The sequence below is a fragment of the Streptomyces sp. CoH27 genome (assembly GCF_020181035.1).
In the GTDB taxonomy this organism is placed as follows: Bacteria; Actinomycetota; Actinomycetes; order Streptomycetales; family Streptomycetaceae; genus Streptomyces; species Streptomyces camelliae.
Genome location: NZ_JAIQYY010000033.1, coordinates 1 through 57,355 on the forward strand (window position 1 = coordinate 1; position 57,355 = coordinate 57,355).

Annotated in this window: 49 protein-coding genes and 1 pseudogene (1 of these 50 cut by a window edge); 20 read left to right on the plus strand and 30 right to left on the minus strand. The window is 70.0% G+C overall.

The features are described 5' to 3' along the window. Window positions 1–145 precede the first annotated feature (145 nt). Entirely contained in the window at window positions 146–811 is a 666-nt protein-coding gene (locus tag LE548_RS38065; protein ID WP_225101626.1) for a DUF402 domain-containing protein, read from the minus strand. A gap of 121 nt (window positions 812–932) precedes the next feature. Between LE548_RS38065 and LE548_RS38070 the strand changes: the two genes are divergently transcribed. Both LE548_RS38070 and LE548_RS38075 read left to right on the plus strand, forming a co-directional pair. Then, window positions 933–1,700 (plus strand): transposase, encoded by a 768-nt coding sequence (locus LE548_RS38070; protein ID WP_225101677.1) that lies wholly within the window; start codon window positions 933–935, stop codon window positions 1,698–1,700. Then, window positions 1,697–2,551, plus strand: coding sequence for a transposase family protein (locus LE548_RS38075; RefSeq protein ID WP_225101678.1), 855 nt, complete (start codon window positions 1,697–1,699; stop codon window positions 2,549–2,551). Before LE548_RS38070 ends, LE548_RS38075 begins: the two co-directional genes overlap by 4 nt. Here the strand turns inward: LE548_RS38075 and LE548_RS38080 are convergent. Beyond that, entirely contained in the window at window positions 2,435–3,415 is a 981-nt protein-coding gene (locus LE548_RS38080; protein ID WP_225101627.1) for an alpha/beta fold hydrolase, read from the minus strand. The genes LE548_RS38075 and LE548_RS38080 overlap by 117 nt on opposite strands. A 271-nt stretch (window positions 3,416–3,686) precedes the next feature. Continuing rightward, window positions 3,687–3,869, minus strand: coding sequence for a hypothetical protein (locus tag LE548_RS38085; protein WP_225101628.1), 183 nt, complete (start codon window positions 3,867–3,869; stop codon window positions 3,687–3,689). 51 nt (window positions 3,870–3,920) lie between these two features. Between LE548_RS38085 and LE548_RS38090 the strand changes: the two genes are divergently transcribed. Then, entirely contained in the window at window positions 3,921–4,274 is a 354-nt protein-coding gene (locus LE548_RS38090) for a hypothetical protein (protein ID WP_225101679.1), read from the plus strand. 70 nt (window positions 4,275–4,344) lie between these two features. Here LE548_RS38090 and LE548_RS38095 read toward each other — a convergent pair whose 3' ends face one another. From LE548_RS38095 to LE548_RS38125, 7 genes are all read right to left on the minus strand, one after another. Continuing rightward, window positions 4,345–4,590: an acyl carrier protein gene (locus LE548_RS38095; protein WP_225101629.1), complete on the minus strand. Its 246-nt coding sequence runs from the start codon at window positions 4,588–4,590 to the stop codon at window positions 4,345–4,347. Between the two features lie 2 nt (window positions 4,591–4,592). Further along, window positions 4,593–5,960, minus strand: coding sequence for a 2-oxo acid dehydrogenase subunit E2 (locus tag LE548_RS38100; protein WP_225101630.1), 1,368 nt, complete (start codon window positions 5,958–5,960; stop codon window positions 4,593–4,595). A 2-nt stretch (window positions 5,961–5,962) separates the two neighbouring features. After that, window positions 5,963–6,961, minus strand: a complete 999-nt coding sequence (locus LE548_RS38105) for an alpha-ketoacid dehydrogenase subunit beta (RefSeq protein WP_225101631.1) — start codon at window positions 6,959–6,961, stop codon at window positions 5,963–5,965. Between the two features lie 2 nt (window positions 6,962–6,963). Next, on the minus strand, window positions 6,964–8,070 hold the full coding sequence (pdhA, locus tag LE548_RS38110; RefSeq protein ID WP_225101632.1) for a pyruvate dehydrogenase (acetyl-transferring) E1 component subunit alpha: 1,107 nt from the start codon (window positions 8,068–8,070) through the stop codon (window positions 6,964–6,966). Next, window positions 8,067–9,857 (minus strand): acetate--CoA ligase, encoded by a 1,791-nt coding sequence (gene acsA / locus LE548_RS38115; RefSeq protein WP_225101633.1) that lies wholly within the window; start codon window positions 9,855–9,857, stop codon window positions 8,067–8,069. The genes pdhA and acsA overlap by 4 nt, the downstream gene beginning before the upstream one ends. Before the next feature lie 300 nt (window positions 9,858–10,157). Further along, entirely contained in the window at window positions 10,158–11,186 is a 1,029-nt protein-coding gene (locus LE548_RS38120; RefSeq protein ID WP_225101634.1) for an alcohol dehydrogenase catalytic domain-containing protein, read from the minus strand. 89 nt (window positions 11,187–11,275) lie between these two features. Further along, window positions 11,276–12,145 carry a universal stress protein gene (locus tag LE548_RS38125; RefSeq protein WP_225101635.1) on the minus strand — a complete coding sequence of 290 codons (870 nt, stop codon included), beginning with the start codon at window positions 12,143–12,145 and terminating at the stop codon, window positions 11,276–11,278. Between the two features lie 237 nt (window positions 12,146–12,382). Here LE548_RS38125 and LE548_RS38130 point away from each other — a divergent pair, with 237 nt between their 5' ends. The 3 genes from LE548_RS38130 (at window position 12,383) to LE548_RS38140 (ending at window position 15,268) form a co-directional block, all read left to right on the plus strand. Continuing rightward, the gene (locus tag LE548_RS38130) at window positions 12,383–13,204 is read left to right on the plus strand and encodes a universal stress protein (RefSeq protein WP_225101636.1); all 822 of its coding nucleotides are present in this window, start codon (window positions 12,383–12,385) and stop codon (window positions 13,202–13,204) included. Window positions 13,205–13,293: 89 nt separating this feature from the next. After that, entirely contained in the window at window positions 13,294–14,193 is a 900-nt protein-coding gene (locus LE548_RS38135) for a pyridoxamine 5'-phosphate oxidase family protein (protein ID WP_225101680.1), read from the plus strand. Window positions 14,194–14,344: 151 nt separating this feature from the next. Then, a complete protein-coding gene (locus LE548_RS38140; protein WP_225101681.1) occupies window positions 14,345–15,268 on the plus strand; it encodes a nitroreductase family protein in 924 nt (307 codons plus the stop codon). Window positions 15,269–15,299: 31 nt separating this feature from the next. Here the strand turns inward: LE548_RS38140 and LE548_RS38145 are convergent, their stop codons facing one another. Beyond that, window positions 15,300–15,989, minus strand: coding sequence for a CBS domain-containing protein (locus LE548_RS38145; protein WP_225101637.1), 690 nt, complete (start codon window positions 15,987–15,989; stop codon window positions 15,300–15,302). Window positions 15,990–16,205: 216 nt separating this feature from the next. Between LE548_RS38145 and LE548_RS38150 the strand changes: the two genes are divergently transcribed. From LE548_RS38150 to LE548_RS38160, 3 genes are all read left to right on the plus strand, one after another. Next, complete coding sequence (locus tag LE548_RS38150; RefSeq protein ID WP_225101638.1) at window positions 16,206–17,081, plus strand: universal stress protein; 876 nt, start codon at window positions 16,206–16,208, stop codon at window positions 17,079–17,081. A 16-nt stretch (window positions 17,082–17,097) separates the two neighbouring features. Further along, entirely contained in the window at window positions 17,098–19,527 is a 2,430-nt protein-coding gene (locus LE548_RS38155; protein ID WP_225101639.1) for a glycoside hydrolase family 65 protein, read from the plus strand. A gap of 667 nt (window positions 19,528–20,194) precedes the next feature. Then, window positions 20,195–22,528, plus strand: a complete 2,334-nt coding sequence (locus tag LE548_RS38160) for a heavy metal translocating P-type ATPase (RefSeq protein WP_225101640.1) — start codon at window positions 20,195–20,197, stop codon at window positions 22,526–22,528. 132 nt (window positions 22,529–22,660) lie between these two features. On the opposite strand, the gene LE548_RS38165 is transcribed toward LE548_RS38160, so the two are convergent. Beyond that, a complete protein-coding gene (locus LE548_RS38165; protein ID WP_225101641.1) occupies window positions 22,661–24,364 on the minus strand; it encodes a GAF domain-containing protein in 1,704 nt (567 codons plus the stop codon). A gap of 762 nt (window positions 24,365–25,126) precedes the next feature. Between LE548_RS38165 and LE548_RS38170 the strand changes: the two genes are divergently transcribed. Continuing rightward, the gene (locus LE548_RS38170) at window positions 25,127–26,386 is read left to right on the plus strand and encodes a hypothetical protein (protein WP_225101642.1); all 1,260 of its coding nucleotides are present in this window, start codon (window positions 25,127–25,129) and stop codon (window positions 26,384–26,386) included. Window positions 26,387–26,446: 60 nt separating this feature from the next. Beyond that, window positions 26,447–27,016, plus strand: coding sequence for a MarR family winged helix-turn-helix transcriptional regulator (locus LE548_RS38175; RefSeq protein WP_225101682.1), 570 nt, complete (start codon window positions 26,447–26,449; stop codon window positions 27,014–27,016). 34 nt (window positions 27,017–27,050) lie between these two features. Here LE548_RS38175 and LE548_RS38180 read toward each other — a convergent pair whose 3' ends face one another. Together LE548_RS38180 and LE548_RS38185 are read right to left on the minus strand one after the other, a co-directional pair. Further along, complete coding sequence (locus LE548_RS38180) at window positions 27,051–29,468, minus strand: SpoIIE family protein phosphatase (RefSeq protein ID WP_225101643.1); 2,418 nt, start codon at window positions 29,466–29,468, stop codon at window positions 27,051–27,053. Next, window positions 29,443–30,126 (minus strand): TetR/AcrR family transcriptional regulator, encoded by a 684-nt coding sequence (locus LE548_RS38185; protein WP_225101644.1) that lies wholly within the window; start codon window positions 30,124–30,126, stop codon window positions 29,443–29,445. The genes LE548_RS38180 and LE548_RS38185 overlap by 26 nt, the downstream gene beginning before the upstream one ends. 119 nt (window positions 30,127–30,245) lie before the next feature. On the opposite strand from LE548_RS38185, the gene LE548_RS38190 reads away from it, so the two are divergent. Genes LE548_RS38190 through LE548_RS38200 form a run of 3 tightly spaced genes read left to right on the plus strand, consistent with a single transcriptional unit; the run spans window position 30,246 to window position 33,107 of the window. Continuing rightward, window positions 30,246–31,367: an aminomethyltransferase family protein gene (locus LE548_RS38190; RefSeq protein WP_225101645.1), complete on the plus strand. Its 1,122-nt coding sequence runs from the start codon at window positions 30,246–30,248 to the stop codon at window positions 31,365–31,367. A gap of 19 nt (window positions 31,368–31,386) precedes the next feature. Further along, window positions 31,387–32,232, plus strand: a complete 846-nt coding sequence (purU, locus tag LE548_RS38195) for a formyltetrahydrofolate deformylase (protein ID WP_225101646.1) — start codon at window positions 31,387–31,389, stop codon at window positions 32,230–32,232. A gap of 20 nt (window positions 32,233–32,252) precedes the next feature. After that, window positions 32,253–33,107, plus strand: coding sequence for a bifunctional methylenetetrahydrofolate dehydrogenase/methenyltetrahydrofolate cyclohydrolase (locus LE548_RS38200; protein WP_225101647.1), 855 nt, complete (start codon window positions 32,253–32,255; stop codon window positions 33,105–33,107). Between the two features lie 154 nt (window positions 33,108–33,261). Here LE548_RS38200 and LE548_RS38205 read toward each other — a convergent pair whose 3' ends face one another. The 3 genes from LE548_RS38205 to LE548_RS38215 are packed head-to-tail and all read right to left on the minus strand — an operon-like array spanning window position 33,262 to window position 36,378. Beyond that, entirely contained in the window at window positions 33,262–34,170 is a 909-nt protein-coding gene (locus LE548_RS38205) for a hypothetical protein (protein ID WP_225101648.1), read from the minus strand. A gap of 7 nt (window positions 34,171–34,177) precedes the next feature. Continuing rightward, the gene (locus tag LE548_RS38210) at window positions 34,178–34,891 is read right to left on the minus strand and encodes a gamma-glutamyl-gamma-aminobutyrate hydrolase family protein (protein ID WP_225101649.1); all 714 of its coding nucleotides are present in this window, start codon (window positions 34,889–34,891) and stop codon (window positions 34,178–34,180) included. Beyond that, window positions 34,888–36,378: an aldehyde dehydrogenase gene (locus LE548_RS38215; RefSeq protein ID WP_225101650.1), complete on the minus strand. Its 1,491-nt coding sequence runs from the start codon at window positions 36,376–36,378 to the stop codon at window positions 34,888–34,890. Before LE548_RS38215 ends, LE548_RS38210 begins: the two co-directional genes overlap by 4 nt. Before the next feature lie 112 nt (window positions 36,379–36,490). Between LE548_RS38215 and LE548_RS38220 the strand changes: the two genes are divergently transcribed. After that, a complete protein-coding gene (locus tag LE548_RS38220; RefSeq protein WP_225101651.1) occupies window positions 36,491–37,201 on the plus strand; it encodes a type 1 glutamine amidotransferase in 711 nt (236 codons plus the stop codon). A gap of 5 nt (window positions 37,202–37,206) precedes the next feature. Here the strand turns inward: LE548_RS38220 and LE548_RS38225 are convergent, their stop codons facing one another. The 11 genes from LE548_RS38225 to LE548_RS38275 form a co-directional block, all read right to left on the minus strand. Beyond that, complete coding sequence (locus LE548_RS38225) at window positions 37,207–38,313, minus strand: class II histone deacetylase (protein WP_225101652.1); 1,107 nt, start codon at window positions 38,311–38,313, stop codon at window positions 37,207–37,209. Window positions 38,314–38,406: 93 nt separating this feature from the next. Beyond that, complete coding sequence (locus LE548_RS38230; RefSeq protein ID WP_225101653.1) at window positions 38,407–39,864, minus strand: APC family permease; 1,458 nt, start codon at window positions 39,862–39,864, stop codon at window positions 38,407–38,409. A 149-nt stretch (window positions 39,865–40,013) separates the two neighbouring features. After that, window positions 40,014–40,226, minus strand: a complete 213-nt coding sequence (locus LE548_RS38235) for a ferredoxin (protein WP_225101654.1) — start codon at window positions 40,224–40,226, stop codon at window positions 40,014–40,016. A 59-nt stretch (window positions 40,227–40,285) separates the two neighbouring features. Beyond that, window positions 40,286–41,467, minus strand: a complete 1,182-nt coding sequence (locus LE548_RS38240; protein ID WP_225101655.1) for a cytochrome P450 — start codon at window positions 41,465–41,467, stop codon at window positions 40,286–40,288. A gap of 207 nt (window positions 41,468–41,674) precedes the next feature. Then, complete coding sequence (locus tag LE548_RS38245; RefSeq protein WP_225101656.1) at window positions 41,675–42,310, minus strand: TetR/AcrR family transcriptional regulator; 636 nt, start codon at window positions 42,308–42,310, stop codon at window positions 41,675–41,677. A gap of 82 nt (window positions 42,311–42,392) precedes the next feature. Further along, a complete protein-coding gene (locus tag LE548_RS38250; protein ID WP_225101657.1) occupies window positions 42,393–43,238 on the minus strand; it encodes a fumarylacetoacetate hydrolase family protein in 846 nt (281 codons plus the stop codon). Between the two features lie 10 nt (window positions 43,239–43,248). Continuing rightward, the gene (locus LE548_RS38255; RefSeq protein ID WP_225101658.1) at window positions 43,249–44,175 is read right to left on the minus strand and encodes a 3,4-dihydroxyphenylacetate 2,3-dioxygenase; all 927 of its coding nucleotides are present in this window, start codon (window positions 44,173–44,175) and stop codon (window positions 43,249–43,251) included. Further along, window positions 44,168–45,631, minus strand: coding sequence for an aldehyde dehydrogenase (locus LE548_RS38260; protein WP_225101659.1), 1,464 nt, complete (start codon window positions 45,629–45,631; stop codon window positions 44,168–44,170). The genes LE548_RS38255 and LE548_RS38260 overlap by 8 nt, the downstream gene beginning before the upstream one ends. Window positions 45,632–45,665: 34 nt before the next feature. Further along, entirely contained in the window at window positions 45,666–46,472 is an 807-nt protein-coding gene (locus LE548_RS38265; protein ID WP_225101660.1) for an acetoacetate decarboxylase family protein, read from the minus strand. Window positions 46,473–46,483: 11 nt separating this feature from the next. Next, entirely contained in the window at window positions 46,484–47,704 is a 1,221-nt protein-coding gene (locus tag LE548_RS38270; RefSeq protein ID WP_225101661.1) for an NAD(P)/FAD-dependent oxidoreductase, read from the minus strand. Window positions 47,705–47,709: 5 nt separating this feature from the next. After that, a complete protein-coding gene (locus LE548_RS38275; RefSeq protein WP_067252810.1) occupies window positions 47,710–47,898 on the minus strand; it encodes a ferredoxin in 189 nt (62 codons plus the stop codon). Between the two features lie 350 nt (window positions 47,899–48,248). Between LE548_RS38275 and LE548_RS38280 the strand changes: the two genes are divergently transcribed. The 4 genes from LE548_RS38280 to npdG all read left to right on the plus strand — a co-directional run bounded on the left by LE548_RS38280 (window position 48,249) and on the right by npdG (window position 52,845). Then, window positions 48,249–49,604, plus strand: coding sequence for a glutamine synthetase family protein (locus tag LE548_RS38280; RefSeq protein ID WP_225101662.1), 1,356 nt, complete (start codon window positions 48,249–48,251; stop codon window positions 49,602–49,604). A 36-nt stretch (window positions 49,605–49,640) separates the two neighbouring features. Further along, window positions 49,641–50,957 carry a cytochrome P450 gene (locus LE548_RS38285; RefSeq protein WP_225101663.1) on the plus strand — a complete coding sequence of 439 codons (1,317 nt, stop codon included), beginning with the start codon at window positions 49,641–49,643 and terminating at the stop codon, window positions 50,955–50,957. Between the two features lie 120 nt (window positions 50,958–51,077). Further along, complete coding sequence (locus LE548_RS38290) at window positions 51,078–52,016, plus strand: TIGR03619 family F420-dependent LLM class oxidoreductase (RefSeq protein WP_225101664.1); 939 nt, start codon at window positions 51,078–51,080, stop codon at window positions 52,014–52,016. 100 nt (window positions 52,017–52,116) lie between these two features. After that, on the plus strand, window positions 52,117–52,845 hold the full coding sequence (gene npdG, locus LE548_RS38295; protein WP_225101665.1) for an NADPH-dependent F420 reductase: 729 nt from the start codon (window positions 52,117–52,119) through the stop codon (window positions 52,843–52,845). 751 nt (window positions 52,846–53,596) lie between these two features. Here npdG and LE548_RS38300 read toward each other — a convergent pair. Then, window positions 53,597–54,271, minus strand: coding sequence for a CBS domain-containing protein (locus LE548_RS38300; protein WP_225101666.1), 675 nt, complete (start codon window positions 54,269–54,271; stop codon window positions 53,597–53,599). A 395-nt stretch (window positions 54,272–54,666) separates the two neighbouring features. After that, window positions 54,667–55,941, minus strand: a pseudogene (locus LE548_RS38305) (PP2C family protein-serine/threonine phosphatase). A 779-nt stretch (window positions 55,942–56,720) separates the two neighbouring features. Here LE548_RS38305 and LE548_RS38310 point away from each other — a divergent pair. Beyond that, a protein-coding gene (locus LE548_RS38310) for a universal stress protein (RefSeq protein WP_225101667.1) crosses the window boundary here: on the plus strand, window positions 56,721–57,355 show its 5' portion. It continues 208 nt past the right edge of the window; only the first 635 of its 843 coding nucleotides appear in the window; it begins with the start codon at window positions 56,721–56,723; the stop codon falls past the right edge of the window.

A 57,355-nucleotide genomic window follows, 5' to 3' on the forward strand; every position in this document is an offset into this window, starting at 1 on the left:
GACACAGCCAGGCCCGAGCCCGCCGCTCCCACTACAAACATCGAGGGCACAACCCCCAGATGCGGTTGCAGTACTAAGCGTTGTCCCGTTATCGATCTTCGCGGTGTGGCTGGACTGCTGCTCGGTACCGCTGGGCGGCTGCTGATCAGTCGAGACCGAAGGTCAGGACGTCGTCCGGCAGGGTGGGCGTCGGCCAGTCGGGCTCGGACTGCCGGTCCCTCCAGTTCGCCTCAGTTGCGAAGGGCCCGCCAAGCCCCTCGATCATTGCCACCGCTTCCTCGCGGGCTTTCTCCACTGCCCGGTGATCGGCCTCGCTCACCACGCCGAGGCGACGGCCGTGGGCGTACTCGCCCTCGTCCTTCCATTCCCACCGCGACAGGTCAGGCGCTATCACCAGATCCAAGAGGAGGTCGAAGGTGTCGAAGCCCAGGGCCGTGCGGTGCATCGGCCGCTGGAAGTTGACGTACCAATGTGCTAGTCGATGGCCGTTTGAGACGTCGTAGAACGCGTTCACACTGAACCATGCTCCCGACGGAACCCACTGCAGATGCGCCGTGCTGCGCCACGACCAGCGGTCGAGCTGCCAGCTTCCACGGGCGAGGTTCGGCAGGGCCTGGACCCTCACGGCCTCGTCCCCGGTCAGCAGCCACTCGATCCAGGTCGTCGCGGCCAGCACTTCAGCGCCGGGCCGGCACCCCACGACAAGCGCCTCAGCCCCATCCTCAACGACATGGAACGCATGAGCGCTCCACACCTTGTGACGGAACACATCACGTCGAACAGCGGTCTCACCCTGCCGGAACCGTCGCATAGCGCACCTCCCGGTCTCATGACGCGCAGCGCCGTCACGGAGGTTCCGCGTCGGGCCACTCGTTGCCACGGCCGCAATCAGTCCGAGCCCGGGTGCATCACAGTGAGGTGATCTTGGCATGGTGAGGGTGATAATCACAGCGTCGGAGCCATCCTGGATAGCCACGTTCACCGGGCTGAGTCCGCATGCCTTCGGCACGCTGATCAACATGGTGCGTCGGGAGGGCGCCGCGGCACCGCGTCGGGGCCGACCGTGGTCGCTGCCGCTGGAAGACCGGGTGCTCCTGGTCGCCACCTACTGGCGCACTAATCTGACACTCCGTCAGCTCGCGCCGCTCTTCGGCGTCTCGAAGTCCGCGGCCGACCGGATCATTGACCACGTCGGTCCGCTGCTCGCCCTCAAACGCCGACGTCGCTTCCGCAAGGACGCAGTCCTGATTGTGGACGGCACCCTGGTACCCACGCGCGACCACACCGTCGCCGAGCAGTCCAAAAACTACCGGTACTCCACCAACCACCAGGTTGTCATCGACGCAGACAGCCGCATGGTTGTGGTGGTGGGCGAGCCGGTGCCCGGTAACCGCAACGACTGCAAGGCATGGGCCGAGTCTGGGGCCGCGGAGGCGGTCGGCAGGACCACCACGATCGCTGATGGCGGCTACCAGGGCACAGGGCTGGTGGTCCCACACCGCCGCCCAGCCGGCGGTGAGCTGTGTGCGTGGAAGCAGGAACACAACCGCTCCCACAAGCAAGTCCGTGCCCGCGTAGAGCACGTCTTCGCCCGGATGAAGACCTGGAAGATCCTCCGCGACTGCCGACTCAAAGGAAACGGCGTGCATCACGCCATGCAAGGCATCGCCCGGCTGCACAATCTCGCCCTCACCGGATAGGCCAGCGGGCCGGCCGTACGCTACGACCTCGTCCGCACTGCTCCAAAGATCATTGCGGGACAAGCCTTAGGGCCAACCGGCCCGGCAGGCGGGCCTTCGTCTCCGGCAAGCGCAGGCAGAACACCATCAAGACCACCACGATCAGCGATCACCAGGGCCGCACCCTGTGGTCCGGCGCGATGCGTCCCGGCCGGATACCCGACCAGACCTGTGTGCGCACCGAGGGCATTGCCGAGCAGTTCCGCCTGCAGCCCAACGTGAAAGCCGAGGTCGACGAGGGTTACCGGGGACTGGCCAACGAGTTCCCCGACCAGGTCAGCGCCCCGCCGAGAAAACCGAAAGACTTCGACGAGGCGCCGCTGACCGAACGGTACGGGTGGCGCGAGCAGCGGCGTCGTCAGTCCTCCCGACGGATCTGCGTCGAGCACGCCAACGCCGAACACCGGCAATGGCGCACGCTGCAGCGGTACACCGGACGGCGCGAGGACTACAGCGACACACACCGCGATCGCCGCTCCGGTCTCCGACCGCGCCGCCAAGCCGGCCGCCCGGCACAAGCCGAGCACCGAACTCGTGCTCGTCCGCACGACGGCCTGCTGAATCACCCACCAGCCGAACCCCCAGGCCGGCACGGCCTGCCATCAATCGTGAGGCAGCCCGTAAACAGGGAACCCCAGGTGCTCTGTTCATGCGAGTGGTGTTTCGACAGCACTGGGCGGCGCTGTGTGAGTGCGTCAGGCGGGCAGGCTGGCGAGCCAGTCGGTCAGGAGTCGGTTGACCTCGTCGGGGCGTTCTTGCTGGATCCAGTGGCCGCAACCGTCGAGGACGTGGGAGGATACCAGGCCTGGTAGCGTGACCGGGTACGCCTTGATCGCGTCGGCCAGCCATGTCGTGGACGCGTCCAGGCTGCCGCCGATGAACAGGGACGGCTGGGTGATGGGGGCGCCGTCGAAAGCGGCGAGGTCCTCCCAGTCGCGGTCCATGTTCCGGTAGCGGTTGAGTGCTCCCGTCGCGCCGGTGCGTTCGAACTCTCCGGCGTAGACGTCGAGGTCCCGCTCGCTGAGCCATGCGGGCAGTCGGCCGGCGGGGAACCGGTCACGCAGCATCCCGGCCCGGCTGACGAAGTGCGGGTCGGGAGCGCCGGGTGGGGGCATGGTGTCGGCGGACAGGGCCGCGTAGAAGCCCGCGAGCCAGCCGCGTACATCGGGTTCGATCTCGGCCTCGGCACGGCCCGGCTGCTGGAAGTACGAAACGTAAAACTCCTCGCCCCCGCCCATCTGAGCGAAGACGTCACTGGGGCGTGGCCCGCCGCGCGGAGTGTAGGGGACGCTCAGCAGTCCCACTGCGCGGAAGACTTCGGGCTTGAGCAGGGCGGAGTTCGCGGCGATAGTGGCGCCCCAGTCGTGGCCGATGATCACCGCCGACTCCTCGCCCAGGGCGTCCACCACCGCGACGTTGTCCCCCACGAGATCAAGCATCCGGTACGCATCCACCGCGGCCGGCTTGGAAGAGCGGCCGTAGCCGCGGACGTCGATGGCGACCGCCCGGTATCCCGCTGCCGCCAGCGCCGGCAACTGGTTGCGCCAGGAGTACAAGGACTCCGGGAAGCCGTGGACGAGCAGCACCAGCGGCCCAGCTCCCTGCTCCGCGAGGTGAATCCGGCCTCCCGGCGAGGACACCACCCGGTGTGTGATCTCCGCGACCTGATGCGTCATGCAAATCCTCCCCGACCGTCGGTCTGCTGTGCCGCGGAACGGCCCCCTTGCGCCGTTCCGCCAGCTCAACGCCGATCCTGCGGAAGACCCCGGCCAGAAGACGAGATTGTTTGCCGATTCGGCAAACGCGACCCTGGGCGATGGGACCGAAACGGTCAGTTGTCCGCCCATGAGCGCGGCGGCCACAGACAAAGGTGAGCATCCGGCGGCATGACGGACGACGATGCTGTCAGCGCCCGTAGCGCGCCGCCCAGCCGGGCTCTACGCGCTCCTACTCCCGCGTCCACTGGGAGAGGCGGAAGCGGTCGAGGGACCTACTGACCGCCCACCACACGCCGAAGGCGACGGCGACGCCGCCGACCGCGGTCGCGGAGCCCACTGCTGCAGCGGTGGTGGCCGCCAGGTCCGCGGCCGGAGGCGGCGCGGCGATGTCACCGCGGGCGTCCAGCCACACGGTCGTGGTGGCTCCCTGGTGGAGCCAGGCCCGTACCGGCGTGACGCCCGTATGCCCGCCGCCGACACCTGTTCCCCCGACGACCGGGCCGAATGGCATCCGGGCAACCCGGCCTGGGGGCACTGTGACATCACAGCTTTGATCGTCAACGACGTCTTCGGCGGCGATCTCGTGGTCGGGGAGGTGCACCTCGACGGGACCCAGCAGGGTTTCCATTGGTGGAATCGGCTGCCCAGCGGTGTCGAACTCGACCTGACACGCGAGCAGTTCCAGCGTGGACAGACCATCACGGCCGCCCGTGTCGCCGAGCGCCCGCCGGGCCCGCTGCCCCGCCGCTGGGAGGACTACCTCGTCCTGCGCGAGCGCGTCATCAAACACCTCGGTTCGCTTCCGGGGCCTGTCTGAGCGGGCTCGGGTCAACCCGGTCGGCTCAGGCCCGTTGTGGCACGACGGCGATAGGCCCCTGGAGCGCACGTCACCGCATATGGGCGACCAGGAAGTCCGCGCTGCCCGACAGCGTGGTGAGCTGGGATGCGTCCTCGTCCTCGATGCGCACGCCGGACCGTTCACTGAGGACCTCTACGAAGCTCAGGAAGTCCAGCGAGTCCATCTCCAGCACGTCTCGGAACGCGTCGTCGGGCCCCAGAGAGGCGACGTCGGCGTCGGGGATGACGGCGGAGATCGATTCCCTGACCATGTCCAGTGCATCGGTTGGGTTCATGTCTACAGCTGCTCCGGGTTCTGCAGGAGGTGGGTGACCTCCGTGAGGTAGTGGGCGCCAATGGCACCGTCCGTCGCCCGGTGGTCGGCCGACAGGGTGGCCGTGACCACGGGGCGCACGCCCAGCAGCCCGTTGACGGCGCACGGCCGGTCGACAACCCGCCCGAAGCCGACCAGGGCCACCTGTGGCGGGTAGATCACGCCGAAGACGGTTTCCACGCCTTGATCGCCGAGGTTGGTGACCGTGAGCGTGGCGTCGGACACCTCTGACCCGCGCAGCCTGCCTGTACGGGCCCGGGTGACCAGGTCCTTCAGTGCTGCCATCAGCTGCGGGAGCGCCAGGGTGTCGGCGTCGTGCAGAGCGGGGGCGACGAGCCCTCCGCCGCGCAGGGACACGGCCACGCCGAGGTGGATGCCCTCAGCTGCGGTGAAGTGGTCGTCGGTCCAGAAGCCGTTGAGCTCGGGGACCTCCCGGGCCGCCAGGGCCGCCGCCTTGAGCAGCAGGGCTGCGGGGAGCAGTCGGTCGCCGACCTGGCTGTGCCGGTTGTGCTCGTGCAGCCAGTCCATCGCGGCAGCCATGTCCACGATGGTGGAGAGGTAGTAGTGGGGGATCTCCCGGTTGGCGCGGCTCATCAGGCCGGCGATCGCCTGGCGCATGGCCGCCACCCGCTCTTCGGACGGACGCGCCACAGAAGGCCGTACGGCGGAAAGACGTACCCGGGCGGCGGGCGGGGGCGGGGCTGCCGGGCCGAGGGCCGCCCGGCGTATGTCCGCGGCACGGATGGCCGACTCCTTGCCCGTCCCCCGCACCATGGTCAGATCGACGCCCAGTTCGGCAGCGAGGCGCCGGGCGAGGGGGGTGGCGCGCACGCGCGGTGGCCGGGCGGCGGCCTGGGCAGCCGCTTTCTCAACATCTGTCCGGGTGACGCGTCCTCCGGGTCCGGAGCCGTGCAGCGCCTGCAGGTCGACGCCGCTGCGCTCTGCGAGATGCCGGGCCAGAGGGCCTGCTTCGATACTGCCGGGTTGCCGAGCGGCGGGCGGTGCCGGCACCGGGACCGAGACGGTTTCGGGTGGCGGGGGCGGGGGCTCGGGGGGTTTGCTCTTCTCTGATGCGTGACGGACCGGCACTCGTTCCTCGGCCGGATCGATCAAGGCGAGCGGCGTGCCCACCGGCACTGTGGTGCCGGGTGCGACGAGTAGTTCAGTCATGGTCCCGGTTTCGAAGCACTCCACCTCGATCGTCGACTTCGCGGTTTCGACGACCGCGACCGGGTCGCCCTTGTGGACGGAGGCACCGGGTCCCACCAGCCATTCCACGAGCGTGCCCTCGTCCATGTCGGCGCCGAGGGATGGCATGGTGAACTCGGCCATGGTCAGTCCACCGCCCGGTGGGCCGCAGCGACGATGCCGGCGGTCTGCGGCAGGGCGGCCTCCTCCAGCCGCCGGGCGTACGGCATGGGCACCTCCGCGCTGCACACCCGCTCGACGGGCGCGTCCAGGTCGTAGAACGACCCTTCGGCGATGCGGGCGGACACCTCGGCGGCGAGACTTCCCGTCCGCCATGCCTCGTCGATGACCACCGCACGGTGGGTGCGAGTCACAGTGGCGGTGATGGCCGCGTCGTCGAGGGGGCGCAGCATGCGCAGGTCGAGCACCTCGGCGCTGATGCCCTCCGCCGCCAGTTCGTCCGCTGCCGCAAGCGCCTTGGGGAGCGAACCGCCGTACGTGATCAGGGAGATGTCGGTGCCGGGGCGGCGGATCGCGGCGTGGTCGAGGTCTACGGGGGCGGTGGGCGGGAGGAGTTCGCCGGAGACGTTGTAGAGGCTGCCGTGCTCGAAGATCAGCACGGGGTCGGGGTCGGCGAGTGCTGGGGCCAGCATGTGGCGGGCGTCCTCCAGGGTGGCGGGGGCGAGGACACGGATGCCGGGGATGTGCGCGTACCAGCCCTCCAGGCTGTGGGAGTGCTGTGCGGCGAGCTGCCGTCCGGCGCCCGTGGTCATGCGGATGACCAGCGGTACGGGCAGCTGGCCGCCCGACATGTGCAGGAGGGTGGCGGCGTTGTTGAGGATCTGATCCAAGGCGAGCAGGCTGAAGTTGACGGTCATGATCTCGACGATCGGCCGCATCCCGGCCAGGGCGGCGCCGATCCCGGCGCCCACGAACGCGGACTCCGAGAGCGGGGTGTCGCGGACGCGTTCGGGGCCGAACTCCTCCAGCAGGCCGAGACTGACGCCGAAGCAGCCGCCGTACCGGCCCACGTCCTCGCCCATGAGGAAGACACGGTCGTCGGAGCGCAGGGCCTCGCGGAGCGCCTCGCGCATCGCCTCCCGGTAGGTGGTTTTCGCCTCGCGCGTTCCGCCGACGCCGGCCATGGTCAACTCACCACCTCCGCCGAGGAACTGGTGACATGGCGGAGCAGATGCTCGACCGGCTCCTCGGGTGCCTGCTCGGCCGCCTCCACGGCCTGGTCGATCTGCTCGGTGATCCGCTGGTCGATCCGCGTCAGTTCCTTGTCGCCCAGCTCACCGCTCGCACGCATGCGGTCCGTGAGCAGGCCGATTGGGTCCCGTTCTTTCCACCGCTCGACCTCCGCCTTGTCGCGGTAGCGATCCGGGTCGTACATCGAGTGGGCGCGGAAGCGGTACGTGCGCAACTCCAGGAAGTGCGGCCCGGTGCCGGCCCGAATGCCCTCCACGGCCCGACGGGCGGCCTGTTCGACGGCCTCGACGTCCATCCCGTCCACGGCCCAGGCGGGCATGCCGTAGGAGGCGGCGCGCATGGCCAGGTCGGTCTGCGCGTGCTCCCGGGCGAGCGCGGTGCCCATGGCATAGAGGTTGTTCTCGCAGACGAGCAGCAGCGGCAGACCCCACAGGGCCGCCAGGTTCGCCGTCTCGTGGAACTCGCCCTCGGCGAAGGCCCCGTCGCCGAAGAAGCAGCAGGTGACACGGGGCAGTGAGCGCATCCGGTCGGCGAGCGCGAGTCCCGCGGCGAGCGGGAGCCCGCCGGCGACGATCGCGCTGCCGCCGTAGAAGCGGCGGCTCGCGTCGAACAGATGCATCGATCCGCCCCGCCCGCCGCTGCACCCGGTCGTCCTGCCGAACATCTCCGCCATCACGGCCTCCGCCGTGAGCCCACGGGCCAGGGCGTGGCCGTGTTCACGGTAGGTGGAGACCACAGCGTCCTCGACCGTCAGTGCCTCGTTGACGCCGACAGCGACGGCCTCCTCGCCGATGTACAGGTGGACGAAGCCGCGGATCTTCGCGGCGCTGTACAGCTCGACGCACCGTTCCTCGAAGCGCCGGATGCGCAGCATCGCCTCCAGCAGGTCGGTCCGGTGCCCGGCGGCGGCCCCTCGCCCGGCCGGAGGTCCGGCACTCGCGTTCCGCCTGGCCGTTCTGGCGGTCTTGGCCGTCGCGGCCTTCTTGTCTGCCTTCGAAGGCGCCGAGTCCTTCCGCGTGCGGGTGGGACGGGCCACGCTCATGCGGATCCCTCCAACGTCGACAAGTCGCCTACAGGTAGGCCGAGTTCACGCGCGCGCAGCAGACGGCGCATCACCTTCCCGCTGCGGGTCTTGGGCAGGTTCTGGTCGAACGCGATCTCCCTGGGAGCGACGGCCGGGCCCAGCCTGCGACGGCCGAAGGCCAGCAGCTCCCGCTCCAGGTCCGGAGTCGGCTCGACCCCGGGCCGCAGTGACACGAACGCCTTGACGACGTTCCCGGCGACCGGGTCCGGCCGTCCGATCACCCCGGCCTCGGCCACCGCCGGGTGCTCCATCAACGCGCTCTCCACCTCGAACGGGCCGATCAGATGCCCCGCCGACTTGATGACGTCGTCAGCACGCCCCACGAACCAGTACCAGCCGTCCGTATCCCGCCGGACCAGGTCTCCGGTCAGGTACCAGCCGCCTGCGAACGCGGTGTCGTAACGCTCCTTGTCGTGCAAATAGCCGCGGAACATCGACGGCCAGCCCGGCCGAAGCGCCAACTCTCCCTCCACATCGGCGCTTTCCACTTCCGTGACCCTGCCGTCGGTGACCAGCGCGCGGCCGTCCTCACCCTGCTTCAGCACAGTCGCCTCGACGCCGGGCAGCGGACGCCCCATCGAACCGGGCCGGATCTCGCAGGCCGCGAAGTTCGCGATCATGATGCAACCGGTCTCCGTCTGCCACCAGTTGTCGTGCACCGGCAGGCCCAGCACGTCCCGGCCCCACACCACGGCCTCCGGGTTCAGGGGCTCGCCGACGGAAGCCATGAAGCGCAGGGCCGACAGGTCGTAGGAGCGCGGCAGGTCGTACGGGCCCTGTCGCGGCGTGGCGCGCATGAGCATGCGCAGAGCCGTGGGGGCCGTGTACCAGACCGCGACCCGCTGTTCGCCGAGAATCCGGTACCAGCGCCGGGCGTCGTAGTCGCCCTCGTCCACGACCACCGTCACGCCGTGGACGAGCGGGGCGGTGATCCCGTACGACATGCCGGTGACCCAGCCGGGATCAGCGGTGCACCAGTACACGTCCTCGGGGTGCAGATCGAGTGCGTACGCGGCCGTGGCATAGTGCGCGACCACCGCCTCGTGGACGTGGACCGCCCCCTTGGGGGTGCCGGTGGTGCCGCTGGTGAAGTGCAGCAGGGCCATGTCCTCGGGCGAGGTCGGCGGGATGGTGAAGGTGTCCGGGGCGGCGGACATCAGCTCGTCGAAGGACGCGGTACCGGGCAGCTCCTCAGCGCCGGGTCCGACGATCAGGACGTGCTTCAGTCCGGGAACCGATGTCCGGCGCTCGGCGACTTTGCGCCGGTACAGAGCCGCCGTGGTGACCAGGACCCGGGCGTCCCCAAGACGCAGCCGCTGCTCCACCGGGTCAGGTCCGAAAGCGGAGAAGAGCGGGCACAGCACGCTGGTGTTCTTCAGCGTGCCCAGTACCGCCGTGTAGAGCTCGGGACAGCGGCCGAGCAGCGTGAACACCCGGTCCCCGTGACCGACGCCGAGCGACCGCAGGACGTTCGCGAAGCGGGACGTACGGCGGGCCAGCTCCATGTACGTGACAGCCGAGACGGAGTCGTCCCGGGCGACGCACCGCAACGCGACCTTGTCCGCGTGGCCCGAGGCCGCGTGCCGGTCGACCGCCTCGTGGGCCATGTTGATCCCGCCGCCGGGCAGCCCGGCCAGCGCGGCGCGCGCCTGCGACCAGGTGAAGGTGGCACAGGTCCGGTCGTAGTCGGTGAGACGGGGCGGCACGACCGGTGGGGTGTCCTTGCGGATCGTTTCCCAGTGCATGGGGCTCCTCCCGGCACTGCCTCTGCTCTCCAGAGTCGCCGAGGCCCGCGCGGGCCGCATGCTGGCTGGAGGGCACCGCCCGACGCGACGAGCGCCGGCATGCCGGCTGGCGCTGATGGAGCCGAGGGCCGCCCGCTTCTTGCGGGCCCTCATTGCACGGTGCGCGGTTTCGCTCCGTTCCACCGTGTCTCCTGGTGGCCCTCGGCTCAATTCCATGCCACCGCAACTCGCCGCTAAGGTGTAGGGCCGAACGGTACCGGCCGAAGGACCGGGCGGCCCGTCCGGGCTCCTGCCGGTGTCTCACTCGCGGTGCAGCACGACCTTGAGGGCGCCTGTGGCGGGGCCGTGGGAGAACACGTCGTAGGCGTCCTGCATCCGGTCGAGGGCCAGAGTCTGGGTGACCAACCTGGAGACCTGCAGGCGTCCGTACCTCACCAGTTCCATCAGCCAGGGTGTGGAGGACGTGTCCACCTGGCCGGTGCTGATCGTCACGTTCTTGCGCCAGAGGGATTCGAGGTGGAGGGTGGCGGGTCTGCCGTGCGCGCCGATGGTGGCGATGTGCCCTCCCGTGCGGACGGCGCGGGTGCTCAGGACGAAGCCGTCCGGTTCACCTGATGCCTCGATGACCACATCGGCGCCGTGTCCCTCGGACAGTTCGGCGATCATCTTCCCCGGTAGTTCGGCGGCATCGGCGCCTATGTGGAGGGCTGCTTCCAGCCGTGCGGCGGAATGGTCCACCACGATGGTCCGGCGGGGCGAGAAGAGCCGCGAGACAATCACCGCGGCGAGCCCGACGGGGCCCGCGCCCACCACCACGACGAGGTCTCCAGGGCTCACATGCCCGTTCCGCACGCCGACCTCGTAGGCGGTGGGGAGGACCTCGGAGAGCAGAACCGCGTCATCGAGCGGCAGGTTCGACGGCAGTCGGTGGGTGGAGAAGTCGGCGAAGGGCACCCGCACCAGTTCAGCCTGGGTCCCGTTGATCAGACTCCCGAGTATCCGCCCGCCGCCCCCGCAGCACTGTCCGAGCACGGTGTCGCGGCATGCCTGGCAGTGGCCGCAGGCCGAGACGGACGACACGATCACCTGATCCCCGGGGCGCAGGTCGTGGACGTCGCCACCGACTTCCACGACTTCGCCGACGGCCTCGTGGCCGAGGACCGTTCCCGGCTTCACCTCGGGAAGGTCTCCCCGCAGAATGTGCAGATCACTGCCACAGATGGTCGTCGCGTCGACACGGACGACCGCGTCGGTGGCCTCCTCGATCACGGGATCGGGGACCATGTCCCAGGAGGCTTGGGCGGGGCCGTGGTAGACGAGTGCTCGCATGGGTACCCACTCCCTCGCTGCCTTCCCTTCACCGTCACCCGCGAAGGACTGCCGGGCAACACAGACCTTGCCGCCGCCGTGTCCCCGTTTCAGTCGTGAGGGACGACGGCGACGGGGCAGCGGGCGTGGTGGATGGCCGCGTGGGTCACGGGGCCCAGGCGCGGCGCCGGGACGCGATGGTGTCTGCGCCGGCCGACCACCAGCAGCCCGGCGCCTTCGGCGGCTTGTACGACGGCCTTGGCGGGGCTTTCCAGAGCGATGCTGTCGGTAACCTCCACGTGCGGAAACTTCTCGCGCCAGGGGCCGAGCGCCTTGCTGAGCCGCTTGTGCGTGTCCTGTCTGATTTCTTCGGTGATGTTGTGGTCAACGCCCCAGGGCACGTGGGCGTGGAGTGGTACGGCATGGCCATGGACGGCTCGGAGGGGCAGGCGCCTCGCAGCGGCGGTGCTGAAGGCGAAGTCGAGCAGATCGTCGCAGGATCCGTGCAGTTTCAGGGCCACGACCACGCTGCCTGTGTGTGCCGACGGCGGACCCTCATGAAGGTTCTCGGCACGGACCAGCACCACCGGCCGCTCTGCCCGCGCCACGACGGGCATGCTGATGTCCCCCAGGAAGTAACTCGCCACGGGCTCCAGCCCGCGCGAACCGAGCACGATCATCTCGGACTCCGACGCCGCCTGGAGCAGCGCGTGCTCGGCGTCGTCGGCGACCAGGTTGCCGACAACGGACAGGCCCGGATGGCGCGCCTCAAGCTCCGCCCGCGCGGTGTGCACCAGACGCTTCGCCCAGTAGTTCTGATCGACCTCCGCGGGGACGCGGGCCGGTTCCGGAGCCAGCATCGGCCACGCGTGCAGCAAGCGCAGGGTGAGCTTGCGCCGCTCGGCCTCGTCGGCTGCCCAACGAGCTGCGGCCAGACTCTCCGGTGAGCCGTCGAGGCCCACGGTCACGGCTGGTTGCATGGCGACTGCCTCCGTCTCGTACGAAGCTGGAATGGCGGTGAACGAGTCCGCTCGTCCGCGGACAGTGCCTTCGCGGTGAGCAGGAAGCTTCTGACAGCGCGGAGTGCGGATTCGAGGAGCACGTAACAGATGTGAGGCGTACTTCGAGGAGTACCCCAAACCTCCCCGTGGCGCATGCGGACCGGCATGGAATGCGGCCCGGAGACATGGAGACCGGCACGAGAGGAGACCGGGGCAGTGACGATTCCCCTGGTGGTCGGCATCGACGGATCGGAGACGAGCCTGGAGGCCGTGGACTGGGCCGCCGACGAGGCCGCCCGGCACGGAGTACCGCTCCACCTCGTGCACGCGGCGACGCCGACCCAGGACACCTCCAAGCTGGTCACCGCCGCTACGGACCGTGCCCGGAAGGGCGCCCCCACGGTGCCGCTGTCCAGCGAGGTGCTGCACGAGGACCCGGCCTCGGCCCTGGTCGGCAAGGGACGCAACGCCTTCGCGCTTGTACTCGGCTCCCGCGGGCTCGGCGACCTCGCCGGGATGCTGCTGGGTTCGGTCAGCCTGGCTGTGGCGGCACGAGCGGACTGTCCGGTCGTCGTGGTGCGCGGCGCTGCGGAGCACCGGGACGGCCGGTTCGGGAGCGTCGTCGTCGGTGTCGAGGACGGGGAGGGCAGCGGCACGGCGGTGCAGTTCGCGTTCCGCGAGGCCCAGGTGCGGCGCTGTCGGCTGGTGGCTGTGCACGCCTGGAGCACGCCGTTCGGTGCTCCCACGAGACCTCCGCCCCCGGTGTGGTACGCCCTTGAGGCCCACCGTCGCCCGCCGGCCCAGGTGCTCGACGACGCCCTGAGCGACGTTGCCGAGCGGTACGGCGACGCACCCGTGAGCCGCCGGGTGGTCGAGGGACCGGCCCGGCAGGCCCTGCTGGAGGCCGCTTCGGATGCCGATCTGCTCGTCGTCGGGGCGCATCGGCGGCACGGGCATCGAGGCCTGCAACTGGGCCTGATCAATCACGCGGTCCTGCATCACGCACCGTGCCCGATCGCGGTCGTACCCCAGATCTGACCATCGGACCCGCCCATCAGGGACCTTCGGCCCCTGTGACCAGATGACATTGACCATGGCGAGACTCTCAGGAAGGGACGGTGGCGACCGTGCGAGCCCACCTCGGCGATCGACTCGTCGTCGAAAGCCCGACGACCGGCGCGACCAGGCGCGACGGCGAGATCGTCGGACTCCATCACGCTGACGGAACACCCCCCTACGAGGTGCGCTGGTCGGACACGCACGAGGTGACCCTCGTGTTCCCCGGGCCCGACGCGCACGTCCACCCCGTCGAGCACGAGGCTCCCTGGCCGGGCACGAGCAAAGCGGGTGCCGTGTCGGCTACGGCCCCGCCCAAGCGGGCGTCCAACCCCGGCGACATCGGCCGGCGTGTGGCCGTCGAACGCCGGCGGAAGGGGCTCTCCCTGGCGGACACGGCTCGCCGCGCCCGCATAGCGCCGGAATACCTGGCGTACCTGGAGGAGCAGCCGGCCGATCCCACCACGATGACCCTCATCAACCTGGCCGACGCGCTGGGCACCACCGCCGCGGCTCTGCGCGGAGGCGGCGTCGAGCTGCCGCCGGGCCAGGGCCACGCGCTGCTGCACCCTCAGCTGCGCGACCTCAGCCCGGAGGAGTGCCGCGCCCGGCTGTCCACGCACGGTGTGGGGCGCATCGCGGTGTCGACGCCGGACGGACCGGCGGTCGTCCCGGTCAACTACCAGGTCGTCGACGACACGATTGCCTTCCGGACCGCACCGCACTCCGTGCCCGCCGCAGCCGTGGGAGCGGACGTCGCCTTCGAGGTCGACCATGTGGACGATGCCATGAGCCAGGGCTGGAGCGTGCTCGTCGTCGGCCCCGCCCGGGTCGTCACGGAGCCCGACGCCGTGCGGCGGCTGACGGAATCGGCCCACACCGAGCCGTGGGCGGGCGGCCCACGCGAGATGTGGGTGTCGATCCGGCCCACGCGCATCACAGGCCGCCGTATCACCCCCGCGGATCGGTGAAGATCACTTCTACCGATCACTGAAGGGTAATACCGGTCGCGGTCCGGTTCCAGCGACCGTCGACTCGTGAGGGGAGGCTCCGGTGAGCCGACACGAACCGTCCGAAGAACGTGTGGCAGACCTGGTCCACGACGCCACGGCCGCCCCGTCGATGCACAACGCCCAACCATGGCACTTCCGCTACTTCCAGGACAGCCGCACCTTCCACGTGCGCGCCGACCTCACGCGCGCCATCCCGCACTCCGACCCCGACAACCGTGCCCTTCACCTCGGCTGCGGCGCCGCCCTGCTCAACCTCAGGGTCGCGGTGGTCCACGAAGGGTGGTACCCGGTGACCCGGCTGATGCCCGATCCGAGCGACCCGGCTTTGCTCGCCACCGTGCAGCTGACCGGCCTCGGGGGTGACGAGAGCCATCTCGGCGTGCTGTATCCGGCGATTCACCAGCGGCACACCAGCCGCTTCCCGTTCGAGGAGACGGAGATCCCGGAAGGCTTGAGGAGCGCTCTCGGTGACGCCGCTCGCCGTGAGGGCGCGGTTCTGACCTTCCCCGCCTCATGGCATCTGCAGGAGGTTCTGGAACTGCTCGCCGAAGCCGAGGCGCGCAACCTCACCGACCGCGGCGCCGACCAGGACCTGTCGCAATGGACCCGCGCCGGCGCCCCACCGGCGAACACAACCGCTGAGGGAGTCCCGGACTACGCTTTCGGGCCGCGCAAGCTGGGAGGCAAGGCTCCCATGCGGGACTTCGCCGGCCCCCGGGTGGTGGTGGGGCGTGGCGCCGCAGAGTTCGAACGAACTCCGCAGCTTGCCCTCATCAGCACGGCCCACGACCATCCGGAGGACTGGCTGCGCGCCGGCCAGGCCATGGAACGCGTCCTGCTTCTGGCCACCCACGAGGGCCTGTCCAGCTCGTTTGCCACCCAGGCTCTGGAGTGGACCGACCTGCGCTGGCCGCTGCGCGACCCGGTTTCCGGAACGGGCCACACCCAGGTGGTACTGCGCCTGGGCTACGGTCCCAAGGGGCCCAGCACGCCACGCCGCCCAGTGACGGAGGTACTCGACATCCTGCCCTGACCCGCCTGTGGCGGCCCCGCCGACGGACTTGTCAGGACGTGTCCTCCGGTCCGGCCGGCGCGTCGGAGGACTCGTCGGGTTCGCCGGTGAGGTGAGTCCGGACGTCCACAACGCCTTCCACGGCGCGGGTGAGGCGTGCGGCGACCCAGACGAGAGAGGTGTCGCGGACCCGTCCGCGCAGGGTGACGATCCCCTCGCGGACGTTCACGTGGATGGCATGGCTCAGAGCGGGGAACAAGTACGACACGACGGTGCGGCGGACTTCCTCCTCGATGTCCTCGTCCGGCCGCAGGAAAACCTTCAGCAGGTCGGCGCGGCTGACGATGCCCTGCAACCGGTCCTCGTCGTCGACCACGGGCAACCGCTTGACGTGCTTCACAGCCATGATCCGAGCTGCCTGGGCCAGCGTGACGTCCGGGTGAACCGTGACCGCGGGGGTACTCATGAGCTCCCCGGCGGTCACGCCCCCCGCCTTGGCAAGGTCCGACAGGCGCCGTTTCTGCTCGGCGCGGGTGAGGTCGCGGTCCCGGAACTCTTCCTTGGGCAGCAGGTCCGCCTCGGACACCACACCGATGACCCGCCCGTCGCCCTCCAGCACTGGCAGGGCACTGGCCCTCCACTCCCCCATGGTCCGGACGATCTCCTTGAAACGCGCGTGGCGTCCGACGGCCACCACGGGCACGGTCATCACGTCGCTCACGATGTGCGGAGTGTCAGGCATGCCATGCTTCCTCCCCGGCCTCGCTCGCGGAAGGCGCGCCGCGTGTCCCACGGTTCCGCTCGGCCGTATGACTCCACCCTCGCCGCGAACCGGCGTACCGCAACCCGGGCCGTACGGCTCCGGTCCGAGGGCCGGTCCGCGTGTCGCGGTGGATCGTGGGCGGTGCGACGGTATTCACAGGGGGATCAGCGGCCGGGCAGGAAGGCGGTGGAGACGATGGAACTCCCGCTGGTCGTGGGTGTCGACGGGTCGGATTCCAGCTTGCAGGCTGTGGACTGGGCGGTGGATGAAGCAGCGCACCACGGGCTGCCGCTTCGTCTGATCTATGCCTCCCTGTGGGAGCGTTACGAGGGAGGCCGCCCGTCGCTCAGCACCGAGCGTCCCGCTGAAGAGGTCATGGCGCAGCACATCATCGCCTCCGGCGTGGAACGCGCCCAGCGTCGCAATCCCGCGGTGAAGGCGTCGGGAGAGGTGCTGCCCGACGAAGCCGTGTCCGCGCTGTTGCGGGCCGGGTCCGAGGCATGGGGCGTGGTCACGGGCTCGCGTGGGCGGGGCGAGCTCGCCGGGCTGCTGCTGGGGTCGGTCAGCCTTGCGGTAGCGGCCCGCGCCGTCTGCCCGGTCATCGTGGTCCGCGGCTCGGAGGAGAGCCGGCAGGGCGCCTTCGCGCGGGTTGTGGTCGGAATCGGCGACGGGGCCGAGAGCTCGGCGGCGGTGCGGTTCGCCTTTCGCGAGGCCGAAGCGCGTGGCGGTGCGCTGACGGCCGTGCGGGCCTGGCGCACACCGGCCCACGCGCACGTGGACCATCCCCTGATCGTGGACGACGCGGCCCAGGCGCACGAGGAGCGTGCCTCGGTCAACCTCGACGACGCGCTGCGCCAGGCCGCACGGGAACACGCCAGCGTAGAGGTCCGCCGTCGGCCGGCCGAGGGCCCGGCCCACCGGGTCCTCGTTCAGGCGTCAGCCGATGCCGACCTGATCATCATCGGCGCCCAGCGGCGGCACGGCCACGTCGGTCTGCAACTCGGCAGGGTCGCTCACGCCCTGCTCCACCACTCCCAGTGTCCGGTCGCCGTCGTCCCTCAGCGTGTCTGAGCCCAGGTGGCGCCCGATGCCGGAGTGGACGTGGGAGTGGGACGGTTACGACCCCGCTGCCGAGCAACTGCGCGAGTCGCTCTGCACACTGGGCAACGGCTACTTCGCCACGCGCGGCGCGGTGCCCGAGTGCCGGGCCGGGCTGGTGCACTGCCCGGGTACCTATGCGGCCGGGTGCTACAACCGCCTGCAGTCGGCCGTGGCGGGGCGTCAGGTGGTGAACGAGGACCTGGTCAATCTCCCGAACTGGCTGCTCCTGCGGTTCCGGCCACGTCCCGCCGACGGGGCCTGGGGCCCATGGTTCTCCCCGGACACGTGTACCGTCCTGGACTACCGGCACACGCTGGATCTTCGCCGCGCCCTGCTCACCCGTACGTTCCGCTACCGGCCTGGCGACACCGGCGTGCTGAGTGTGGAGCAGACCCGCTTGGTGCACATGGCGGATCCTCATCTGGCTGCGCTGCGGACGGTCTTCACGGCCGAGGACTGGTCGGGGGAGATCGCGATCGAGTCCTGCCTCGACGGCGATGTGATCAACAGCAATGTGCATCGCTACCGCTCTCTCGACCGCCGCCACCTGACCCAGGTACGCACCGGCACGTACGAGCCGGACACGGTGTGGCTGCACTGCCGGACCAGCACCTCCGACATCGGCTTCGCCATGGCCGCCCGGACAGTCGTCGCCGGACGGCCGCCCGCGTCGTCCGAGTTCCGCTCGGTCCGCCACCGCGCCGTCCACCGCCTTGCGATACCCATCGCCCCGGGCCGACCCGTCGCCGTGGAGAAGACCGTGGCACTGCACACCTCACGCGACACGGCGGTCAGCGACCCACTGGAAGCGGCGCTCGACGGGGTGTCCATGACCGCTGCCTTCGCGGACCTGATGGATTCCCACGCTGCCGCGTGGGAGCAACTGTGGCGGCGAGCGGAGATCCAGGTGCCCGGCCAGGCCGGCCGCGTCCTGCGCCTGCATCTCTTCCACCTCCTGCAGACACTGTCCCCCCACACGGCGGATCTGGACGTGGGCGTCCCCGCCCGTGGGCTGCACGGCGAGGCGTACCGGGGCCATGTCTTCTGGGACGAGCTGTTCGTCCTGCCGTATCTGAACCTGCACTTCCCGGAGGTGTCCCGGGCGCTGCTCACCTACCGGTACCGGCGCCTGCCGCGGGCGTGCCGGGCCGCCGCCGCGACCGGCCGGGCCGGGGCGATGTACCCGTGGCAGAGCGGCAGCGACGGCCGCGAGGAGACACAGCAGCTGCATCTCAACCCCCGCTCGGGCAGCTGGCTTCCCGACCACTCCCGGCTCCAGCACCACGTGGGCTCGGCGATCGCCTACAACGTGTGGCAGTACTACGAGGCCACCGGCGACACCGAGTTCCTGCACACCAGGGGCGCGGAGATGCTCCTGCAGATCGCACGCTTCTGGGCGGACACCGCGGTCTTCGACCCCGACACCGACCGCTACCGGATCCGCGGTGTCGTAGGCCCCGACGAGTATCACGACAGCTACCCGGGAGCCGCTGAGCCAGGGCTGGACGACAACACGTACACCAACGTCATGGCCGCCTGGGTACTCACCCGCGCCCTCGGCCTTCTGCGGCGCCTGCCCGCCTGGCGCAGGGAGGAACTGTTCGACCGCGTCCGGCTGGACGTCGGTGAACTCCCGAAGTGGGAGGAGGTGTCCCGGCGGCTGCGGGTGCCGTACCACCAGGGCGTCATCAGTCAGTTCGAGGGCTACGACGACCTCGCCGAGCTGGACTGGGCCGCCTACCGAGCCCGCTACGACAACATCCGCCGGCTGGACCGGATCCTGGAGGCCGAGGGCGACGCGGTCAACCGCTACAAGGCGTCCAAGCAGGCCGACATCCTCATGCTCGGCTACCTGTTCTCGCCTGCCGAACTGCGGCAGCTTTTCCGGCGTCTCGGGTACGACCTGGACGACGAGATCTGGCGCAGAACCGTCGACTACTACCTTCAGCGCACCAGCCACGGCTCCACACTCAGCGAACTCGTCCACGGCCTGGTCCTCGCCAGAGCCAGACGGGCCGAGGCATGGCGCTACGTCCAGGAGGCCCTGGAGGCCGACATCGCCGACATCCAGGGCGGCACGACCGGCGAGGGCATCCATCTCGGGGCCATGGCCGGGACCCTGGATCTGGTCCAACGGGGTCTGACGGGACTGGAGGTCCGCGAGGACGCCCTGTGGCTGGACCCGGTACCTCTCCCGGCGCTCTCCGAGTACGGCTTCTCGCTGCGCTACCGCGGTCACTGGGGTGTCGGCGTACGACGCCGGAGCGGACAGCTGGAGATCGGGGTGCCCGACTCGGAGGAGTCCCCGATCCGCGTGGTGCTGGCCGACCGGGCCGTGACCATCGCACCAGGAGAGACCTGCACGCTGGTGCTGCCGACGAGTCATCGCCGACCACCGCGTCGGCATGATCAGTGAGACAGGTCTCGCACGCCGCCATCGCGCACCCCCACTCGGCCGGCGGCCTGACCGAGACGGCGCGGATGCCGGCCTACCCGGCCGCCCACAGCGCCCAGTGCGGCGCCCCGTCGTCTCGGAATGCCCGCCGTGGCCGAGGGCTCACCACCCTGGCCGCCGGACGAACGGACCCCGGCCTGCTGTCCCGCCTGCTCCGTCGCCCCGGTCTGCTGCCCGACCGGGCGCCAGCAGTCATCCGGATGGTGCCGCCCGCCTCGCCGCCTCCGCCCTGCCTGCCTTCGCCGACGACGTCGACCATCACCTCACCCACGGCGCCGGCCCCGCCGCCCACCAGCCACTCCTCCATCCCGTACCGCCAACAGCGCCCCCGGAGACCTGGCGATGACCCGCACCAGAACCCCGCGCATCAACCGCATCGCCTGCACTGGACAGGGCCTGTGTGCCGAACTACTCCCCTGCGAACGGGGCTGTCCTGTTCTCAAAGACCGGGCCGTGCCCGACCTTCTGCGCACGCACGCACGCCCGCCGCGCCGTCGCCGCCTGCCCCACGCCTGGCTGTCCGGCCCGGAAGCAGGGCCGGACGTCCCCTGTCACCCCACCGGACGGCGCGCTGTGATGGACGAGGACCGACCCGACGGTCGCCGCGCCGGACGGACCGAGGTGCGTCATGAATCACCGCTCCACTCTTGCAGCACGGCTACGTCGCCTGCCCGCGGCGGCCGCCTCCGCACGGCTCGAACCCGTCCTCCTGGCCGTCACGGCGGCTGCTCTGACCGCCGGCGGCATCGCCTGGCTCGCCGATTCGGGCAGGCTCGCCGACCTGTTTTGGGGCTTGGGCACCCTGTCCGCCGTCGTCCCGGCGGTGGGATGGGTACTGAGTGCCCTGCGGCACGGACACGCCGGCGTCGATCTCATCGCCGTCCTCGCGCTCGGCGGCACCCTGGCCGTCCACGAGTACCTCGCGGGTGCGCTGATCGCGCTGATGCTCGCCACCGGCCGCACCTTGGAGGCCGCCGCTCAGCGGCGTGCCTCTCACGACCTGCGTGCCCTGCTGGAGCACACCCCGCGCTCCGCGCGCCGCCGTACCGATGACGGTGTGGCCACGGTGCCGCTGGCCGAGGTCGCCGTCGGCGACCTGCTCATCGTCGGTCCCGGCGAGGTCGTCCCCGTCGACGGCCGCGTGGAGACCAATGCCGCTGTCCTCGACGAGTCGGTGCTCACCGGCGAGGCCCTCCAGGTCGAGCGGGCCCGGGACGAGCCGGTGCGCAGCGGCGTGGTGAACGCCGGAGGCGCCTTCGAACTGCGCGCCACGGCCACCGAGCAGGACAGTACCTACGCGGGGATCGTGCGGCTGGCCCGGCAGGCCGGCGCCGAGTCCGCGCCCGTCGTACGGCTGGCCGACCGATACGCCGCCTGGTTCCTGCCCCTGTCTCTGGCCGCGGCAGGCCTGGCCTGGCTGATCAGCGGCTCCGCCGTACGCGCGGTCGCCGTCCTGGTGGTCGCCACCCCCTGCCCCCTGCTGCTGGCCGCACCGGTCGCCATCGTCTCCGGTCTCTCCCGCGCCTCCCGCCTCGGCGTCGTCATCCGCGACGGCGGCACTCTGGAGAACCTCGGCCGGGCCCGCACCCTCCTGCTGGACAAGACCGGCACTCTCACCCGCGGCCGTCCCCGTGTCCTCGACGTCACCGCCGCCCCCGACGTCAAACCCGCAGAAGTCCTCCGCCTGGCGGCCTCACTCGACCAGTACTCACCGCACGTCCTGGCCCACGCCATCGTCGACACCGCCCGGGAACGCGGACTGACCCTGCCCGTTCCCTCCCACGTCACCGAGGAACCCGGCCGGGGCGCCACCGGCACCATCGACGGACACCATGTCTCCATCGGCCGCCTCGGCCCCACCGACGACCGGCCGACCTGGGCGAAGGCAGTCGACAACCGCGCCCTCCTCGACGGTGCGGCCGTCGCCTGGCTCACCGTCGACGGGCGCCTGGCCGGCGCCGTCCTGCTGCGCGATCCGCTGCGCCACGACGCCCCGCGCACCCTGCGCCACCTGCGAGCGGCAGGCATCAACCGGCTGCTGATGCTCACCGGTGACCGCGCGGCGCCCGCCCACGAGGTCGCCGCCGTCCTCGGCCTCGACGACGTCCGCGCCGAGCTCGGCCCGGCCGACAAGGTCGCCGCCGTACGCGCCGAACGCGAGCGCGCGGTCACCGTGATGGTCGGCGACGGCGTCAACGACGCCCCCGCCCTCGCCGCCGCCGACATCGGCGTCGCCATGGGCGCCCGCGGCTCCACCGCCTCCTCCGAAGCCGCCGACATCGTCCTGACCACCGACCGCGTCGACCGCCTCGCAGACGCCGTCACCATCGCCCAACGAGCCCGGCGCATCGCCGTGCAGAGCGCGCTCGGCGGCATGCTGATGTCCTTGGCCGCCATGGCCACGGCCGCCGTCGGTCTGCTCCCGCCCGCCGTCGGCGCCCTGCTCCAGGAGGGCATCGACGTCGCCGTCATCCTCAACGCCCTGCGCGCTCTGCGCGTTGACCAGGCCGCACGGTCGGCCCTCACCCCCGCTGCCGAAGCCCTCATCCACCGCTTCGCCGCCGAACACGACGACCTCCAGGACGTCCTCGAATCCGTACGCGACGCCGCCGACCGCCTCTCCGACAGCCCCGGCCCAACGGCCCTGGCGGCCGTCGAGGAGACCCACCGTCTGCTGACCGAACGGCTACTCCCCCACGAGTACGCCGAGGAGCACCAGCTCTATCCGGCCCTCGCCCCCACCCTGGGCGGCCCCGAGGCCACCGCCACCATGAGCCGCGCCCACACCGAGATCGAACACCTCTCCCGCCGCATCGCCACCCACCTACAACTCGCCCACGCCAACGGCGGCCTGGCCCCCGAACAACTCGACGACCTGCGCTCCTGCCTCTACGGCCTGAACACGGTGCTGCGCCTGCACTTCACCCAGGAAGAGGAGAACTACTTCTCCCTCGCCCCGTAAAAGTCGCGGGGAGCTGAACGCGGGTGCGACGCGGACGGAGCACACGGTCCGGATCCCTGCGCAGGTCGTGACCGGAGGCCAGCTGTCCTACAGACGTAGATCTCTCCGTCTGGGGCCCTGCAGGCTCGTGCGCTACGACGCGTTCTCTGCTCCCTGGGCGGCGGCTCGGCCCCCGAGCAGCGGTACGTTCCACCTCAGTCGGGTACCGCCCCCGGACGGTTTCTCCACGGTGAACCGGCCGCTCAGCGCGGTTGCCCGGTTTTCCAGGTTCGCCAAACCGCTGCGTCTCACGCCCTCCGGCATCCCCGAACCGTTGTCCGTGACCGTGAGCCGCAACTCGCCTCTGCCAACCGCGAGATGCACATCGACGGCGCTCGCGTCCGCGTGCCGGACGCAATTGCTCAGTGCCTCGGCGAGCACGGGGATCAGGTGGTCGGCCACGGCCTCGGGCACTTCGCTGTCCAACAACCCCTCCAGGCGCAGGGCCGGGGCGAAGCCGAGCGGGGCAATGGCCGCCTCCACCGTCGCGACCACCCGCCCGCGCAGAGTCTGCCGCTCCGGCCCGCCCTCATGTGTGCGCAGCCCGAAGACCGTCGATCGGATGATCTTGATGGTGGTGTCGAGGTCGTCCACCGTTTGCGCCAGCCGCCCGGCCGCCTCTGGCGGGCCCTGTACGAGGCGCTGGAGGCCCTGCAGAGCCATCCCGGAGGCGAACAGCCGTTGGATGGCGAGGTCGTGCAGGTCCCGGGCGATACGTTCGCGATCCTCGAACACCGCGAGCCGTTCCGCGTCACGGCGACGGTCCGCCAGCTCCATCGCAAGAGCCGCCTGCCCTGCGAAGCGGAGCAGCGGCTCGGTCTCCGCCTCTTTGAAGCGCCCGCCGTCCTTGCCCCGGGCGATCAGAAGTATGCCGCGGGCCGCCACACCTGTCCCCAAGGGCACCGCCGCCACGGGTCCGAGTCCGGCCAACAACTCCGTCTCCTCCTCGCTGGTAAGCGGATCATGCGCGACGTCGGCACTGACGACGGGTCCGTCGAAGGCCGCCCGGAGCAGTCCCTCTGGTCCTGTAGGGCGCAGACCCGTGTACTTCTGTGCGCCTTCCCCCACCGCCAGAACAGTGTGCAGCTCGTCCGTTCCCTCGACGGGTACGACGATGACGCCCAGGTCGGCGGAGGTGTTCCGCCGGGCGTGCTCCGCGATCAGCTGCAGCACCTCGCGCCGCGGCCGCCCCGACAACAGACCGCTCGTGACGTCCGCCCCGGCCTCCAGCCACGCTTCCCGGCGCCGTCCCTTCTCGTACAGCCGAGCGTTCTCGATCGCTACCCCGGCCGCGACGGAGAGCGTCGAGACGACCGCCTCGTCCTCGGCGTCGAACGCCTGCGCGCCACGCTTGTTCGTCAGATACAGATTGCCGAAAACCTCGTCGCGTACCCGAATGGGCACCCCGAGGAACGAGTGCATGGCCGGATGATGCTCGGGGAAGCCGTAGAAGTCCGGATGTTCGGAGATCTCCGCGATCCGCACCGGCTCCGGGTACCTGATCAGCAAGCCGAGCACGCCGTGGCCCTGCGGCAGTGGCCCGATCCGTTCCCGCAGCCCGTCACTCATCCCGACAGGTACGAACGCCGACAGCTTCCGGTCCTCGCCGATCACGCCCAGCGCCCCGAACTCGGCGTCCACGAGCGCGACCGCCGCCTCGACGATGTGCCGCAGCACCACCGGAAGCTCCAGCCCCTGGCCGACCGCGAGCACCGCCTCCAACAGCGGGTGCACCCGGTCCCGCATGCTCCGCATGGCATCCACACGCGCCTGAAGCTCGTCCAAGCACTCGTCCATGCGAATCCGCGGCCACGCCCTGCCGCTCTCGAAGCCGCCTGCATCCACGACAGCCTCCGCATGCTCCTCGGTCCAACAAGCCCCATCGAGCCCGCACTCCCCACGGTAGAACTGGGCGCCCCAGACGGGCCACAGAGCCCAATCCGCGAGTGGAACGGCAGGTCAGGTCGGGCGGCAGAGATCGCCAGCAGGACGGTCGAAGGCGGTTCCGTACTTACCCGCCCGTATGCCGCCCCGATCAGCAGCAAGCGTTGATCCGATGCGATGCGATGGCCCTGAGGATGCAGCCTTCACCATAGGGAACCCGACTTCAATGCGGGTGATCGATCCGGCCGCGGGGGACTGTCCGTCGACAAAAACAGTCCCCGGTAGTGCTGCACGTGTCCTGAAACCTCAGTCGTCACTGCTGTTTCGGTATCGCGCCGGCTTGCCGGGGGCCTGAACCACATCCTGTCCGAGTCACTCCGCCGACTAGACGTCCTCACCGGCTTTATGGCTCTTTCGGTGTTGTGGCCTAGTAACTACTTTGCACAGAATTCACACTAAGTCAACAGATATTTGGTAAATTCTCACTTTCAGGTATTGAGTGCCAAAGACGGAGGCAGGTCTGTCCGCGATCCGTGTCGTCACTGGCGGGAACGAGCAGGACGGGGCCGGTGCTGCCGCTGCGGGCTGGCCCTGCGCGACGACCGTTGCCGCAGCTGCCACCCGTACCGCCTCATCGACCAAGCCCGCCCGGCCTCCCGGCGGTTCACGCAACTGGTGATCGCACTGCCGACCGGCAAGGGCGGGCCGTTCGAGGCGTTCCCCGTCGGCGACGGCCAGGCGCCCGACTACGACGAGCAACGGCCCGCTCTGCACACGAGCCGCGGACAGGAAGCGCTGTTCACCAGCCGGCGCGACTGGGCCCCGGTGCTGGCCTGGCTGCGGAGCATGCCTTCGGGCGAGCCGCCGCTGACCAAGACCGCCCAGTGGTTGCTCGAGGAATTCACCCGCCATCGACCGGGACAGCGGCCGGACTACCGGAAGAACACCCGCACGCTCACCATCCTCCTGTACCGGCTCGGCGCCGAGACAGCCATCTTCGAACGCGACGTGCACGACCTGGCCCGGATCGACGTGAACCTCGCTGCCAAACCCGTCTGCCAGTTCCTGCGCGACCGCGGCCTGCTGGTGGAGGATCCCGAACTGCATCGGGACGCGGATCTGGTGTGGATCGAGTCGACTCTCACCGCCTTGCCGAAGCCGGTCGCAAGCGAGGTGGGAACCTGGGTGAAGGTCATGCGCGAGCAGGTTCGCCGCGAAGGCGAGCCCCGCGGGTACGACGGTATCCGCCGCTACCTCACCACGCTCCAGCCCACCCTCACCGTGTGGACCACGACGGCTGGCGTGGGCTCGCTGAGGGAGATCACGAAGGAGCAAGTCGAGGACGCCGTGGACGACTTGTCCGGCTACGCCCGTCGAGGACTGGCCATAGCCCTGCGCAGCCTGTTCCGCGCGCTCAAACGCGAGCGTGTGATCTTCCGCAATCCCGCCCGGGACCTCCCGGTCGGCGATCTCAAGGGGGTCCCGAAGTCCATCCCCGCCGACGTCCTGATGGGGCTGCTCGACCAGGTGACAACGCCGCTCGGCCGCCTCGTCGTCACCTTGGCCTCCATCCACGCACTGCCCGGACACGAGATCCGAACCCTGCGCGCCACGGGCCTCGACCTCTCCCGCGGCACCCTTGGAGTACAGCGCGGGCTCCTGCGGCACACCCTCTACTTGGAGGAACTCACCCACCAACTCGCCGCCGATTGGACGACCTACCGCCACCTTCGGTGGCCCGCCTCGGCCAACCCTCACCTGCTGGTCAGCCAGAAGACCGCTGTCGATCCCGACCACCCGGCCGTCAATATCGGCACGCTGCGCGCAGCCCTCCCCAAGGGACTGACGCTGGCCAGCCTGCGTCAGGACCGAATCCTGAACGAGGCGTTCGAGAGCGCAGATCCCCTCAAGCTGATGCGGCTGTTCGGCGTATAATTTGGGTCCGAACAATTCCAATGTCTCATAGCTTCTCAGGCGGCCCGAAGGAGCGTGCTCGTGCCCAGCCATCGATCCATCGCCGAAGCCGAGAAACTGGCAGCGGCCAGGCTCGGCGGTATCCCCGTCCGACATGACCAGATGGCCGTTGTCGCCAACATCTATCGCGCCGCCTCGGCGGTGCGGCAGCACCTGGAGAACTCCGTGCTGCGCGGCGTCGACCTGACCTGGACCGGCTTCGTGGTGCTCTGGGTCATCTGGATCTGGGGCGAGTCGGAGACGCGGCACGTGGCCGAAGAGGCCGGGATTTCAAAGGGCACGCTCACGGGGGTTGCCCGGACGTTGGAAAGACGAGGGCTTGTGCAGCGAGCAGACCATCCCACCGACGGGAGGCTGGTGCTCCTGAGCCTGACCGACGAAGGGGAGGAGCTGATGCAGCGCCTCTTTCCGGCGTTCAACGAGGAGGAGTCCTTCGTCACCGGGCGGCTCAGCGACGCGGACTGCCGGACCGTCGCCGACGGACTGCGCCGGGTGGTGCTGCAGGTGGAGGAGAACGGCGAGGAGCGCCGCCAGGATCTGTTGGGCGGTGCCGCCCCGGCGCCACGCCGCAGCGGCCGCCGTAAGGCCTGAGCCGCGACAGTCCCGGATGAGGGAGCCCAAATCGCTAGAGCTCGAATTGCTCGCCTGCGAAGGTTCCTGGCATCTTGGCTGGAACCGGCGACACCTCGGTCCAGATGGTCTTGCCCGTTGGCGTGTATCGAGTTCCCCACCGCTGCGTGAGTTGCGCGACCAGGAACAGACCTCGGCCGCCCTCGTCCTCCATCGCGGCCCGCCGCAGGTGGGGCGAGGTGTGCCCGCCGTCGGAGACCTCGACGATGAGGCCACATTCCCGGATGAGCCGTAGACACACCGGAGCGCCGCCATAGCGGATCGCGTTGGTGACCAGTTCGCTGACGACGAGCTCGACGACGAACGACGCGGCTTCGTCGACTCCCCAGGCGGCCAGCTGACCAAGGGCCAGCGACCGCGCTCTTGCCACTTCTCCGGCGTCGGAGGCCACGTCCCATGTCACCACCAAATTCTCGGCCAGGGCGTGGACGCGGAGCAGCAGCAGTGCGGCGTCGTCCTCGGGGAGCTGAGGCAGGAGGCTGGTGATGACCCTGTCGCATGTCTTGTCCAGTTGGCCGTCCTCGGGCCCGGCGAGTGCGGTGCAGAGAGCGCGGACTCCCGCGTCGATGTCCGTGTGACGGTTTTCGACGAGCCCGTCGGTGTAGAGAGCGAGCGTGGTGCCTTCCGACAGCTCGATGGCGGAGCATTCGAACGGCAGGCCGCCCAGGCCGAGCGGTGGTCCGGCGGGAAGGTCCACAAGCTCGGCGTGTCCGTCGGCGGTGACGAGCACGGGCGGCAGGTGGCCCGCGCGCGCCATGACGCAGTGCCGGGAGACCGGATCATAGATCGCGTACAGGCAGGTGACGCCCAGTGCCTGGTCCTCGGCCTCGGCGGGCCCGGAAGGCGGGGCTCCGGTCCGCGCCACCAGGTCGTCGAGCCGGGCGAGCAGTTCGTCCGGCGCGAGGTCGAGCGCCGCGAGGGCCGCGACGGTGGTGCGCACCCGGCCCATGGTGGCGGCCGCGCCCGTGCCGTGTCCGGCGACGTCCCCCACCACCAGCCCGACGCGTGCCCCGGAGAGGGGGATGACGTCGTACCAGTCCCCTCCGACGCCGGCGGGCCCGGCCGCGGGCAGATAGCGGTGAGCGACCTCCACACCCGGTTGCTGGGGCAGGGTGCGGGGGAGTAGATCACGCTGGAGCGTGAGCGCGGTCGCGTGTTCTCGGGCGTAACGGCGGGCGTTGTCCAGGCAGACCGCGGTGCGGGAGACGAGCTCTTCGGCGAGCTGGATCTCCTCCTGGTCGAAGGGGTCGGCGTGTCGGGAGCGTGCGAAGGCCACAACGCCCAGGGTGGCGCCACGGGCCTTGAGGGGAAGGGCGAGCACATGGGTCGCCGCGTCGGTGGCCGGCGCGTTCTCGGCCAGGCACCGCAGGCGGACGGTGTCCAGTGCGTCGTACGCGGTGTCCTTGGCCGCGGCGTGATCGGTGCGGTGAGCCACCTGGCACAGGGTGAGGTGGGTGCCGAAGTGTTGTGGTTCCTGCCCGCTCAGGACGGCTTCGATGATGTCCACGGTGACGGCGTCGGCGAACTCGGGGACCACGAGTTCCGCCAGATCTTGGGCCGTGCGCCGGATGTCCAGGGTCCTTCCGATACTGCCGCTCGCCCGGCTGAGCAAGGCGAGACGCTGGCGCGCCACATAGCGGTCGGTGATATCGAGGCCGGCCTCACAGACTCCGATCGGCCGGCCGTCATCGTCCTGAAGTCGGAAGTAGGAACACGACCAGACGCGTTCGTGATGGGGGTCGAGGTGAGTGGAGCTGCGATAGCGGACGTCGATCACGGGTGCGCCGGTGCGGGCCACGCGCTGGACGATCTCCTCGACGCTCGTGGCTGTCCCCTCCTCCCCCAGCACCTCGCCCTGCGGCAGGATGTCCTTCACGAACCTGTCGGCAGCGTCCTCCAGCAGGATTCCGAACTGTTTTTCGATCGCGGCGTTGATCCAGCGCACCCGGGCGTCCGTGTCGTAGACCACCAACTGGACGGGCGCTTCCCGGTCGAGTCCGTCAAGCATGGCCCGGCCGATGGCCTCCCGGTGCGCCAGCTCGGCGTCCATGGCCGTCAGCAGCCACCCGGTCGCGCCCGCCCCCAGGGCGAGCCGGGTGAGAGACAAAGACACGGACACCGGGCGGCCGTCACCGCGGCGGACCGGCCGAGGGCCGAGCGACCATGCCACACCACCGCCAGCAGCGGCTGAAACGCCGACACCCGTCTCGGCATCGGCCAGGACGGCGTCGGCGGACCGGCCGAGGACTTCTTCGGACGCCAGACCGAACAGTTCCTCGGCTTCCCGGCTCCACCCGGTGAACCGCAGGCGCTGGTCCAGCACCGCGGTCGCGCCGACGGGCGTCGGTATGGCCGAGGAAGACCTGCCGTGCGGCCGGACTGGCTGGTCACGCCCTTTGAAGATGCTCGTCATCGCCGCTCCTGAAGTGGGTGCAGGAGAGCTTCGGCTCATTCAATGTACCGCCGGTCGCCCTCGGTGACGTCTGCGCGCGATGGGCCACGAGGAGCCGGCGCAAGGCGTCGACACTCTCCTCAGTGCGGTCCGGTGCACCGGACGTGACCTGGTGGAAGACCAAGCCGTCCAGGGCCGCGAAGACGATCTCCGTCATCTCCTGCGACACGTCGAAGCAGGCCAGTGCCTCACGGACGGCATCGCGGTAGGCGTCGTAGAGCAGGTCGACGTGGTGGCGCAGTTCCGGCCGTCGGCTGGATTCGAGCTTCAGCTCGTACTGGAACGCCTGCAGATCCGGATCGGCGGCGATGAACGCGGCCAGCGTCGCGGCGAAGTCCTCCAGGCGGCCACTGGTGGGCACCAGCGACGACGTCTCGATGCTGCGCCGCACAGCCCAGCCCAAAGCCTCTTCGAGCAGCGTGTCACGTGATCCGAAGTGGTGGACGACGAGGCCATGGGTCACACCGGCCTCGGCAGCCACGGACCGGTACGTCAGCTTCCGCAGTCCCCCTCGCGCGACGACCCTGATGGCCGCGGCCATCAGAGCTTCCCGTCCCTGACCGTATCCGGGCCGATTGTCCTGGCCGCCAATCCCCTCCTCGACCACCGTCTCGGTCATGCACCCCCCTTTCCTCTCCCCCCTACGCACTCTCACAAGGGAATCTATCCTATTGACAAGTTATCCGAATGGATAGATTCTCGGCGGTGCCTCACTTCCTCCGCCTCACTGGAGTTCCTATGGCCCTGCCCGAAGGACTGCGCAGCACCCCGTTTTCCCCGCGGTACGACGACCGCGTCGAGGAGTGGATGGACGTCTACGGCCATGCCGTGCCCCTGTTCATCACGGACCCGGCCGAGGAGTACGAGGCATTCCGCACCGCCGCCGGCGCGCTGGACTACTCGATGCTCTACAAGTGGCACGTCGAGGGCGAGGACGCGCTCGCCACCGTCGACGCCGTCTTCTCGCGGAGCGTCCGCGGGCTCGGCGCCGGTCGTATCGCCTACGGCGTGGTCGTCGACGCGGACGGCTTCATGATCGACGACGTGACCGTGGCCGTCCTCGCGCCCGGCCACGTGGTCGTCACCGGCGGCAACCCAGCCACTCAGGAATCGCTGACCGCGCACGCCACCGGCGGCACCACGGTCACCGAGCGTCGCGACGAGTTCGCCGTATTGACCTTGCAGGGGCCGCGCAGCCGCGAGGTTCTCCAGCGGCTCACGCACGTCGACGTCTCCAACACCGCCCTCCCCTACTACACGTTCATCCGGGACGTCCTGGTCGCGGGCATAGGTGCGCAGGTCAGCCGGATCGGGTTCACCGCCGAACTCGGCTACGAGATCCAGGTGCCGCGCGAGCGTGCGCTGGACCTGTGGGACGCGGTCCTCGACGCGGGGGCTGACCTCGGGGTGAAGGCCGCCGGCGCGCTCGCCCTCCTGACGTGCCGCACCGAGGCCGGGATGATCATGGGTGAGCTGGAGTACGACCACACCGTCACCCCGTTCGAGTGCCGGATGGGCTGGGCGGTCGACTTCGACAAGGGCCCCTTCCAGGGCCGCGACGCGCTGCTCGCCAAGAAGGGCACCGCGCCGGGGCGTGTGGTCAGCGTCGTCGTGGACGCCGCACCCGAGGCCGCCGAGGGCGCGCGGCTGGAACTGGACGGACGGGACGTGGGCTACGTGACGATGGCCGTGCCCTCGCCCGTACTCGACGGCGCCACCCTGGGACTCGCCCGTGTGCACCGCGACGCGGTGAAGTCGGGAACCGCGCTGACCGCGGTCGCCGCCGACGGTTCCAAGGCCGACGCCACGGTGAAGCCCACCCCCGTGTACGACCCCGAGCGCACCCGCGTACGGGCCTGAGCCGGAAGGCACCGCAGCCATGCAGCGCTACATCCTGACCGTCAGCTGTCCCGACCAGCCGGGCATCGTGCACGCCCTCTCCGGTGGCATCACCGAGGCCAAGGGCAACATTGTGGAGAGCGCCCAGTTCTCCGATCCCGGCACCGGCACTTTCACCATCCGGGTGCTTCTGGAGACCCCGCAGGCCGACGTCGAGAGCCTGCGGGACGAGCTCTCCCTGCGCCTGGCGCGCTTCGACCCCGTGCTGTCCCTGCGGCCGGAGCAGCAGCGGCGCCGGGTTCTGCTGATGGTGTCGAAGTTCGACCACTGCCTGGTCGACCTCCTCTACCGCTGGCGTCTGGGCGAACTGCCCGTCGACATCCCGCTCATCGTTTCCAACCATCCCGACCTGGCGCCCGTCGCGCAGCGCTACGGCATCCCGTTCGTCCACCTCCCTGTCACTCGCGGCACCAAGCCGGAGGCGGAGGCCGAGCTTTTGCGGCTGGTCGCCGAGCACCGGGTCGACTTCGTGGTCCTCGCCCGCTACATGCAGGTCCTCTCCGACGACCTGTGCCGCACACTGTCGGGGCGGGTCATCAACATCCACCACTCGTTCCTGCCGGGCTTCAAGGGCGCCAAGCCGTACCACCAGGCCCACGACCGGGGCGTCAAACTCATCGGCGCGACCGCCCACTTCGTCACCGCCGACCTGGACGAGGGCCCGATCATCGAGCAGGACGTCGTGCGCGTCGGACACCGGCACACCGCGCCGGAGCTGGTCGCCATCGGCCGGGACGTCGAACGGGTCGTCCTGGCGCGGGCGGTGCGCCTGCACGCCGAGGACCGGGTCGTGCTGACCGGCTCCCGCACCGTCGTGTTCTCCTGACCCGAGAGGTTCGTACGACCATGACCACCGCGACGCTGCTCGACGGCAAGGCCGCGGCAGCCGAGATCAAGGCCGAACTCGCCGCCCGGGTCCAGGCGTTGAAGGCACGGGGCGTCACCCCGGGCCTGGGGACCATCCTGGTCGGCGACGACCCGGCCAGCCACTCCTACGTCGGCGGCAAGCACCGCGACTGCGCCCAGGTCGGCATCGCGTCGATGCGGGTGGAGCTGCCCGCCACCGCCTCCCAGGCCGACGTCGAGGCCGCCGTGCTCCGGCTCAACGCGGACCCGGCCTGTACCGGCTTCATCGTCCAGTTGCCGCTGCCGGCCCACATCGACACCCACGCCGTACTGGAGCTCATCGATCCCATCAAGGACGCCGACGGGCTGCACCCGGCGAACCTCGGGCGCCTCGTGCTCGGCATTCCCGGGCCGCTGCCCTGCACGCCCCGCGGCATCATCGACCTGCTCCGCCGCAACCAGGTGGCCATCACCGGCAGGGAGTTCTGCGTCATCGGCTGTGGCATCACGGTGGGTCGTCCGTTGGGCCTGATGCTGACCCGAAGCACCGAACACGCCACGGTCACCCTGTGCCACGAGGCCACCCAGGACACCGCGGCTCACGCCCGGGTCGCCGACGTGGTCGTGGCCGCGGCAGGCGTGGCCCACCTCGTTGGGCCCGACTGGATCAAGCCGGGCGCCACGGTCCTGTCCGTGGGCATCACCCGGACCGTGGAGGGCATCCTCGGGGACGTCCACCCGGACGTCGGGCAGGTCGCCGGCTCCCTGGCACCGCCGGTGGGCGGAGTGGGGCCGATGACCCGGGCCATGCTGCTGACCAACATCGTCGAAGCCGCCGAGCGCGGCCGGCCCTGACGGGGAAGCTGCGGGGCCGAGCCTGTTCGGACTCGGCCCCGCAGCCGTGTGCGCCGGCGGGGAAGGCACCGGCGGCGTCGCCGCCGGGCACGCAGTACGCGCGCATGCTCGCCGTCTGCCCCAGCCCACAGGGCCCGGCGAGCCGTACGCACGATCACGGGCGGCCGGCGTAGAAGGTGTAGCGCTCCAGCGGTTCTCCCTCGTGGCCCCATGGCCAGAGCGTCACCAGGCCGTCGATCGCGGTGAACACCGGGCGGGCGTCACCCGTACGGCCGGCGCGCACCAGGCAGTAGCCAAGCAGCCCGAGGTCGGCGACGGCGGCGGCCTGGCGCAGGTGCCCGGGGCTCAGCCAGGAGGCCAGCGCCTGATCCACCCATCGCGCGACCTGCGGTTGTGTCCAGTAGCGGCTCACCCCCAGCGCCCGGACTCCCCCACCGTCCAGGTCGCGGTGGTACTGCCGCACGGCGGCCGTGGGCGGCAGGCATGCCGCCGGAGCGTCCGGCGGCATGACGGCGACGACGTCGTCGAGGAAGTCCCGCAACGCGCTCTGGCTCCCCTGCTCCTCCGGGGAGAGATAGCCCAGGATCTGCAGATGCGCCTCCCGGTGCCACGGATCACGCGCGCGGATCTCCTCCCAGAGCGGTGCGAGCTCGGCACGGGGCCGCCCCAGCGACCGCAGCGCCGCCAGCGCGCCCACCCAGGGCGTCGGATCGCCCGGACGCGCCTCGGCGGCGAGGCCGCAGAGCGCCAGGGCACCCCAGGGATCCGTGGCCAGTTCGGCCCACCCGGCGAGAACCAGCGCTTCCGGGTCGCGCGGCCGGCGCTTCTGCCACCCGCGGCCCGGCGCGGGAGCAGCCTGCGGGAGCACGGAGACACGGTGGCAGCGGCGGTCCCAGTCGGGCGCGGTGTCCCGCAGGAGTTGCTCGATCCGGGTGACGGCGAGGTCCTGTGGGCCCGGGCCCCGGAAAGAGGCGATACCTCTGAGCACCCGGCCAAGGGCGGCATCGTCGAGTTCCGGGGCCAGCCGGGGCTTTGGCCGCCTGGTGCTCCCGAAGAATGCCATGCCGGTGTCAGCGTCCGTGGTGGGCGGCTCGGACGAGGGCGTCGAACAGTCCCTGCTGGGCGGGGTCCTCGTGGGCGGTGTCCTCCGGGTGCCACTGGACAGCGGTGAACCATCCGTGGACACCGGGGAGTTCGAGCCCCTCCACGGTGCCGTCGGCCGCGCGCGCGGTGACCGCGAGTCCCACGCCGGCACGGTGGACGCGCTGGTGGTGGTAGCAGGACGCCTCGACCTTCTGCGCGCCGGTGGCCTGCTCAAGCAGGGTGCCGGGCTGGACCGCCACGGGGTGGACGACATGCCGGTGCTCGCGTTCCGGGCCGCCCATGTCCTGCTCCAGGGTGCCGCCGAGGGCTACGTTGACGACCTGGAGTCCTCGGCAGACCGCCAGCAGCGGCAGGCCCGAGTCGATGGCCTGGCGGGCGACCTCCATGTCGAAGTCGTCCTGGAGGTCGTCGACGTCGTAGACGCTGGCATGGGTGTCGGTTGCGCCGTAGCGGTGCGGGGCGAGGTCTCCGCCGCCGGGGAGCAGGACACCGTCGAAGCGGGCGAGACGTTCGGCCACGTCTCCGGAGGCGGGGTGGATGCTCGCCGGCTCGCCGCCCGCCCGCCACACCGCCTCGATCAGCGCGCGGGCGTTGACCTCGGCGGCGTAGCGCAGCGCGGAGGTGGTGGCGGAGAAGCGGGCGGGGACCGCGATCAGGGGGCGGACTGAGGTACGGCTCACAGCTGGATCCAGGTGGTCTTCAGTTCGGTGTACTTCTCGATGGCGTGGGCGGACTTGTCGCGGCCGTTGCCGGACTGCTTCATGCCGCCGAAGGGGACGGTCAGGTCGCCCTCCTCGTAGCAGTTGACCCACACCGTCCCGGCCCTGAGCACACGGGCGACCTGGTGGGCCGTGGACAGGTCGGAGGTCCACAGGCCCGCGGCGAGGCCGTACTCCGTGTCGTTGGCCAGCCGGACGGCCTCGTCCAGATCGTCGAACGTCAGCACTGACAGGACGGGGCCGAAGATCTCCTCGCGGGCCAGCCGCATGCCGGGGCGCACATGGTCGAAGACGGTGGGGCGCAGGAAACTGCCGCCGGTCTCGGCCAGGGCGCGGCCGCCGCCGACGCGCAGCCGGGCGCCTTCCTGAAGGCCGGTCTCGATGTGGCCGAGGACCCGATCGAGGTGCCTCCCACCGGCCATCGCACCCATCTCGGTTGCCGGGTCGAGCGGGTCCCCGACGACCAGTTCCCGGGCCCGCGCCACGATCGCGTCGGTGACCTGGCCAGCGATCGAGGAGTGCACCAGCAGCCGGGAGGGGGCGGTGCACATCTCGCCCTGGTTGAAGAAGATGCCCCAGGCGGCGGTGGCGGCGGCCTTCTCCAGGTCGGGCGCATCCGGGAAGATGATGTTGGGGGACTTGCCGCCGAGTTCGAGCCAGACCCGCTTGAGGTTGGAGTCGGCGGCGTAGCGCAGGAAGTGACGGCCCACGGCGGTCGAGCCGGTGAAGGCCAGGACGTCGACATCGGGGTGGAGACCGAGGGCGCGCCCGGCGACAGGGCCGTTGCCGTTGACCACGTTCAGCACACCCGGCGGCAGGCCGGCCTCGGTGGCGAGCCGGCCGAGCAGCAGGGCGGAGAGCGGGGAGTTCTCCGACGGCTTCAGTACGACCGTGCAGCCCGCCGCGAGTGCCGGAGCCACCTTCCAGCCGGCCAGCGTCAGGGGGAAGTTCCACGGCACCACCGCGCCCACGACACCGGCCGGCTCCCGGGTGACCAGCGCCAGGGCATCGGGGGCGGTGTGGGGCGACTCGTCGGTGAGTTTGTCGGCCAGCTGCCCGTACCAGCGAAACGTGCTGATGACGGCGCGCAGTTCGATCTCGTACGCGTCCGTGATCGGCTTGCCCATCTCCAGGCTGACGGTCAACGCCAGTTCCTCGCGGTGCGCTTCGAGCAGGTCGGCGATGCGCAGCAGGATCCGGCCGCGGTCGGCCGGTGCGAGGCGGGGCCACGGGCCGGAGTCGAAGGCCCGGCGGGCGGCGGCCACGGCCACGGCCACCTCCTTCGTGCCCCCGTCGGCGACCTGGGTCAGCACCTGGCCGTCGCGGGGCGAGACGGCGGCGAAGGTCGCCCCTCCCCCGCCCTCGTCGACACCGTCGATGTGATGCGCGCCTGCCAGGTCCAGTGCCTTGGCTCGGCGCAGCCATTCCTCGTGGGTGATGTCCAGCATGCGGAACCTCCGGATACTTTATTTGATTCCAAACGATATGGTGTGGGCTCAGCCGTCACAAGAGTTCACGGAACGATCCGACGGGTCCGTGAACCCCGGGAGGGAGCCCACCGTGCGCGCATTCGTCATCCAGCACGACCACGTGACCGACGCCGGTCCGGTCGGGGCCCGGCTCGTACAGCGCGGATACGACCTGAGCGTCGTGACCGTCGTACCCGAACACCGCCACCACGCGCCGGACGTGGCCTTCGACTTCCCAGCCGCCGACGACTGGGACCTGATCGTGTCGCTCGGCGCGCCCTGGTCGGTGTACGACGAGACGGCCGTGGGTTCCTGGATCGGCGGAGAGCTGGCGCTGTTGCGCAAGGCCCACCACCTCGGTGTCCCGGTGCTCGGGGTCTGTTTCGGCGCTCAGGCGCTGACCACCGCGCTCGGGGGCTCGGTCGAGGCGTCGCCGCGCCCGGAGATCGGCTGGGTCGGGGTCGACACCGACGATCCCGAACTGATCGGCCCGGGCCCGTGGTTCCAGTGGCACTACGACCGCTGCCTCCTGCCGCCCGGAGCCGAGGAGGTGGCCCGCAACTCCGTGTGCGCCCAGGCGTTCCGGCTCGGGCGGAGCCTGGGGGTGCAGTTCCATCCGGAGATCACACCCACCACCGTGCGCCGGTACCTGGAGCTCGGCGGCGCCGAGCAGTGCCTGCACCAGGGCGTGGACCCCGGGGAGCTGCTCACCCGGACAAGGGACCTGGCGGCGACGGCCCGCGCGAACGCCCGCCACCTTGTCGACGGGTTCCTCGACCGGGTGGCGGACACGGCCGACTGACCGTCTCATGCGGGCAGCACCAGCGCGGCGACCTCGTCGACCAGCGCCTTCTGGTGCGGCGCGAGGTCGTGTCCCGTCATCCCGCCGACCACCGGAAGCAGCGCGTCGTCCAGCACCTTCACCCCGGCCAGGGTCTCGATGACGGCGTGCCCGCAGAACGGCACGTAGAAGGGGCTGTAGCCGCCCTCCTGCACCATCGCCACCCTGCCGCCGCAGACCTCGGCGGCGACCTGGAGGACCTGCTCGGCCATGCCCCGGAATCCGCGGCTGGTCACCAGCTGGCGCGCGAGCGGGTCCATCGCGTTGGGATCGAACCCCGAGGCGACGACGATGAGTTCCGGGGCGAAGGCGCGCAGGGCGGGTACGACGACCCGTTCGAAGGCGTAGAGGTGGCCGAAGTCGCCGGTACCGGGCGGCATCGGAATGTTGATCACGCTGCCGGGCGCCGATGGCCCGCCGCGTTCCGTGAGCTGCCCGGAGCCGGGCGGGAAGCAGCCCTCCTGGTGCACGGAGAGGGTCAGGACGTCGGGCTCGTCCCAGAAGACGGACTGGGTGCCGTTGCCGTGGTGGACGTCCCAGTCGACCACCGCGACCCGCCGCACGCCCAGGGCGGCACGGGCGTGCGCGACCGCGATCGCCACGTTGTTGAGCATGCAGAACCCCATGCCGGTGTGCGCCGGGGCGTGGTTCCCGCATGGGTGGACGAGCGCGTACCCGTTGTCCACCCGTCCGGTGACGACCGCTTCGACCAGTTCGATCGCAGCGCCGGCGGCGAGCGCGGCGATCTCGTAACCGCCCTTGCCAAAGGGGGAGATGCCGTCGCCGGCGTCACCGCCCTTGGGCAGGTTGCTCTCACGCCGCAGTCGGCCGACGTGTTCGGGGGTGTGGACCCGCAGTACGTCTTCCTCCGTGGCGTGTCGTGCCTCGACGCGTTCCAGATGGTCGATCAGGCCGGACACGGCGACGAGTTCGTGCAGCCGCCGCTTGGTGTCGGCGTGTGCCACATGGTCGCCGATCGACTGGAGTCCGGCGGCCGGATCGGCGGGGAACAGCCCGCCGCTGCCGCTGTCGGCCCAGCCGAACAGCTCGTGCCACACGTATCCCGTGCTCAATGAATCCTCCGTGGGCGGGTGGGAGCCGGACATGGCCGGCCCGGTCCCGGGGGAGTGGGAACCGGACCGGTCACACCGTGAGAAGCGGCGTCCTCAGACCTGGTCCGTCGCCCGGTCACGCGTCACGCGGGCGGCGACGACGCCGAGGATCAGGACCGCCGGGACGGCGAGTTCGAGCCAGGTCGCCGTGGTCGAGTCGCCGCCGATGAGGGTCGTGAAGTTGGCCAGGATCAGCCAGATCGCACCGGCGATGCCGAGCGCGCCCAGGATGGGGGCGATCAGAGTGTTCCAGGGGCGGGTGTCCAGCCGCTCGCGCCGGAAGAACACCACCACCGACACGGAGGTCAACAGGTACAGGAGCATGATTGCCAGCACGGACACCCCACTGAACCACGAGAAGAGGGTCAGCACCGGGTCCTTGCCCAGCAGCGCGAAGGGCATGACGAGCAGCAGGGAGATCACGGTCTGCACGCAGCCCGCCACCCACGGGGAGTGACGCCGGTTGATCGCGGTCAGCCCGTGGGGCAGCAGGCCGTCGCGGCCGAGGGAGAAGAGGTAGCGGTTGGCGGAGTTGTGGAAGGCCAGGATGCCGGCGAAGAGGGAGGTCGCCAGGAGGATCGGCAGGACGTCGCCCACCCAGGCGCCGAACTGCGCGGTGATCGGTGCGAAGACCCATGCCGTGGCGTCACCGCTCGCCAGCGCCTTGCCCGCCTCGGCGGTGGCGCGGGAGGCACCGTGGGCGGAGACCAGCATCCACGAGGTGAAGGCGAAGAAGCCGGTGATCACGGCGACGGAGAGGTACGTGGCCCGGGGCACGGTCTTACGGGGCTCGCGCGCCTCCTCGCCGTAGATGGCGGTGGCCTCGAAGCCGAACATCGACGCCACGGCGAACATCACGGCCACGCCGGGAGCGCCCTGGAGCGCGGCGTGGGGCGAGAAGCTGTCGGTGAAGCCCAGCCCCTCGGGGCCGCCGCCCTTGAAGAGGGTGACCAGGGCGAAGACGAGCAGGATGCTGAACTCGGCCAGGACGAACACGGCCAGCACCTTGGCGCCCATCTCGATGCCCGCCGCACCGAGGGCCTGGACGACCGCCATGGTGACCAGGGCCCAGACCCACCAGGGGGCGTTCAGGCCGGTGTAGTGGTCGACCAGGCCTCCGACGATGGATCCGTACAGCCCGTACATGGCGGCCTGGACCGCACAGTAGGCGAAGAGCGCGACACTCGCGCTGCCGGACCCGGTGGGACGGCCGAGCCCCTTGCCGATGTACGTGTAGAAGGCGCCGGCGTCCACAACGTGGCGTCCCATGGCGACGAAGCCGACAGAGAACAGCAGGATCACGACGCCGGCCCCGGCGTAGGCGGCGGGCGCCCCCGCGCCGTTGCCGATGGCCACGGCGATGGGCACAGCCCCGGCAATGCCGGTCAGGGGCGCCTGCGCGGAGAGGACGAAGAAGAGGATGCCGAGGACGCCGAGGGAGTTGGGCTTGAGTCGGCCAGCGGTGGGTTCGTCCTGCACGGTCTGGTTTCTCTGGACCGTTTGACTGTCCACGCGGATCACCTGCCTGGGGAGGGGAGCGAAGGAGATTTACTTTGGAGCCAAACGAGTTGCCTCATAGTGGGGCTGAACTATCCATATGGCAAGGGGTTGAGTGATGATTTTTCGCCACCGCCCCTGCTTCTTACGAAGCCGTAACCCGGCTACTCGTGGACAGAGATGGCCTGCAGCGGGCAGACGTCCGCGGCTTCCTGCACCTCGTCGACGTGCGCCGCGTCCACCTCCGCCGTGTACAACTCGGTGGCCTCGTTCCGCAGGGACAGGCGCCCCTGCTCATCGAGGGCGAAGAGTTCGGGGGCGGCGTAGACACACTGGCCGTGGTCCTGGCACTTCTTGAGGTCGACTTCCACGCGCATGATGACTCCTGGGTGTGGTGCTGTGCTGTGTGCTGAGGGAAGGAACGGCCGACGTGCTGTCAGCGAAGCCGGATCGGCAGGTGGGCGATGCTGCGCAGGAACTCGGTGTGGGTGAAGGTGGGCTCACCGACGAGTTCGATCGCGGCGAAGCGGTTGACCAGCGCAGTGAAGACGACGTCGGCCTGTGCACGGGCGAGCACCTGTCCCGCGCAGCCGTGCTGGCCGGAGCCGAAGGCCAGGTGCCGGCTCGCGGCGGCCGGACGGTTGTGGTCGAAACGGTCCGGGTCGGGGAAGGCTTCCGGGTCACGGTTGGCGGAGCCGATGAGCAGGACGAGGACCTCGCCGGCGGGCACGGTCGTGTCGCCGATGACCGTTTCCTGGGTGGTGAGGCGGGAGACCATCTGCTCGGGGGTCTCGATGCGCAGCACCTCATTGATGAAGCCGGGCCGGATTTCCGGCTGGTCGCGATAGATCCCGATGTACTCGGGGTGTTCGGCCATGTGCCGGATGCCCTGCACGATGAGGTGCTTGATGTCCAGGTGACCGACGGCGAAGAAGAGCAGGATCGAGAAGATGACCTCGTTCTCGGTCATGTTCCCAGCGTCCTGCTCGGCGAGGAAGTGGTCGATCAGTCCGCTGCCGGGGTGGGCGCGCTTGTGGGCGATGAGGGCACGGTTGTGCTGCTCGTACCACTCGAAAGCTTCACCGGTGACCCGCCAGTCGTCCTCGTCGGACCCGGGCCCGAGGCTGACGCCGATGTTGTAGGTGGCCTTCTGGATCTCCAGCATCTTCGTGGGCTCGACACCGAAGATGTGACAGATGGTTTCGAAGGTGGAGCGCAGGGCGAGGTCGTCCACCGCGTCGAGCGTGCCGCCTGCCTCGACCGCCTTGTCGAGTACGGCGTCCACGGACGCCTGCATCACCTTGGACCACTCCTCGACCGCCTTGGGCGTGAACCAGCGGTTGGTGATGCGGCGCAGCCGGGTGTGGTCGGGGGCGTCCTGGCCGAGCACCGTGTCGTGCAGCGGATCGGCCACGCCGAAATCGAGCTTGCGGACACTGAGGGTGGGATTGCGAATCAGCTTCGCGACGTCCTCATAGCGGGACACCACGTACACGCCGATCGGATGCCGGTAGACGGGCGCCTCCGCGCGGAGCCGGGCGTAGTACGGGGCGGGCTTCGCCCGGTAGTCGGGGTCGCGGAACGGAAGCAGCTCGGCTGCGGGAGCCTCGATGGTCATGGGGATCTCCTAGGGATGCATGGCGGCCGCGGGCGGTCCCTGCCATGCAGGCGAGAATTATCCATCTGGAAAGCTGCGTCAATGCTTCCGGTGGCCGTAACCAACTCTTTACTCGTACGGAATCAAACGAGATCATGGCGCCGAACGGCGAAAGGCTCCGGACGCGGAACGTCCGGAGCCTTGGAACAAGCAGGTCAGAGGGGTTTGTCAGCCGTCCTCGGCGGTGCGGTCGCGAGCAGTGTCACCGTTGGCGTCGAGGAACCTCAGCAAGGAGCGCAGCTCTTCCAGTGCGGCATCCGTGACCTCGGGCTCACCGAGGACGAGCTGGTGCAGTACGAGGCCGTCGAGCGCGGCGAAGACCAGCCGGGTCAGTGCCTTGTCCGCGCCGGCTGGCAGCATGCGGGTCAGTTCGCGCTGGGTGGCGTCGAAGTACTCGTCGTACAACGCGCGGATCTGGGGTAGCAGCTCCGGGCGGCGGCGCGATTCCAGCAGCAGCTCGTACTGGAACACCTGGACGTCCGGATCCGCCGTGACCATCTCCGACAGCCCCGCCGAGAAGTCCGCGACCCTGCCGGTGCCCGGTTCGAGCGCACTGGTGTTGAGCGAGGTGCGGATGGTGTGGGCGAGGGTCTCCTCGATCAGGGCATCGCGCGAACCGAAGTGGTGCACCACGAGGCCGTGGGTGACCCCGGCCTCCTCCGCGACGGCCCGGTAGGTGAGCCTGCGCAGGCCGCCCCGCGCCACCACACGGACGGCGGCGTTCAGCAGGGCTTCTCGGCCCTCGCCGTAGTGCAGGCGCTTGCGTGACTGCCGGCTCTTGGAGGCGTCGGTGGACTCGGTCATGGGGGCGACCTTACCTGGGAGGGCGGCCGCACCGGACGCCTCGGTCGACAGGCCCGGTGCGGCGCCGTCTCATGGGCGTCCGTCAGCGCCTGGGCGGGCGGATGCCGCGGAACTCCCAGTCGCCGCCGAGCGCGGTGGACAGCACTTCCTCGGACTCGGTGGGCTGGGCGCCGACGTCGGTGCGGACCGGGGTCGGGCCGGTCACGATGTGGTTCGTCAGCCGGCCGAGCCCCTCCACCTCCACCTCGACCACATCCCCGGGCTGGACAGGCCGGGAGTTGGCGGGGGTGCCGGAGAGCAGGACGTCACCGGGGTAGAGGGTGATGGTGCGGGCGATGTCGGCGACGAGGTAGTGCATGTCCCACTTCATCTCGTCGGTCGAACCGTCCTGCACCACCTCGCCGTTGACGTAGGTGCGCAGGGTCTTTCCGTGGAAGTCCCAGTCCGTGACCAGGCCGGGCCCGAGCGGGCACAGGGTGTCGGAGCCCTTCACGCGGAGCATGGAGCCGGCGTCGGTGTCGCGGAAGTCGTGCAGGCCGTAGTCGTTGGCGATGGTGTAGCCGGCGATGTACTCCCCTGCCTCGGCCGGGGAGATGTTCCGCGCGGTCCTCCCGATGACGATGGCGACCTCGCCCTCGTAGTTGAGCCACTTGCAGCCCTCGGGGCGGACGATGGCGCCCTTGTGGGAGTTGAGGGAGGAGGTCGGTTTGTGGAAGTAGGTGGGGGTGTCGGGCAGGTCGATCCGGAACTCGTCGACGCGGCTTCGGTGGTTGAGGTGGACGGCGATCACTTTGGAGGGCACGACTGGCGGCAGGTGCTGCGCGTCCTCGATCTTGACGCGGCGGCCGTCCCCGGCGACGAGCTCGTCTCCGTCGACGGTGACCTGGACGGCGGCGCCGTCGAGGAGGATGCGGCGGTATTCGGGCATGGCGGGGCTCCTAGATACGGCTGTGAGGGTTGTGCGGGGAGGGCAGGCCGGCGCCGGTCCAGCCGTCGGCGGGCCGGTCGAACCAGAGGTGGACCTGGCCGGTGCCGATGGAGTTCTCGTACTCGCCGTACTGGCGGGCCTTGGCGACACAGGCCTGCTCGCCGAGGGCGCCAGCCATCATCAGGTAGTGGAAGAACTTCGCCTCGGGCTTGTACTTCGAGAACTCCGGCATGGTGTCGAGGACCTTGTCGTGGCGGCCCTCCTTGAACCAGGCGATCCTCTCGTGGTCGGCCTCGCGCGCCTCGGGCGTGAAGATGTGCACCGGGTCGCTGGTTTCGTGGTCGCGCAGCTCGCGCAGCGGCCAGAAGGTGTGCGACAGCGCACCGGAGGCGATGAGCAGCACGCGCCGCCCCGGGGTGGCGGCGATGCCGTCGGCCAGGGCGCGGCCGAGGCGCAGGTGGTCCTCCATGTCGCCGGTCTGGCAGACCCCGATGGTCACCCACCGCTTGTCGGGCAGCCCCTCACCGAGGAACTTCCACAGATTGATGGTGGCGTAGTAGATCGGCAGGTACTCGTCGTCGATCGCGGTGATCCAGGTGCCGTGCTTGTCGGCGAACTTCTCGATGTTCCGGGCGAGGTCGGGGTCGCCCGGGAAGTCGTACGGCATCCGGCACATGCCGCGCGGCAGTTCCTCGGAGGTGAAGAGGCCGGCTCTGCGCTGCTGGGCGGTGACGACGAATTCGACCGTCGTGGCCCAGTGAGAGTCCAGCACGACGACGGTGTCGTAGTCGTCGCGCTCGAAGACGTCCTTGCGAAGCTGGTGCAGGCCGGTGACGAGGGTGATCTCCCTCCCCTCGTTCAGCTCCAGCCGGGTCTCCTTGGGAAGCACGATGGTGGGGACGTGGGCGAGCAGGCCCGCCCCGACGATCTCACCCATGGTTCCTCCAGCCGTTCGGCGCGGTCACGGTGTTCTTCACGTCGCAGTAGAAGTCGAAGCTCCAGGTGCCGCCCTCACGGCCGACGCCGGAGTGGCGGGAGCCGCCGAAGGGCGCCTGCAGGTCGCGGACGAAGAAGCAGTTGGTCCAGACCGTGCCCGCGACGAGGCGGGCGGTGACGCGCTCGGCGCGCTCGCGTGAGCCGGTGGCGACGGTGGCGGCCAGCCCGAAGCGGGTGTCGTTGGCCAGCCGGACCGCCTCGTCCTCGTCGGCGAAGGTCTGGAGGGTCAGGACCGGCCCGAAGACCTCCTCCTGAACGATCTCCGAGTCCTGGGCGACGTCGGTGAGGAGGGTCGGCGCGTAGTACTGGCCGTCCTTGCGGTGGCCGCCGATGACCGCGCGGGCCCCGGCCGCGATCGCCCGCTGCACGAACCCGTCGATCTTCTCCAGCTGGCGCGGGTGGATGTTCGGCCCGATGTCGGTGGCCTCGTCACGCGGGTCGCCCTGGGTGAGCTGCCCGGCCTTCTCGACGAAGCGGCGGGTGAACTCCTCGGCGACCGGCTCCTCGACCAGGAAGCGCGTCGCGGCCAGGCACACCTGCCCGGCGTTGTCGTACTGCTCCACCGCCAGGTCGACCGCGAGGTCCAGGTCGGCGTCGGCGAACACCAACAGGGGCGACTTGCCGCCGAGTTCGAGACTGAGCGGGGTCAGGTTCGCGGCAGCCGAGGCCGCGATCCGCTGCGCCGTCGGCACCGAACCGGTGAAGCTGATCCGCCGCACGTCAGGGTGCGAGGTCAGGGCGTCACCGATCTCCGAGCCGTACCCCTGCACGACGTTCAGCACCCCGGCCGGCAGCCCGGCCTCGGCGGCGATGTCGGCCAGCAGCGAGGCGGTCAGCGGGGTCCACTCGGCGGGCTTGAGGACGAGCGTGTTGCCGGCCGCGAGAGCCGGGGCGACCTTCCACGTGGCCAGCATCAAGGGGGCGTTCCACGGGGTGATCAGCACACAGGGGCCCGCCGGGTCCCAGCTGATGTGGTTGGTGTGCCCGCGCGTCTCGAAGTCCTCGTGCTCCAGCCTCAGCAGCCAGTCCGCGAAGAAGCGGAAGTTGTGGGCGACGCGGGGCATGACGCCCCGGCGGTGGGAGCGGAGCAGGGCGCCGTTGTCGGTGGTCTCCACGATCGCGAGCTCTTCCAGCCGCTTCTCGACGCCGTCGGCGACGGCGTGCAGGATGCGGGCGCGTTCGGCGCGGGGGGTGGCGGCCCAGGCGGGGAAGGCGGCCTTCGCCGCGGCCACGGCCGCCGCCGCCTCCATCGCGGTGCCCCGGGAGATCTCACCGAGGACGCTTCCGTCGATCGGCGAGACGTCGGTGAACGTTTCGGTGGAGGCGACGCGCTCGCCGCCGATCCAGTGCCGGGTGTCGACGGCGACCCCGGCCACCGTGAGGGTGTGCTCGGTCATGTCCGGTCTCCAAGTCCTGTGGTGTGTAAGGGGGTTACTCGGCGCCGGACGTGCCGGACTCCAGCAGCCGGCCGCCGTCCCAGACGACGCCGACCTGCCGGTAGTAGGCGGCGATCGGTTCGCGGATCTCCAGGCGTGCCAGGTCCTCGGTGGGCGCCTCGAACAGCTCCAGCTCGGCGTCGCCGACCCAGGGCTGCCCGCCTTCGAAGGAGGCGGCGCCGGACTCGATCAGCTCGTCGAGCGCCAGGCCCTTGCCCTTCTCGATGGAGGGCAGCCAGCGGTGGTGGGCCATGGGGTGGCCGTTGACGAACCCGTTGGTCTCCGACGGCTCGCGCAGGGTGACCACGGCCTGGGCGAGGCGCCGGTCCGCGGCGGCCAGGGTCGCCCCGAAGCGGGCGCCCGCCTCGATGCGCGGCGCGGGCCCGTACGGGTGCGGGCGGGTCTGGTGGATCGAGCCGAGCTTCTTCGGGTATCCCTGGTGCAGTCCGCGGGCGATGGCGAAGTCCTTGTCGACCCAGATGTAGACGCAGCGGCTGTAGGTCTGTCCCCGGTACTTGCAGCGGACGACCGCGAAGGCCTCCTTGTACTGGGCGAGCACCGGGTCCAGCAGCTCCTGGCCCGATTCCGAGCAGGACTGCCAGTCGGCCCAGATCAGAGCAACCGCGCCAGGGTCCTCGTCTGCCAGCTCCAGCGGCTCGGGCAGCAGTTCACGCACCCGGGAGGGGTCCGTGCGGTACTCGACGGTCAGCAGGTCGCCGGAGTAGCGCCACGGCGGGGACGGGATCAGCGAGGAGGCACCGCTCGCCGTCTTGGGGTGGAAGTAACCACGGACAGTGGACATGAAGGGATTCCTTACGCGGTGAGGGCGGGCTGCTTGAGCAACTGGGCGCGATACCGGGCGGCCCCCATCGCGGCGGCCTGACCGCCGAGCGCGACGACGCCGACGAGCCGGTCCCCGGCGTGGTATCCGACGAGGACGTCACCGTCGGGGTCGCCGTCCAGGATCCGTACGTCGTCCTTGCCCAGGACGGGCGCGCCGAAGGACTGCAGCCGGAAGTCGTGCTGATCGCTCCAGAACGTCGGCAGCGGGGCGAAGGGCACCAACTCCCCGTCCTTTCCGGTGAGATGGGCGACGAGGGCCTTCGCGGCGTGCTTGGCCGTGTCGGTGGGGATCGACCAGTGCTCGACACGCCGGGGTACGCCGTCGTAGCGGGCATTGGGGAAGCGGGCGACGTCGCCGACCGCGACGACTTCCGGCCGCCCCCCGACCCGCAGCTGCTCGCAGGTGAGGACGCCGTCACTGAGGTCGAGGCCGTTGCCCTCCAGCCACTCGACGTTGGCCACGGAGCCGACCGACTCCACGACCACATCGGCGGGCAGCACAGTGCCGTCGCTCAGCACGACCCCGGTGACACGGTCCTCGCCCTCGAAACCGGATACTCCGGTGCCCAGTGCGAAGCGCACCCCGCGCTCCTCGTGCCGCTTCAGCAGCGCGCGACCCAGCAGTTCGCCGAGCGGACCGACCATGGGCAGGGGGAGCGGATCGACGACGGTCACCTCGCGGACGCCGAGGCCCACGGCGGTGGCGGCGACCTCGCAGCCGATGAAGCCGGCGCCGACCACGACCACGCGGGCACCAGGGCGGGTCAGCTCGTCGCGCAGGCCCTGGGCGTCGGCGAGGGTGCGGACGGTGTGGCGGCCGACGAGCGGGCCGGGGCAGCGCAGGCGCCGGGGCCGCATGCCGGTGGCGACGACCAGTCCGTCGTAGGAGATCGCCGAGCCGTCGTCGAGTTCGACGACACGCTGGTCGAGGTCGGCTGCGACGACCCTCGTGCCGAGCCGCCACTCCACGTCGGCGGCGGCTGCCTTCGGCGTGAAGGCGAGCGACTCGAAGGGTGCCTTGCCGGCCAGCACCTCCTTGGACAGCGGGGGCCGGTTGTAGGGCATGTGGGGCTCATCACCGATGACCGTGATCGTCCCGGTCCAGCCCGCCGCGCGCAGTTGTTCGGCGGCGCGCAGGCCGCCCATCGAGCCGCCGGCGACGACGACACGTCCGCTCGTGGGTGCGGTCATGGCGGTCATCCCTCGATCCGGATGGCCTGCAGCGGACACACGTCGGCGGCCTCTTCGACCTCGTCGCGCAGCGCGTCATCGGGGTCGGACACGTACACCAGGTGTCCGTCGTCGTCCATCGAGAAGACGTCGGGGGCGGCGAAGACGCACTGGCCGTGGTCCTGGCACTTGTTCATGTCGACGACGACCTTCATGGCGGTCCTCCTGAGGGGTGAGGGCGTCGGAGCAAAGAAGCAGGGAGAAGAGAGGGGCCCGGCCCGGGTATGGCCGGCCCCCTCGGCCAAAGGGGGCGAAATCCAGCGGATGCCGCACCCCTCACTCGTTTGGCTTCAAACAAGATAGGAAGCCGTCCGACCCTGGTCAATACCTGTCCAGATGGATAACTTTTTTCTACCAGCCCCTTGCGGGGCCGCAACCCCCTCCATATCGTTCGGGATCAAATGACTAGCCCGGGGCGCGCTTCTCCCCCGCCCCGGCCTCCCTCCGCACCCCTCCCCAGTGCCCCAGGCACAGGGAGTCCCTTCCTTCCGCCAAGGAGACACCGGTGAGCGCATCCGACACCCCAGACATCCGCCGGCACATGGAGCGGCTCGCCGCCGAGGGCGTCGACGTGGTCCGGGTGGTTTACCCCGACCTGATCGGCACGGACCGCGCCCGCGAGGTGCTGCTGGACCATCTGCCGTCTGCCTGCGACCACGGTCTCGCCTTCTGCCGCGCCGTCTACCACACCACCCCGCAGGGCGACGTCGTCCCGGTCGCAGGCGGTCTCGACGCCGGCCTGCCGGACGTGACCGTACGCCCCGACCTGTCCACCCTGGCCGTCCTGCCCTGGGAGCCGGGTGTCGCCGCATGCCTGGGCGAGGTCACCGACCCGGCGACCGGTGCCCCGGCCCCCGAGTCCCCCCGCGACCTGCTGCGCACCGTCCTGGTCCGCTGCGCCGAGCAGGGACTGCGCCCCGTCGTCGGCCCCGAGCTGGAGTACTTCCTGCTGGAAACCGCCCCCAGCTCGCCCACCGGCTGGCGCCGCTCACCGGAGACCACCGGTGCCGTCTACACCGCGGGCCTGCGCGCCGACCCCGACAACCACCTGCTGCGCACCCTGCGCGCGCTGCGCGACCTCGGGCTGGGTGTCGTCACCGGCAACCACGAGTTCGACGGCGGCCAGTACGAGATCAACCTGACCCACTCCGCCGCCCTCGACGCCGCCGACCGCGCCTTCCGCTTCAAGGCGGCCGTCAAGGAACTGGCCCGCAAGGAGGGCAACCTCGCCACCTTCATGGCCAAGCCTTTCGGCGACGCGGGCGGCTCCGGCTTCCACCTCCACCTGTCGTGCAACGACGCCGATGGTCAGAACGCCTTCGACGACCCGGCGGGCTCGTACGGCCTGTCCGCCACGGCCCGGCACGCCATCGCGGGCATTCTCGCCCACGCGCCCGCGCTCGCAGCCCTGGCCAACCCGACCGTGAACTCGTACAAGCGCTTCGGCCCGGACACCCTCGCGCCCTGGCTGATCGACTGGGGGCTCGACAACCGCAGCGCCATGGTCCGCATCCCACCGGAGCGCGGTGGCGGGGCGCGGCTGGAGCTGCGGCTGGGCGACGCAAGCGCCAACCCATACCTGCTGATCGCCGGCACGATCGCCGCCGCTTCGCTCGGCGTCCAGGCCGGCGAGGAACCGCCCGCCCCCTTGGAGGGCTACGGCTACGACACCTCCCGTGCCGCCCTGCTGCCCCAGAGCCTGTCGGCCGCGCTCGACGCGCTGGAGTCGGACACCGCCCTGACCGACCTGCTCGGCAAGGACTTCACCACGTCCTTCCTCACCTACAAGCGGGACGAGCTCGAACGCTTCGGGCGGCACGTCACCGACTGGGAGTTCACCGAGTACGCCTACCACCTGTAAACCCGCCCCGAAACCCTCGCCCGAAGGACCCGCCACATGACCAGCCCCACCGTTCCCGCCGTCCCCACCACCCGAGCCGAGCTGCGCGCAGCCCTCGCCGAGCCCCTGCCGCTCGACCGGGTGGACCTCGCCGACCTCGACAACTTCGCCGACGGCATCACCCCGTGGCGCATGTTCCACACCCTGCGCCACCAGGACCCGGTCCACTGGCAGCCCGAAGAGGCCCCCAACTCCGGCTTCTGGGCAGTGACCCGGCACGCCGACATCGCCGCCGTCGACCGCGACCCGGAGACTTTCACCTCCACGCGCTTCGTCAACCTCGAAGAACTCGACGACGACCAGATCAAGAAGCGCGCGTCCATCCTGGAGATGGACGGCGTCCGCCACCGCGCCCTGCGCAACGTGATCCAGCGGCAGTTCGGCGCGAGCGTCATCAACAGCTACAGCGACTTCCTGCGCGGCCTGACCGCCAAGACGCTCGACGCGGCCCTCGCCAAGGGCACCTTCGACTTCGTCGCCGACGTCTCCGCCGACTTCCCCATCAACGTCCTGGCCCGGCTCCTCGACGTCCCGCCGGAGGACAACCAGCAGCTCATCGACTGGGGCAACCGCATCATCGGCAACACCGACCCCGACTACGCGGATGTCCTGCTGCACAGCGAGGAGAGCGAGAAGTACCGCGACCTGCCGTTCCGTTCCCCAGCGTCGATCGAAGTCTTCGAGTACGGCAGGGAGTTGGCGCGGCAGCGGCGCGGCGGCGACGGTACGGACCTGGTCTCGAAGCTCGTCAACACCACGCCGCGCGACGGCGTCCCGCTCTCGGCCGAGGACTTCGACAACTACTTCCTGCTCCTGGTGGTGGCCGGAAACGAGACCACCCGCCACACCATCTCCCACTCCATGCTGGCCCTCCTCCAGCACCCCGAGCAGCTGGCGAAGCTGAAGGACGACCCGTCCCTGATCCCCACGGCGGTCGAGGAGTTCCTGCGCTGGGCCTCCCCCGTCTACCACTTCCGCCGCACCGCCACCCGCGACGTCGAACTCGGCGGCAAGCACATCAAGGAAGGCGACAAGGTCGTCATGTGGTACGCCTCCGGCAACCGCGACGAAGAAGTCTTCGGCAACCCCTACGACTTCGAGGTCACCCGGCAGAACAACGACCACGTCACCTTCGGCAAGGGCAGCCCCCACCTCTGCCTGGGCAACCTCCTCGCCCGCACCGAGATCCGCATCATGTTCGAGGAGCTCATCCCGCGCATCGCTGACATCAAGCTCGCCGGCGACGTACCCCGCGTCCGCTCCAACTTCGTCAACGGCATCAAGAAGCTGCCGGTCGAGGTCACCCTCGCCTGACCGCCGGCCGCAGCCGTCCAGACGGCTGCGGCCGCCCCGGGCGCCCCGGGCGCCCCGGCCAGAACGAGCGGCCGCCCCTCACGTCTGCCCTCAAACACGCCCGCCTTGAGGATCGCCACGATGACCACTCCCCGCATGCAGCTCGTCCTGAGCGAGAACTGGACCATGACCGCAGGCCGCGCGGACCTGCCGACCGTGGTCCGCTGGGCCCGCGAGGCCGAGGACGCCGGATTCGACTCCGTCATGATCAGCGAACACATCGTGCTCGGCCCGGACGCCGGCGCCAACGGCGTGATGGGCAACCCCCGAGACTACGCTCTGCCGGGCAACCAGGACCCCCGCACCCCATGGCCCAACTCGCTCATACTGCTCGGCGCGATCGCCGCCGTCACGGATCGCCTGCGCCTCGCCGCGTCGGCGGTCATCGCTCCCCTGCGGCACCCCCTGCTCCTGGCCCGCGAGCTCGGCACCCTCGACCTTCTCTCCGAGGGCCGTCTGATGGTGCTGCCCAACGTCAGCTGGAGCCGGGACGAGTACGCGGCACTCGGTGTCCCGTTCTCCCGGCGCGGCAAGCTCCTCGACGAACACCTGGAGATCTGGGCGAAGCTGTGGGGCCCCTCCCCCGTGTCCCACGAGAGCGAGTACTACACCTTCCGGGACGTCTACTTCGAGCCCAAGGCCTACCGCCCGGACGGCCCCCGGCTCTGCTTCGGCGGCGCGGGCATGCACGACGCGATGGTCCGCCGGATCGTCCGGCACGGCCATGCCTTCAACCCGCTGGGCAAGGTGACGTCCGAGGAGATGCAGACGCTGAAGGCCGCGATGGCCGCGGCGGGCCGCGACATCGCCGACCTGGAGATGATCGGCGGCACCCGCGCCGTGTTCCCCGACGACGACTCCTGCGCCGACCTGGCACAGGCCCTCGAACCCATCCCCGCGCAGATGGCCCAGGGCTTCACCACCTTCTGCATCAAGCCCTCGCAGTTCACCGACGACCCGAACGGGGTGGGCGCCTTCTGCCGCGAGGTGATCCGTCGCGTGGAGTCCCTGACCGCCTGACGGCGCCGGCCGATGTCCCGCATCGCGGCCCGAGCAGCCCGCTGACGACGAACGGCACCGGGTCGCGGAAGAACGAACCGAACGAGCCAAGGACCACAGCATGACGACTCCCGACGAAGCCGCCAGCACCCGTCCCTCCACTCCCGCTGAAGCCACTCGAAACGATCCCCATCGCCTCCCCGATGTGTCCGGCCTGGTCGTCGGCATCCTCGGCGGAACCGGCCCACAGGGGCGCGGCCTCGCTTACCGGCTCGCCGGCGCGGGCCAACAGGTCGTCATCGGGTCACGGAACGCCGCCCGTGCCACCTCCACGGCAGCAGCCATCGGCGATGACATCCGCGGCACTGACAACGCCACGACCGCGCGGGAGAGCGATCTGGTGATCGTCGCCACTCCCTGGGAGGGACATGCCGAGCTACTGACCACGCTCCGCGATGAACTCGCCGGCAAGATCGTGGTCGACTGCGTCAACCCGCTCGGCTTCGACAAGAAGGGAGCCTACGCACTCAGGCCCGCGGAGGGCAGCGCCGCCCAGCAGGCTGCCGCGCTGTTGCCGGACTCCCGGGTGACCGCCGCGTTTCACCATCTCTCCGCCGTCACTCTGGAAGACCGTCAGATCGAGAAGATCGACACCGACGTACTCGTCCTGGGCGACGAACGCGCCGCTACCGACACCGTCCAGGCACTCGCCTCACGCCTCCCAGGCGCACGCGGCGTCTACGGCGGACGACTGCGCAACGCCCACCAAGTGGAGTCGCTGGTAGCCAACCTGATCTCGGTGAACCGCCGCTACAAGGCCCACGCCGGCCTGCGCCTCAGCGACGTCTGAGCAGACTCCCAGCGTCTTTCATCGAGCCCCGCCCCCAATGTCTCGCCTCCAATCCGGTACAGCCATGGGACGCAACCAGAGATGGCGCCCCGCCGAGTGGTGTAGCCATACGGATCGCGTGGATCCGCTCAGAATCGAACTGGCAGTTCCCAGCCAGCTCGCGGGTCTGTCGTTCGTGCTGCTCGCAGGCGTCAGCACCCCGTTCCGGCGCGGCGGCGGCTGCGTCAGCCGACTGACCTGCGGAGTCACGAACTCTGCACCGCTACACCACTCGGTGGGACGCCACCGTCCCCAGTCGTGCCCCACGGCGTGGTGTAGCCATGTGGAAGGCGCGCATCCCGTAACCGGGCGACGCGGTGGAGCTTCCTGCGCGACCGGCCGGCTGGTCACAGCGGCATGGCCCACAAGGTTCCCGGGTGCCGGGCGAATCACCACCGCGATCTGCGGCATCACGAAGGCGGCTCGACTACACCACCCGCCGGGACACCATCTCTCCGTGTCTGCCGCACGCCGCCGATCCCCACGGCTCTGACAGCAGCCTCATCCCCTGCAAGCATGGACGAACCCGCCCTCGTTTCTGTCCCCAACCAGGAGACAACGCGCGGGTTCAGCGGTTGGCCCCTGCAATCATCCGCGAACTCGCGCTCTTCGCCACGGGCGGAGGCGAAAGTGATGGGCACGATCGTTGCCATCCACGGCTTGCTGACGAACCCTCGCGGCTGGGGCAGGGACGCCCGTCGGCCAGTCCTCGTCAGGTGCCGGTGTAGGGACGTTGGGCGTCGTCGGTCCGGTACGCGATGTGCTCGGTGACCGAGACCACGCCGTCGACGCCGCGGCACAGCTGCTCGATCACGGGAATCAGACTCCTGTACTCCACGGCGCCGCCGAGAGTGACCCGCCCCTCGCGGACCTCGACGGTGACCTCCGAGGGAACGAGCCCCATGGTGCGCCGTAGCACGTCCTGGGTGATCTCGTCGCGGATGGCGTCGTCACGGCGCAGGAAGATCCGCAGCAGATCGCCACGGCTGACGATGCCCAGGAGCCGGTCCGCCTCGTCCACCACGGGCAGCCGCTTGACGTGCTGGGCCTCCATGAGGCGAGCGGCCTCCACCACGTTCCACTCCGGGCGCGCGCACACCGCGGGAGCCGACATCAGTTCCTCGGCGCGGGAACCCTCGGCCTTGGCCCGCTCCCAGGCCTCCAGGTTCGGGATCGAGACCCTGCCCGACGGGTCGGCCTGGTCCGCGCTCTTGCGCAGCAGGTCGGCCTCGGACACCACGCCCACCGGACGGTCCAGATCATCCACTACTGGTACGGCGGTGACGTCGTTCTCTGCCAGCAGCCTGACCAGATCCTTGAAGGGCGTATCACGCCGCGCCCGGACGACATCCCGGGTCATCAGCTCCTCGACCGTTCGGTGCTGCATGGCGCCTCCCGTAGACCGGCCGCCCACCTAGCGGACACGGGGCTCTCGCCCCATGCTGCGGTCTGTCCCGCGTGGCAGGTCGGATACAGCACCATTCTGAGGAGAGGGCGGCGATCATGCGAACTCAGCTCGGAAACCGACTCGTCGTGGAAAGCCAGCCGACCGGCGCCGTCCGGGCGCGAAGCAGACGCTCGTCCTCACCGAGCTCGTTCGCCGACCAGCCGTGCTCGTCCCGAGAGAACACCGCAGGTCGCCGCTTGGTTTCGGGCCTGCCCGAGGCGAGCGAGGCGCCGTGGACCTGTCCGCGAAGCGTGATGGCCCTGTTGAGTAGGTAATGGCATTGGGGCCCCCCTTTGGCCGACTTCCTGCTCACTGCTGGTGCATGTTCGTCATTGTCAGGCGCTGGTGAGGATGCGCAGGGCGAGGATGGTCATGTCGTCGTGACCGTCGCTGGGGTGGTCGTCGGCCAGCGCTTGCACGAGGGCGTCCAGCGGCTGGTCGGCGTGGCGATGGCGAGGTCGGCAAGGGCATTCAGGCTCTGATCGACGGTGTGGGCCGGGTGCTCGACGAGACCGTCGGTGAAGAAGATCACGATGCCACCTGGGGGCAATGGGCGGGTGTGGTCGGGACGGGGCTGTTCGGTGTCCACTCCGAGGGGCAGGCCGGGCTCGGCATGCAGATATTCGGCCCGGTGGTCGGGGGTGATCAGCAGCGGGGGGAAGTGGCCGGCGCTGCTCCAGTGCAGCGTCCACCCGGACTCTTCGGGTTCGACGCGGGCCAGGCAGGTCGTGGTGACCGGGATGTCGGTGATGGCGACCACGGTGCGGTCGAGCCGGGTAAGGACGGCACTGGGCGGAGTACGCCGGTCGAACAGCAAGGCGCGCAGCATGTTGCGGGCAGCCGGCATGGCTGCTGCTGCGCGCAGATCGTGGCCGACCACGTCGCCGACGACGACGCCCACCGCGTTGTCGGGCAGCGGAACGGCGTCGTACCAGTCTCCGCCGAGGGTGCCCGGCTCGGCTGCCGGCCGGCAGATGGCGGCGGCCTCAAGCGGGCCCAGGTCCGGCAGGGTGGGCAGCAGCAGCCGCTGGAAGTGTTCGGCGCTTTCGCGGACCTGCCGGAACAGGTGGGCGTTTTCGATCGCGATGCCGGCGGCGGTGGCCAGGGTGACGACGATGCCCTCGTCGGTGGCGTCGAAGGGGCGGCCGTCATGTCGTTCGGACAGGTAGAGGTCGCCATAGACCTCGCCACGGAAGCCGACCGCGACCCCCCAGCAGCGTGCGCAAGGGAGGGTGGCCGGATGGAAAGCCGACAGAATCCGGGTGGGAGGCGATGTCATCGACCCGCAGCGGAGCCAGGTCGTGCATCAGGCGCCCGAGCAGGCCCCGGCCGCGAGGGAACTCCAGCCCGTCCAGGTCGGCCAACTCCCGTTCGGACAGGTTGGCGGTGACGAACTGCTTCAGGCGCTCGCCGGATTCATCCAGTACCCCCAGCGCCCCGTAGCGGGCGCCGACCAGTTCCATGGCAGTGGTGATAAGGCGGTGCAGCACCGCGTCCAGGTCCAGCTCCCGACCGAAGGACAGCACCGCATCCAGCAGGTCCTGCAACCGGTTCTTGGCCTGCGCCGTTGTCTGAAGCTGTTCGGCGATCTGGTCCAGCTCGGCATTCAACTGCCGTTCGGGAAAGCGCAGCTGCCGAGATTCTTCCTCACTGTCTGTCACGGACGTGTCCACTGTTCCTCGGCGGCCTTGAGGCGGTGTGAGTCAGTGCCGGTCTTGATCAGCGCGCATTTGAAGATGAAACGATAAGCCCACGCCCGCGCACGACCGCCCACTCACGCGAGCGGTACACCTCAGCCTCCTGGCGCGACCGTGATCAAGTAAGACCACAGCATGACACGACCAAACAGTCCAACCTCGCCCATTACGCCAAGAGCGGCATGTCACACCCGAACAGTCAGGGTGGCTCTCGTACTCATTGCCGGAGCAGTGGCTCCCGCACCTACCGCCTCGCGGCCCCGCACATTCAGCCGCTTGACGTGCACAACGCCTCTTTGTACAGCAGGTCGGGTTCAGAGACCACACCGACGACCTGTCCATGCCCATCATCGCTTCCATGGCGCACCAATACAGCCGACAGGTCAGGAGACCGATGCTGAGACGCCTCTGCGAGGTGCATGAGGGACAATAGAGGAAAAAGAGAAGAAGGGGCATGAGCTGGCGGCATCCTCCGCGTGCCCTTGTCAGCCGTATCGCTCGACCACTCATGTCCCGCCGCCGTGCGCCATCCGCAGAGCACCTCATGCGGCCGTAAGACCACTGAGGAAGGGCCCACGAAACAGGTGCGGCATCTGGCGGAACGACTACGTAGCCGTAACCCGTCGCGAGCTGAATGAGTTCCACAGGTCCGACGGCGGCGAACACCGACGTTCGCATACCCGGGAGAAGTAATGACTGATCCCATCGTGGCCGGGGTCGATGGCTCCGGGCGAAGTCTGCGGGCTCTGGTGTGGGCCGCCCACGAGGCGGCGCTGCGCCACTGTCCGTTGCGCGTCATCCATGTCCTGGCGCCCTACCACTCGTACGCGATGACCGACGAGGGGCGCGAGACAGAGGCAAGCAACTGGGACCAGGGCGTCGTGGCCGAGGCCACGACCATTGCGCAGGAAGCCCATCCTGATCTGGAAGTGACGTCCGCCCTGCCCTCGGGCACCCCGGCGGCTGTGCTGCTTGCCGAGGCAGAGCACGCCCACACGGTGGTGCTCGGCGCCAAGGGCATGGGCGGTTTCGGGAGTCTGTTGCTCGGTTCGGTCGCCTTGCAGGTGGTCGGTCACGCGGTCTGCCCGGTGGTCGTCGTCAACCACGTCACCACCGGCCACGACCGTATCGTCGTCGGAGCCGACGGGTCGGCGCACTCCCAGGCCGCCCTGGCCTACGCCTTCGAACAGGCGTCGCTGCGCGGGGCCCGGTTGCAGGCCGTGCACGCCTGGAGCCATCCAGGACCTCACGCGTACGTCAGCGCCTCCCAGGACGCCATGGCCAAGGAGCACAGGCAGGCCTTGGAGGAGTGGCTGGCCCCGCTGCG

Excerpts from the sequence above, each read along its gene's own strand:
- LE548_RS38065 (WP_225101626.1), bottom strand. The coding sequence starts at position 811 with ATGCGACGGTTCCGGCAGGGTGAGACCGCTGTTCGACGTGATGTGTTC.
- LE548_RS38080 (WP_225101627.1), bottom strand. The coding sequence starts at position 3,415 with ATGACGCATCAGGTCGCGGAGATCACACACCGGGTGGTGTCCTCGCCG.
- LE548_RS38090 (WP_225101679.1), top strand. The coding sequence starts at position 3,921 with ATGCCCGCCGCCGACACCTGTTCCCCCGACGACCGGGCCGAATGGCAT.
- LE548_RS38095 (WP_225101629.1), bottom strand. The coding sequence starts at position 4,590 with ATGAACCCAACCGATGCACTGGACATGGTCAGGGAATCGATCTCCGCC.
- LE548_RS38100 (WP_225101630.1), bottom strand. The coding sequence starts at position 5,960 with ATGGCCGAGTTCACCATGCCATCCCTCGGCGCCGACATGGACGAGGGC.
- LE548_RS38105 (WP_225101631.1), bottom strand. The coding sequence starts at position 6,961 with ATGGCCGGCGTCGGCGGAACGCGCGAGGCGAAAACCACCTACCGGGAG.
- pdhA (WP_225101632.1), bottom strand. The coding sequence starts at position 8,070 with ATGAGCGTGGCCCGTCCCACCCGCACGCGGAAGGACTCGGCGCCTTCG.
- acsA (WP_225101633.1), bottom strand. The coding sequence starts at position 9,857 with ATGCACTGGGAAACGATCCGCAAGGACACCCCACCGGTCGTGCCGCCC.
- LE548_RS38120 (WP_225101634.1), bottom strand. The coding sequence starts at position 11,186 with ATGCGAGCACTCGTCTACCACGGCCCCGCCCAAGCCTCCTGGGACATG.
- LE548_RS38125 (WP_225101635.1), bottom strand. The coding sequence starts at position 12,145 with ATGCAACCAGCCGTGACCGTGGGCCTCGACGGCTCACCGGAGAGTCTG.
- LE548_RS38140 (WP_225101681.1), top strand. The coding sequence starts at position 14,345 with ATGCACAACGCCCAACCATGGCACTTCCGCTACTTCCAGGACAGCCGC.
- LE548_RS38145 (WP_225101637.1), bottom strand. The coding sequence starts at position 15,989 with ATGCCTGACACTCCGCACATCGTGAGCGACGTGATGACCGTGCCCGTG.
- LE548_RS38150 (WP_225101638.1), top strand. The coding sequence starts at position 16,206 with ATGGAACTCCCGCTGGTCGTGGGTGTCGACGGGTCGGATTCCAGCTTG.
- LE548_RS38155 (WP_225101639.1), top strand. The coding sequence starts at position 17,098 with ATGCCGGAGTGGACGTGGGAGTGGGACGGTTACGACCCCGCTGCCGAG.
- LE548_RS38160 (WP_225101640.1), top strand. The coding sequence starts at position 20,195 with ATGAATCACCGCTCCACTCTTGCAGCACGGCTACGTCGCCTGCCCGCG.
- LE548_RS38165 (WP_225101641.1), bottom strand. The coding sequence starts at position 24,364 with ATGGACGAGTGCTTGGACGAGCTTCAGGCGCGTGTGGATGCCATGCGG.
- LE548_RS38180 (WP_225101643.1), bottom strand. The coding sequence starts at position 29,468 with ATGACGAGCATCTTCAAAGGGCGTGACCAGCCAGTCCGGCCGCACGGC.
- LE548_RS38185 (WP_225101644.1), bottom strand. The coding sequence starts at position 30,126 with ATGACCGAGACGGTGGTCGAGGAGGGGATTGGCGGCCAGGACAATCGG.
- LE548_RS38190 (WP_225101645.1), top strand. The coding sequence starts at position 30,246 with ATGGCCCTGCCCGAAGGACTGCGCAGCACCCCGTTTTCCCCGCGGTAC.
- purU (WP_225101646.1), top strand. The coding sequence starts at position 31,387 with ATGCAGCGCTACATCCTGACCGTCAGCTGTCCCGACCAGCCGGGCATC.
- LE548_RS38200 (WP_225101647.1), top strand. The coding sequence starts at position 32,253 with ATGACCACCGCGACGCTGCTCGACGGCAAGGCCGCGGCAGCCGAGATC.
- LE548_RS38205 (WP_225101648.1), bottom strand. The coding sequence starts at position 34,170 with ATGGCATTCTTCGGGAGCACCAGGCGGCCAAAGCCCCGGCTGGCCCCG.
- LE548_RS38215 (WP_225101650.1), bottom strand. The coding sequence starts at position 36,378 with ATGCTGGACATCACCCACGAGGAATGGCTGCGCCGAGCCAAGGCACTG.
- LE548_RS38235 (WP_225101654.1), bottom strand. The coding sequence starts at position 40,226 with ATGCGCGTGGAAGTCGACCTCAAGAAGTGCCAGGACCACGGCCAGTGT.
- LE548_RS38240 (WP_225101655.1), bottom strand. The coding sequence starts at position 41,467 with ATGACCATCGAGGCTCCCGCAGCCGAGCTGCTTCCGTTCCGCGACCCC.
- LE548_RS38245 (WP_225101656.1), bottom strand. The coding sequence starts at position 42,310 with ATGACCGAGTCCACCGACGCCTCCAAGAGCCGGCAGTCACGCAAGCGC.
- LE548_RS38250 (WP_225101657.1), bottom strand. The coding sequence starts at position 43,238 with ATGCCCGAATACCGCCGCATCCTCCTCGACGGCGCCGCCGTCCAGGTC.
- LE548_RS38255 (WP_225101658.1), bottom strand. The coding sequence starts at position 44,175 with ATGGGTGAGATCGTCGGGGCGGGCCTGCTCGCCCACGTCCCCACCATC.
- LE548_RS38260 (WP_225101659.1), bottom strand. The coding sequence starts at position 45,631 with ATGACCGAGCACACCCTCACGGTGGCCGGGGTCGCCGTCGACACCCGG.
- LE548_RS38265 (WP_225101660.1), bottom strand. The coding sequence starts at position 46,472 with ATGTCCACTGTCCGTGGTTACTTCCACCCCAAGACGGCGAGCGGTGCC.
- LE548_RS38270 (WP_225101661.1), bottom strand. The coding sequence starts at position 47,704 with ATGACCGCACCCACGAGCGGACGTGTCGTCGTCGCCGGCGGCTCGATG.
- LE548_RS38275 (WP_067252810.1), bottom strand. The coding sequence starts at position 47,898 with ATGAAGGTCGTCGTCGACATGAACAAGTGCCAGGACCACGGCCAGTGC.
- LE548_RS38285 (WP_225101663.1), top strand. The coding sequence starts at position 49,641 with ATGACCAGCCCCACCGTTCCCGCCGTCCCCACCACCCGAGCCGAGCTG.
- LE548_RS38290 (WP_225101664.1), top strand. The coding sequence starts at position 51,078 with ATGACCACTCCCCGCATGCAGCTCGTCCTGAGCGAGAACTGGACCATG.
- npdG (WP_225101665.1), top strand. The coding sequence starts at position 52,117 with ATGACGACTCCCGACGAAGCCGCCAGCACCCGTCCCTCCACTCCCGCT.
- LE548_RS38300 (WP_225101666.1), bottom strand. The coding sequence starts at position 54,271 with ATGCAGCACCGAACGGTCGAGGAGCTGATGACCCGGGATGTCGTCCGG.